General features: G+C 57.6%; 42 protein-coding genes and 4 pseudogenes. 30 read left to right on the forward strand and 16 right to left on the reverse strand.

The genetic code is table 11. The features are described 5' to 3' along the window. On the forward strand, positions 1-830 hold an 830-nt coding region (locus tag ACI77H_RS19905; RefSeq protein ID WP_407013431.1), incomplete at its 5' end, for a patatin family protein. Positions 831-994: 164 nt separating this feature from the next. Here ACI77H_RS19905 and ACI77H_RS19910 read toward each other — a convergent pair. Further along, the gene (locus ACI77H_RS19910; protein WP_407013432.1) at positions 995-6,832 is read right to left on the reverse strand and encodes a DUF3320 domain-containing protein; all 5,838 of its coding nucleotides are present in this window, start codon (positions 6,830-6,832) and stop codon (positions 995-997) included. A gap of 489 nt (positions 6,833-7,321) precedes the next feature. Between ACI77H_RS19910 and ACI77H_RS19915 the strand changes: the two genes are divergently transcribed. Further along, entirely contained in the window at positions 7,322-8,113 is a 792-nt protein-coding gene (locus ACI77H_RS19915) for a competence protein CoiA (protein WP_407013433.1), read from the forward strand. On the opposite strand, the gene ACI77H_RS19920 is transcribed toward ACI77H_RS19915, so the two are convergent. Further along, positions 8,091-8,444, reverse strand: a complete 354-nt coding sequence (locus ACI77H_RS19920; protein ID WP_407013434.1) for a hypothetical protein — start codon at positions 8,442-8,444, stop codon at positions 8,091-8,093. The two genes, ACI77H_RS19915 and ACI77H_RS19920, sit on opposite strands and share 23 nt — an antisense overlap. A gap of 1,185 nt (positions 8,445-9,629) precedes the next feature. Here ACI77H_RS19920 and ACI77H_RS19925 point away from each other — a divergent pair. Next, complete coding sequence (locus ACI77H_RS19925; protein ID WP_407013435.1) at positions 9,630-9,938, forward strand: helix-turn-helix domain-containing protein; 309 nt, start codon at positions 9,630-9,632, stop codon at positions 9,936-9,938. 1,402 nt (positions 9,939-11,340) lie between these two features. On the opposite strand, the gene ACI77H_RS19930 is transcribed toward ACI77H_RS19925, so the two are convergent. From ACI77H_RS19930 to ACI77H_RS19950, 5 genes are all read right to left on the reverse strand, one after another. Then, the gene (locus ACI77H_RS19930; protein ID WP_407013436.1) at positions 11,341-12,423 is read right to left on the reverse strand and encodes a hypothetical protein; all 1,083 of its coding nucleotides are present in this window, start codon (positions 12,421-12,423) and stop codon (positions 11,341-11,343) included. A 22-nt stretch (positions 12,424-12,445) separates the two neighbouring features. Then, positions 12,446-13,285, reverse strand: coding sequence for a TniB family NTP-binding protein (locus tag ACI77H_RS19935; RefSeq protein ID WP_407013437.1), 840 nt, complete (start codon positions 13,283-13,285; stop codon positions 12,446-12,448). 1 nt (position 13,286) lies between these two features. Beyond that, positions 13,287-15,122, reverse strand: coding sequence for a Mu transposase C-terminal domain-containing protein (locus ACI77H_RS19940; RefSeq protein ID WP_407013438.1), 1,836 nt, complete (start codon positions 15,120-15,122; stop codon positions 13,287-13,289). 494 nt (positions 15,123-15,616) lie between these two features. Next, a complete protein-coding gene (locus tag ACI77H_RS19945) occupies positions 15,617-16,117 on the reverse strand; it encodes a cupin domain-containing protein (protein ID WP_407013439.1) in 501 nt (166 codons plus the stop codon). 68 nt (positions 16,118-16,185) lie between these two features. Then, positions 16,186-16,692: a transporter suffix domain-containing protein gene (locus tag ACI77H_RS19950; protein WP_407013440.1), complete on the reverse strand. Its 507-nt coding sequence runs from the start codon at positions 16,690-16,692 to the stop codon at positions 16,186-16,188. Positions 16,693-16,798: 106 nt separating this feature from the next. Between ACI77H_RS19950 and ACI77H_RS19955 the strand changes: the two are divergent. The 3 genes and pseudogenes from ACI77H_RS19955 to ACI77H_RS19965 all read left to right on the forward strand — a co-directional run bounded on the left by ACI77H_RS19955 (position 16,799) and on the right by ACI77H_RS19965 (position 20,466). After that, positions 16,799-18,319, forward strand: a pseudogene (locus ACI77H_RS19955) (efflux transporter outer membrane subunit). Further along, complete coding sequence (locus tag ACI77H_RS19960) at positions 18,312-19,451, forward strand: HlyD family secretion protein (RefSeq protein WP_407013441.1); 1,140 nt, start codon at positions 18,312-18,314, stop codon at positions 19,449-19,451. The pseudogene ACI77H_RS19955 and the gene ACI77H_RS19960 overlap by 8 nt, the downstream one beginning before the upstream one ends. Further along, complete coding sequence (locus ACI77H_RS19965) at positions 19,441-20,466, forward strand: DUF2955 domain-containing protein (RefSeq protein WP_407013442.1); 1,026 nt, start codon at positions 19,441-19,443, stop codon at positions 20,464-20,466. The genes ACI77H_RS19960 and ACI77H_RS19965 overlap by 11 nt, the downstream gene beginning before the upstream one ends. Here the strand turns inward: ACI77H_RS19965 and ACI77H_RS19970 are convergent. Further along, a complete protein-coding gene (locus ACI77H_RS19970) occupies positions 20,451-20,903 on the reverse strand; it encodes a hypothetical protein (RefSeq protein WP_407013443.1) in 453 nt (150 codons plus the stop codon). The genes ACI77H_RS19965 and ACI77H_RS19970 overlap by 16 nt on opposite strands. A 64-nt stretch (positions 20,904-20,967) precedes the next feature. Beyond that, positions 20,968-21,876: a helix-turn-helix domain-containing protein gene (locus ACI77H_RS19975; protein ID WP_407013444.1), complete on the reverse strand. Its 909-nt coding sequence runs from the start codon at positions 21,874-21,876 to the stop codon at positions 20,968-20,970. Positions 21,877-22,037: 161 nt separating this feature from the next. Here ACI77H_RS19975 and ACI77H_RS19980 point away from each other — a divergent pair, with 161 nt between their 5' ends. From ACI77H_RS19980 to ACI77H_RS20025, 10 genes are all read left to right on the forward strand, one after another. After that, positions 22,038-23,396 (forward strand): glutamine synthetase family protein, encoded by a 1,359-nt coding sequence (locus ACI77H_RS19980; protein ID WP_150637048.1) that lies wholly within the window; start codon positions 22,038-22,040, stop codon positions 23,394-23,396. A gap of 109 nt (positions 23,397-23,505) precedes the next feature. Further along, entirely contained in the window at positions 23,506-24,594 is a 1,089-nt protein-coding gene (locus tag ACI77H_RS19985; RefSeq protein WP_407013445.1) for a polyamine ABC transporter substrate-binding protein, read from the forward strand. Then, a complete protein-coding gene (locus ACI77H_RS19990; RefSeq protein WP_407013446.1) occupies positions 24,591-25,892 on the forward strand; it encodes an NAD(P)/FAD-dependent oxidoreductase in 1,302 nt (433 codons plus the stop codon). The genes ACI77H_RS19985 and ACI77H_RS19990 overlap by 4 nt, the downstream gene beginning before the upstream one ends. A gap of 317 nt (positions 25,893-26,209) precedes the next feature. After that, positions 26,210-26,806 (forward strand): paraquat-inducible protein A, encoded by a 597-nt coding sequence (locus ACI77H_RS19995; protein ID WP_407013447.1) that lies wholly within the window; start codon positions 26,210-26,212, stop codon positions 26,804-26,806. Continuing rightward, positions 26,803-27,453, forward strand: a complete 651-nt coding sequence (locus ACI77H_RS20000; protein ID WP_407013448.1) for a paraquat-inducible protein A — start codon at positions 26,803-26,805, stop codon at positions 27,451-27,453. The genes ACI77H_RS19995 and ACI77H_RS20000 overlap by 4 nt, the downstream gene beginning before the upstream one ends. After that, positions 27,434-29,089: an intermembrane transport protein PqiB gene (locus ACI77H_RS20005; RefSeq protein WP_407013449.1), complete on the forward strand. Its 1,656-nt coding sequence runs from the start codon at positions 27,434-27,436 to the stop codon at positions 29,087-29,089. Before ACI77H_RS20000 ends, ACI77H_RS20005 begins: the two co-directional genes overlap by 20 nt. A 17-nt stretch (positions 29,090-29,106) precedes the next feature. Then, positions 29,107-29,667: a membrane integrity-associated transporter subunit PqiC gene (locus ACI77H_RS20010; protein WP_407013450.1), complete on the forward strand. Its 561-nt coding sequence runs from the start codon at positions 29,107-29,109 to the stop codon at positions 29,665-29,667. 141 nt (positions 29,668-29,808) lie between these two features. Then, the gene (locus ACI77H_RS20015) at positions 29,809-30,822 is read left to right on the forward strand and encodes an iron ABC transporter substrate-binding protein (protein ID WP_407013451.1); all 1,014 of its coding nucleotides are present in this window, start codon (positions 29,809-29,811) and stop codon (positions 30,820-30,822) included. Between the two features lie 3 nt (positions 30,823-30,825). Further along, a complete protein-coding gene (locus ACI77H_RS20020) occupies positions 30,826-32,424 on the forward strand; it encodes an ABC transporter permease (RefSeq protein ID WP_407013452.1) in 1,599 nt (532 codons plus the stop codon). Continuing rightward, positions 32,421-33,491 (forward strand): ABC transporter ATP-binding protein, encoded by a 1,071-nt coding sequence (locus ACI77H_RS20025; RefSeq protein WP_407013453.1) that lies wholly within the window; start codon positions 32,421-32,423, stop codon positions 33,489-33,491. Before ACI77H_RS20020 ends, ACI77H_RS20025 begins: the two co-directional genes overlap by 4 nt. Here the strand turns inward: ACI77H_RS20025 and xerC are convergent. Continuing rightward, entirely contained in the window at positions 33,488-34,378 is an 891-nt protein-coding gene (gene xerC / locus ACI77H_RS20030; protein WP_150634298.1) for a tyrosine recombinase XerC, read from the reverse strand. The two genes, ACI77H_RS20025 and xerC, sit on opposite strands and share 4 nt — an antisense overlap. A 435-nt stretch (positions 34,379-34,813) precedes the next feature. Here xerC and arnB point away from each other — a divergent pair, with 435 nt between their 5' ends. The 14 genes and pseudogenes from arnB (at position 34,814) to ACI77H_RS20100 (ending at position 50,525) form a co-directional block, all read left to right on the forward strand. After that, positions 34,814-35,962, forward strand: a complete 1,149-nt coding sequence (gene arnB / locus ACI77H_RS20035; protein WP_407013454.1) for a UDP-4-amino-4-deoxy-L-arabinose aminotransferase — start codon at positions 34,814-34,816, stop codon at positions 35,960-35,962. Then, positions 35,959-36,978, forward strand: a complete 1,020-nt coding sequence (gene arnC / locus ACI77H_RS20040) for an undecaprenyl-phosphate 4-deoxy-4-formamido-L-arabinose transferase (RefSeq protein ID WP_407013455.1) — start codon at positions 35,959-35,961, stop codon at positions 36,976-36,978. Before arnB ends, arnC begins: the two co-directional genes overlap by 4 nt. Further along, positions 36,975-38,966, forward strand: a complete 1,992-nt coding sequence (arnA, locus tag ACI77H_RS20045; RefSeq protein ID WP_407013456.1) for a bifunctional UDP-4-amino-4-deoxy-L-arabinose formyltransferase/UDP-glucuronic acid oxidase ArnA — start codon at positions 36,975-36,977, stop codon at positions 38,964-38,966. The genes arnC and arnA overlap by 4 nt, the downstream gene beginning before the upstream one ends. Next, the gene (arnD, locus tag ACI77H_RS20050; RefSeq protein WP_407013722.1) at positions 38,963-39,850 is read left to right on the forward strand and encodes a 4-deoxy-4-formamido-L-arabinose-phosphoundecaprenol deformylase; all 888 of its coding nucleotides are present in this window, start codon (positions 38,963-38,965) and stop codon (positions 39,848-39,850) included. Before arnA ends, arnD begins: the two co-directional genes overlap by 4 nt. Then, positions 39,847-41,496, forward strand: a complete 1,650-nt coding sequence (gene arnT, locus ACI77H_RS20055; RefSeq protein WP_407013457.1) for a lipid IV(A) 4-amino-4-deoxy-L-arabinosyltransferase — start codon at positions 39,847-39,849, stop codon at positions 41,494-41,496. The genes arnD and arnT overlap by 4 nt, the downstream gene beginning before the upstream one ends. Then, entirely contained in the window at positions 41,493-41,837 is a 345-nt protein-coding gene (gene arnE / locus ACI77H_RS20060) for a 4-amino-4-deoxy-L-arabinose-phosphoundecaprenol flippase subunit ArnE (protein WP_407013458.1), read from the forward strand. The genes arnT and arnE overlap by 4 nt, the downstream gene beginning before the upstream one ends. Continuing rightward, entirely contained in the window at positions 41,834-42,235 is a 402-nt protein-coding gene (gene arnF, locus ACI77H_RS20065) for a 4-amino-4-deoxy-L-arabinose-phosphoundecaprenol flippase subunit ArnF (protein ID WP_407013459.1), read from the forward strand. The genes arnE and arnF overlap by 4 nt, the downstream gene beginning before the upstream one ends. After that, a pseudogene (locus ACI77H_RS20070) lies at positions 42,232-43,622 on the forward strand (UDP-glucose dehydrogenase family protein); the annotation flags it as partial. The gene arnF and the pseudogene ACI77H_RS20070, both read left to right, overlap by 4 nt. After that, positions 43,608-45,209 carry an ArnT family glycosyltransferase gene (locus ACI77H_RS20075; RefSeq protein WP_407013723.1) on the forward strand — a complete coding sequence of 534 codons (1,602 nt, stop codon included), beginning with the start codon at positions 43,608-43,610 and terminating at the stop codon, positions 45,207-45,209. The pseudogene ACI77H_RS20070 and the gene ACI77H_RS20075, both read left to right, overlap by 15 nt. 54 nt (positions 45,210-45,263) lie before the next feature. Continuing rightward, positions 45,264-45,801 (forward strand): annotated as a pseudogene (locus ACI77H_RS20080) (MmgE/PrpD family protein); the annotation flags it as partial. A gap of 169 nt (positions 45,802-45,970) precedes the next feature. Then, a pseudogene (locus tag ACI77H_RS20085) lies at positions 45,971-47,149 on the forward strand (MFS transporter). 159 nt (positions 47,150-47,308) lie between these two features. Further along, positions 47,309-48,016 carry an HPP family protein gene (locus ACI77H_RS20090; protein WP_407013460.1) on the forward strand — a complete coding sequence of 236 codons (708 nt, stop codon included), beginning with the start codon at positions 47,309-47,311 and terminating at the stop codon, positions 48,014-48,016. A gap of 247 nt (positions 48,017-48,263) precedes the next feature. Next, complete coding sequence (locus ACI77H_RS20095; RefSeq protein ID WP_407013461.1) at positions 48,264-49,370, forward strand: enoyl-CoA hydratase/isomerase family protein; 1,107 nt, start codon at positions 48,264-48,266, stop codon at positions 49,368-49,370. Between the two features lie 3 nt (positions 49,371-49,373). Beyond that, positions 49,374-50,525: an acyl-CoA dehydrogenase family protein gene (locus tag ACI77H_RS20100; protein WP_407013462.1), complete on the forward strand. Its 1,152-nt coding sequence runs from the start codon at positions 49,374-49,376 to the stop codon at positions 50,523-50,525. A 123-nt stretch (positions 50,526-50,648) separates the two neighbouring features. On the opposite strand, the gene ACI77H_RS20105 is transcribed toward ACI77H_RS20100, so the two are convergent. The 6 genes from ACI77H_RS20105 to ACI77H_RS20130 all read right to left on the reverse strand — a co-directional run bounded on the left by ACI77H_RS20105 (position 50,649) and on the right by ACI77H_RS20130 (position 57,567). Continuing rightward, entirely contained in the window at positions 50,649-51,422 is a 774-nt protein-coding gene (locus ACI77H_RS20105) for an enoyl-CoA hydratase (RefSeq protein ID WP_150634332.1), read from the reverse strand. A 14-nt stretch (positions 51,423-51,436) separates the two neighbouring features. Beyond that, positions 51,437-52,564 carry an acyl-CoA dehydrogenase gene (locus ACI77H_RS20110; RefSeq protein WP_150634331.1) on the reverse strand — a complete coding sequence of 376 codons (1,128 nt, stop codon included), beginning with the start codon at positions 52,562-52,564 and terminating at the stop codon, positions 51,437-51,439. A 162-nt stretch (positions 52,565-52,726) separates the two neighbouring features. Then, positions 52,727-53,920: an acetyl-CoA C-acyltransferase gene (locus ACI77H_RS20115; RefSeq protein WP_407013463.1), complete on the reverse strand. Its 1,194-nt coding sequence runs from the start codon at positions 53,918-53,920 to the stop codon at positions 52,727-52,729. A gap of 12 nt (positions 53,921-53,932) precedes the next feature. Beyond that, complete coding sequence (locus tag ACI77H_RS20120) at positions 53,933-54,694, reverse strand: SDR family NAD(P)-dependent oxidoreductase (RefSeq protein WP_407013464.1); 762 nt, start codon at positions 54,692-54,694, stop codon at positions 53,933-53,935. Between the two features lie 16 nt (positions 54,695-54,710). Continuing rightward, the gene (locus tag ACI77H_RS20125) at positions 54,711-56,375 is read right to left on the reverse strand and encodes an AMP-binding protein (RefSeq protein ID WP_407013465.1); all 1,665 of its coding nucleotides are present in this window, start codon (positions 56,373-56,375) and stop codon (positions 54,711-54,713) included. Between the two features lie 175 nt (positions 56,376-56,550). Continuing rightward, positions 56,551-57,567 carry an AraC family transcriptional regulator gene (locus ACI77H_RS20130; RefSeq protein ID WP_407013467.1) on the reverse strand — a complete coding sequence of 339 codons (1,017 nt, stop codon included), beginning with the start codon at positions 57,565-57,567 and terminating at the stop codon, positions 56,551-56,553. Between the last annotated feature and the right edge of the window lie 104 nt (positions 57,568-57,671).

Genomic DNA, 57,671 nt, shown 5'->3' on the forward strand with positions numbered 1-57,671 from the left:
TCGTCGCCCCTTTCGCTTTCCTCGGGTCTGAGTACGATGGAGTGATTCGTTATTTCTCCAACGCAATCGGCCCAAAGGACATTTTTCATTCGCGAAACGTTTTAACCCGCTTCGCCAGCGATGGCATTGCGGACAGCAAGCCACTGTCGCGACTCATCGCGAAGTATGTCACTGCTGAGATTCTTACAGCGATCGCATCGGAATACGCCAAAGGACGAATACTGCTAATCGGAACCACTGACCTTGACTCAGGTCGGCCAGTCACTTGGAACATGGGCGCCATTGCCTCAAGTCAGGCATCGGGAGCGCTCGATCTCTTTCGAAACATCATGCTCGCCTCGATGAGCATTCCCGGTGCAGTCTCACCCGTCATGATCGATGTGGAAGTTGATGGCAAACAGTTCCAGGAAATGCACGTGGACGGAGGGGTAATCACTCAAGTGTTTCTCTACCCGCCTACCACCATAACGGAGCTGAGCAAGTCTACTGGAGCACCTTTGCGACGCGACCGTAATTTCTACGTCATTCGTAACGGGACGCTGGACCCTCAGTGGTCCGGGACGAAGCGCCGCACATTGAACATCGGCGGCCGCGCTATCAGTACATTGATTCAGACTCAGGGGATCAGCGACCTGGAGCGAATCTACCGTATGGCGCAGCAGGATGGAGCTGATTTTAATCTAGCGTTCATTGGCGCCGATTTTGACGTAACGCATGAACGGAAATTCGACGGTGAGTATATGAAGCGTTTATTCGATTACTCCTTTCAGCTCAGCGCGAAGGGTTATCCGTGGCTTAAATCTCCGTACTCGGAAAAAACTGGATTATGAGACACCCACTGAGCGATTTAGCAAAACCGCTGCATCGACCATTTGGATCTCGATGCTCAAATTGAATAAAGCGCTTAGACGCTCTGAGCCAAAGCCCCCCCCAAAGTCTTAGTATCGTAGTGACCACATCAGTTATTTTATGGTCACCACGAATCAATCAGACCCTATGCACTCAGGATTCGCTCTATGCGTTCACGCGCCGCGCCTGTGAGACGTTTGACACCTAGTAATCTGGCAACCTCAAGGGCTCGGTCCCCTGCACCGATAATGCTCGCTGCGATGCGCAACTCCTCGGCCGCAATCTCCTCGATAGAACGCGCGTCACCGGCAGATGCCGGAACGCGGTATGTCGACCATTCCATCACATCGCCCTCGGCGTGCCAGACGAATACTTCCTCAAATCCCGCCAGCTGAACGTGATGGTGCTGTTCGGCCAACTCCAACACTCTGTCTCGAATAAGCCGCCCTGATCGTTGGAAGCCGTGCGCGCGAGCGATACGCTGGACTAAGAGTGCGTCGAGAATTGGGGCTTCCTGGCGCAGTACCTCTTGAATGATCTGACGGAGCACCGAGTTGTAAGCAGGCGAGTGAAACTGCTCGGATTGAATTAGGGGCGCAAGGGAAGAAAGATCAGCGACTCGATACTCGCCCTTTTGTCCCAAGGAGATTGGTTGTTGAGTATGAGCCCGAGCTATCCGAACCTCACCGATCTCGGCTGGTAACACACTCGCCGTGGTCACGGGTACTTCGGAATTTTCTTCGATAACGGCAGAGTCGGCTGTGAAATCGACAGTAATCGGAGCGGCCAGTGGCTCCTCGGTTACCTGACTGCCGATAGTGCTTGCTCGGGATTGGGCCAGTAGGTTGTTCAGATCTGCGTGGAGCTTCTGTAACGCGCCTTCCTTATCGACCCACCACTCAGTGGACCACAGCCGTACCAGGTTCCATCCCAAACCACTCAGAATAGCGCCTCGTACTTTGTCACGATCACGAGCCGTGGCGGCACTGTGGTATGTGGCGCCATCACATTCGACACCGGCCAAGTAGTCGCCTGGGCGGTCAGGGTGAACAATGCCCAAATCGATGCGGAAACGCGACACACCGATCTGAGGGACTACTTGCCAACCAAGACGACGCAGCCCTTGGGCGACAGCTTCTTCAAATGGCGAGTCATAACCACCTACCGAGCCCTGGATTGCCTCGGCAAGTGCCCTTGGACCCCGCTGGGCGAATTCAATGAAATGCTTCAAATCCCTGACTGCGCGGGCATTGGTCCGGTTCAGATCGATCATCGATGGGTCGAACGAAGTGAACACCAACATCTCTCGTCGTGACCGTGTGATAGCAACGTTCAACCTGCGCCATCCACCGTCTTTGTTGAGAGGTCCGAAGTTCATTGACATGACCTGGGCACCCGGCTCGGTTGGGCCATATCCTATCCCGAGCATGATCAGATCTCGCTCATCTCCCTGGACCGTTTCTAGGTTTTTGACGACAACAGGTTCGGTTTGCGTGTCCTGAAAGAAGGGCTCAATTTGTGGATGTTGCTTACGGGCGGTGTCCAGCAAGTCATTGATCAGCTTTTGCTGATCGGAGTTAAGCGTAATGATACCGATCGAGTGACCCGCAGCCACAAACGCAGGATCGGTCAGCCGCTTGACGGTCTCACTGACGATGGCTTCAGCTTCAGCCTGGTTGTAACGCCCTTTCCCTTTTGCGTAGACGCCCTCAACCCTTCGCCACTCGACAGCACTTGCACGAGTTTCCGCCGCGGGAAAGGTGATGAGGTTGCTGTCGTAGTAACGGTGATTGGAGAACGCGATTAGGCTTTCATGGCGACTGCGGTAGTGCCAGCTCAAACTGTGGCTCGGCACCCCTGCTCCCAAGCATTCGTCAAGAATGCTCTCCATGTCTTCGGCCGTGTCATCGTCGCCAGCATTCGGGCCGCGGCTGAAAAAGTTCGTAGGCGGCATCTGACGCGGGTCGCCGGCGATTACCACCTGCTTACCTCGGGCTATCGACCCGATTGCATCCCATGGCGCGATTTGCGAAGCCTCATCGAAGATAACCAAGTCGAAAGGAGGCTGATCGGCAGGCAAGAACTGTGCAATCGACAACGGGCTCATGAGCATGCAGGGGGCTAGACGATTCAGCGCATCGCCCATCTCTATAGCCAACTGCCGGACTGGTTTGTGCCTGCGAGACTTCTGCAATTCATGCTTGAGAATGGCAAAGCCGCTGCTTTTAGGGATGTCATTCTTTGAAGGGATCAGGCCACATAATTTCGCCCGAATATAACGCACCGTCAGCTTCGCGATTTCATCATCCAGGCGAACGAAAGCACCGATCTCACTCATGTGCTCGGCAGCAACGAAATTCCTCAGAAGCGGCTCGCTGTCGATCCCGTGTGTCGCAAACCAATGGGCGTAGGCCGTGACAAACGTTTCCTCGCTTGCGGACGGAATTAGGTGTCCTGTTTCCAGTGCTTGGGCGAGGCTTGCAAGTCCGGCTTCAGCCGCCTGCTCACGCACTCGACACCAGTCGCACCAAGCCTTGAGTTGTTCTTCCTGCTGTTGGATAGAAAGTGACGTAGCCCGCAACGCTGCAACGCTTGGATGCGTGTCTGCGTCCCTTGCAGCCAATCCAGCGAATAGCCGAGCGGCTTCTTCATAGCGAGACAATGCCTGCTGCAATGCCGATAACGCTGCGCTGATTTGCCCACCCGGCGCCAACATTTCATTCGCATCGATGACCAGACGCGCGACTACGCCGCGCAAAGAAACCAAGTGATCAGGTGATTCGGCCAAGCCACTCAGCATCCCGCGCAGAGTTTCAGCCAATGTTAGGGCGCGTACTGTACGGACGGTATCGCTTTTCAAACCTTGCCAGCCAGGGATCGCCTGAATGTCACTTGCCAGTGTGTCCAGCTCAACAAGCTGCAAATGCAGGCGCTCGAAAATCGCGAGGTCACCAAGCGTATCCGGAAGACCGGCCGCACCACCTAACGAGGCCAGTTTCTTCGCTACTTTTTTCTTGGCGAAAGTGGCGAGAAACCAGAACTTGCCCTCTGCATCTCGCCATTCACTGTGCATTGCCTCTAGGGGTATTCGACGGCAAGCTTCATCGGCGTAATTCAGTGACAGGCTTTCCTCCAGCTCCCGATAGCTCTCGATCAACTGGCAAGCACGCCGCGCTGCTTCTATACGCGTGACTGCATCTGGTGCAAACGCGAATGAAAGGTTCATCCCGTAGGACTCAACGACCAGGCTGATCAAATCATGAAGTTGCTGTGCCTGTGTGGCTTCAGTCACAGGCAACGCCAAGTGAGTGAGGCCGAGAAGCCTCTCAGTTGCAGCATTTAACGCATCAAGGGCCTGTGGCAACTCACGTGAGGCGTCTGCAATTTGTGCCTGCCAGGCGTTCGACCATTGTGTCTGCGCCAGACCACCGAACTTACCTGACAGGTCGCGCGCGGCAACACCGTTAAGCCCAAGCCGACGCGCGAGATCGAGCAACTGCCCATACTCGGCAGCATCGTGCTCCTTGCTTGGTGGCCAAGCCAGTTTCGGCGTCTGGGGGCCGTGATCACGAACGACACGACCAATCGCCTGATGCAGGGAAAGACCGTTGCTCCAGCGACGATGCAGGACCTCGACCAACTGGTTAAGTCGCGACCGCAGTGTTTGCAGTCGAGCCGCCTCACGCTCCCAATCCTCGGCGCTCAATGCGTCACGGACATCCCATGCGCGATCCAGCTGCTTGAGCACCTCAACTTTGGACGCTTTGCTTGAATGCAGCTCCAGGCAAAATTCGCCGAGCCCCTTCTCTGCCAGGCGTCGATAAACCACGTCAAGAGCCGCCCGTTTCTCTGCCACGAACAGCACGCGACGCCCTAACGCTAGGTTGTGAGCAATCATGTTCGCAATCGTCTGAGACTTACCGGTGCCCGGAGGCCCGTCCATTACAAAGCTATGAGTGCTGGCAGATGCCACGACGGCGGATAACTGCGAAGAGTCAGCTGGCAATGGCGCGAAAAGCTGAGCAGGCGTTACTGATGAGTCCAGACGCTCGGGCCTAGGAAACTCGTCTGAGCCAGAGAAGCCTTCGCCTGCTTCGCTAGGTTCCAACAAGTGCTTAACCAAAGGGCTTCGCAGTAGCTGCGCCGCATTGGCGTTCAGATCCTTCCACATTAAATATTTGGCAAATGAGAAGGTGCCCAAAACTAGTTCGGTGCTCACCTCAAATCCAGGCACATCGCGTACCGCTCGCCGCACCATATTCCAGATGCCCGTTACGTCGATGCCGCTTTCATCGCTTGGTAATTCGCCATCGAGTCCCGGTATCACCAACTCAAAATCATGACGGAGTAATTCGAGTAGAGTCAGGTTGAACCGCGGCTCCTCGTCGAGCAACGTCAGCGTAACTCCGGACAATGCACTTTTGCGCTCAAGCTTCACAGGCAGCAAAATCAGTGGCGCGGAGTAGGTCTTCGGATCTTCTGCGCTTTTCTTCCACTTAAGAAAACCAATGGCCAAAAACAGGGTGTTTGCCCCGCCCTCCTCCAAATCGCTGCGCGCCTTTCGGAACAGCTCAATCAAGGTTGCTTCAAGCTTGGTCTTCTCCAGGCTGGCTAGTACTTCACCCCGAGCAAGTGCTTGACGGGCGACTTCGTCGACCAGACTTTCATTATTCTGCTGCTCGTATACGGCTACATCACGACCACTGCTGTTCAGGTCAGGTACTGACACCACACGGATGCGCTGCCCACTGGAAAGAAGGTCTTCAAGAGCTGCTGGATCCGGGCAAAGAAGACGCACGCCTTTCGCGCTGTCTGGCAAATGCAGCAGTCGGTTGCGAGTGGTGAGATCAAGAAGTTTGCGTTGCCACAGCGTTAATTTCCCGGCAGGACCTTCGGTACTCTCGTTGATTTCGACATCGAAACCAGGGAGTGCGGGGGCCTCCTCCAACCCTTCAGCCGCCGGCGGAGCATCATCGGCAACATCAGATACATTCACTGATGACACTAGCGCCATTGGGCGGATCTTCTGCATCCGAGCACGGTGTAAATCGACGGCCATGATGAATTGCTCATCATCGAGTTGCCGCTCAGCAGCCGCAACGGCTTGGGAGAAGCTAGGCGCGGGCGCCTGCGTAGCAAGGGTGGTTTCGAAAACCACCATTTCCTTGAGATCCAGACGCTTGCGTACTGCCGAAGCCTCATCAGTCAGCAGTTGAGAAAACTCTTGGGGCTGCAACCAAACGCCTGCAAACGCGTGCCCCTTTGTCATGATCAGCAGGGCATTCAATCCAGCCTGCTCCAAAGCCGCAGCGAACAGTAATGCCGTATCCAGACAGGTCGCCACTCCATTTTCCAGAATGACGCTTGGCGGCCTGATCTTTTGGCCCTGCTGCTCAAAACTGGCTGGAGGCAAGGCATAACTCAACTGAAAGCTGCACACCCCAGACCAAATCGCAGAGGCAAGCTCCCAAGTGCGCGTACGCGATTTGCTTTCATAGCCATCAATACCGTCTTTCTTCCCAGCGCGTCGCAAGACTTGAGAAGCAGCTTTGAGTACTCGGTCCACAGCGGGATCATTGGGCATGCAGAAAGCCGCCAGCAACTCCGGCATGGCACTCAATCCACCCCATTCAGTGCGAGCGAGCAGCTCGGTGGGAAAGCGCTGTTCGACGAGTACGTTGTCGCCTCGGGATAAGCGCATGACCACATCGGCGCTCAAGCTTTCGCTCAGCCCGGACAGATAGCCAGCATTCAGCTTGATGTCGCGTTCAGAAATGCTGAGGCGATCACCCGCTTGAATACGGTCAATATGCCAGGTTCGGCTTTCAACGAAATCTGGGTCGGTGCTTAATGTCAGTATCAGATTTTCAAGATTTGTTTCTTCCTGGTTCCAAATGCTCAATTCTCTTACAAGTGGAATGGCATTCTGGTGGGAAGCGAAGCCGATCTTACGAGCGATCATTGCCTCAATCTTGATGTTCATTTACGGGCTCCTGAAGCTGCCAGCGCATGCCTCATAAAGAGGCAGCTAAAAAAGACCCCCATAGTCCATGACTAATCACTGGTTGGGAATTTCTTTGTCTCAAAATCCAGACCTTTTGGTCAGACAAAAGGGATCAAGCGACTGCTTTACCCCACACGGAGGCTCTCGCAGGCCCGCAACCTCGACCTTTACTCACTGGTAAGTGATTTAACGACCAGTCCTTGGTTACTTTTGGCGAAGCCGGTTGACCACCAGGGGCTATCGGTTACGGCGCGATTTGAAGGAAGACTGGCCGATGAGAGATGAAAAATGACAATCTCAAATGTGTTTATCCGATCAAATCTAAAGCAGTGGCTACGCTACGACTCATCGGCTGATGGCGGAGGAAAAACTTTCATCACCCAAACGACGCAGATAGCGCTGGCTGAACCGTAGTTCTTCTACAACACAAGGGTTGGCCACCTTCGAGCACTAGGGAGATTTACTGATATGGAATTAGCTTTGGTAGATGGCGTCCGAGTGCTCCCTTCGCCTGGTGCGCAAGGAAGTTGCCAAGCTTGTGGTGCACCTATGACCGCAAAATGCGGGGAGCAGATAATCTGGCATTGGGCGCATAAAGGACGGCGCGTATGTGATCCGTGGTGGGAGAACGAAGGCGAGTGGCACCGGGCCTGGAAGCGATTCTTTCCTGAGGATTACCATGAAGTCGTGCAGCACGACATCACAGGCGAGAAGCACATCGCCGACGTCAAATTGCCCAGCGGCCTCGTGATCGAACTCCAACATTCAGCCATGTCGCCTGAAGAATTGCGTAGTAGAGAGGGCTTTTACGGCAACATGGTTTGGATCGTAGATGCAGAACCATTTAGAAAAAACCTACACATCTTCTACCCGCTCCCGGACCCAGCCGAGCCTTTCGCCTCGGACCTTTCATTCATATCTCCTCTCCCAGAGTGGCGCGACCACCAGCGTCGAAATGACACAGGTTTTGGCCCTCTTATGTTCTTCCGGCGCTCGGAACGAGTGGAAGGCACAAACATGCAACTTCTCCATTTCGGACCTGAAATCGCCGAGCACTATCCAGCGACGTACAGAGGGCATCATATGTACCTCTGGATGAGGCCCCGAGATGTTTGGTATCAAACCTCTAAACCCACGTATCTAGACTTAGGGGATGGCCTCCTCGCCCTGCTTGGTCCGTACGGGCCTTGGGAAGACACCATCATGTGCTTGCAACTCATTGCTAAGCAGGACCTGATCACGGATTTCCTAAGCCAGTAAGCAACAGAGAGTGGGCGTGATTGCCGGGCCGCCTCTTGGCCAAGCCCTCTAGATGATAAAGCTTGGACGGAGTGATGTCGTTGCCAGTTAACGCTTGATGCTGACTTCTGATGACTTCTTCTGCGTGGATGTGAGCAGGTTCGTCGTAATACTTCTTCAAAACCTTTTTGATAGCACGATCTGCAAACTCGCGCTTGTGTTGCGGCAGTTTTTCCAACCTGCCTGCGACAGCTTTTTGCAAGCGGGCAAAGGTACTATTTCGGGTGGTACCTGCTCGATGCGTTTGGGACCATAACAGTAGGGCTCTCCCGTTTACGCGGGATTCATCCACGTTTGGTTTCTGCCCTGTGCAGCGGGTTGTCGTGTGAGGAAGGACAGAGAGAACAACCCCCAACACCTGGCTAAATTCGGCGAAGCCGGTAGCTATCGGCCCAATACGTTTAGCGGTGCGACGACCGACAAAAACACGCGCAATGCGTCCACCAGACAAATAAACCTGGGACAGAACGGATCGTAGCTAAGCGGTTAAACAGAAAATCACGATCAACTGAGATGATCAGATGACTTACGCAGATTTACTGCGTTTGATCCGTTGCTCGTAACGATTAGATCATCCCCCTCCTGAACCGACAAAAACTCGGCAAGGTCAGTGGGAAGCTCAATCGCTAGCGCGCCTTTATGTCCGCTAGTTTTGGTACAACGAACTGTCCAGCTCTTGTTAGGCGTCTCAGCTCGGTAGTGAAGGGGGCGATACCCGGCAGACAGTACCGAATCCCCCCGTCTTGCAGCTTCTTTAGATCCAGGGGAATTCCGAATCTCGTCAAGATCGACGTAGAGCGAACCACCTTTGGTAACGTGAATCCCTTTGCCAGCATCAGGCGACATTTCGTCATCTCGCATCATTTTTTCTAGCAATCCCGCACAGAATGCTGCGGCTCTGAGCAACGGCCTTAGTATGGAACGTCCCAGCTTAGAGTTCACGAATGTTAGCCGCATCAAACAGTACTTCTAACTCCTCTGTCGGACCAGGGCGACCGTGGGGATAAGACATACCCTGGAAGTCAATCTCATAAACATGTCGGGGAAGGCCCTTGTCAGACTTGAACCGCAAAATCCGATTAACGACGCATGACTGATAATGCAAACCACCTTCGCTTGGTGGCTTCATCAGCGTAACGCTCAACACTCTCCCCCTACCCCCCTGTGCTTCGATCAACGTGTCGATATGGAATGGGTTATACATTAGTAAAAACTTTGCCTCTGGAACGAAGCCATTCTCGGTGGGTACCAGCACCTCATTGTAGATATATAGCCAAGTGAAGGGAGTGTTATGACTAACGATTCTCCATGACGTCAAATCATCATCCGTAAGATTTGCAAAAGGAGCACGAAACTGCTCATGAGTGATAAACATATATAATATCGACCTATCTAAATTAAATATTGAAGGCACCCTATAGGGAGTCGAATGCTAGCAGGTTTTCTGGCCCAATCAATGATTTTTTAAGGGCGGAAAATGGCGGACGATACGTCGAAAAGCACCGGCAGCTTTGGAGCGGCGCTGAGGACAATTCGTCTCGGCAAAAACCTCTCCATGCACGACGTCTATAAAAAGGCGACAGGGCGTACCTACTACTCCGCCTTGGAACACGGACGAAAAGTCCCAACCTTGGCCAAGATCGATGAGATCGCAAACGCCTTAGGGGTTCACCCCCTCGCCCTCCTCCTGCTCAGTTACGCTCAGGATACAGACCAATCAATGCTCCGCCTGATTGCCCAGGCAAAAGTGGATCTGGACGAATTGGGACTTTGGACTGAAGGCTGATTTCCCCGCCTCGATTCGCTCATCACTTGGTCACTCAGGGAATCGAGAGACGCCGGTGAGATCCAAGGCCACCAGGCCCGTCTCCAGCGATGGTGACGTCGAACGACATCCCCAGACTTCGGTCGCCACCTAGGCCTTCAGTTCTACGTCGTGAAGCGCGCTGGAGGATTTGCTTCGGCAAAAACCAGCACACGCCGTTGATCCAAACCGGCAGCGCATCAACATTATTGGAAAGTGCATACTAACAATGCGTGTGGCATCCTAAAATTTAGACGACGACCACTTAAATACATTGCACTTAAAGCTACGTCGACGTCCGTAAAAGTGTAATTACATTGCAAGCACAGTAAGCCCCATTAAAAACAAAAGAAATTAATTATACAACCCAACTTATTGAACTAAATAATCCAAGGTGATATACTTTTAAAAGCAATAATAAAAAGGCAAAAATAATGAATCACATAGTTCACTTCAACATCAAATCTAATCACGACCAGTACAATGAACACGTTACGAGCTTGATGGGTAAACCTATTAAAATAACCTTTACTCAAAGAGCACGCAGTGAAAATTTGTTATTAAGATTACTTGGAATACCTTACACATCATCATCCAGGTGCACCACAATCGTTGCTTACACAGATACATCCAAAGGCATAATTGAAAGCCAGTTTCATGTTATATCTGATGTGGAACGGAATGTCTGTGGACTGCGTACTTCATACAACCATAGCGACTCAGCAGTTCTAGACAATGAACCCGTATACTTTTATAGCCTACTTAAGACCCGCAAGGAGACGAGAAGAGGTGGGCATCTTCTTCCCGACTCGCTGTACCGCTTCCACCATTGGCTGGTTTCCGAAATTGCGGAGAATTTGAATACAACAGGTTACTTCACTAGCTTACATGGCGTAGCTGAAATCCAGTCATTTGATTTGAAGAAACTACCCAAGCTTCGAAAGAAGATTTAAAATTTGGAGGAGCGGCACTCTTCAGGAAGCCTGCTGTGCCGTACCTCTTACTTAGGTGTGTTCGGAGGTCCTAAGAATCTTTTCAGGCCTCTTCAAGTCCTTATCGTACATCAGAGGTTCGGGCAGGTAGCGGGCTAAGATGTCAATGCAAGCAGTGGCAACCATTAAGTTTTTCATAAACGCATTTTGCGAAGAACTGCTGCCAATATCTCGTTCATTGAATCGCCATTGATGCTGCTTTGCCCCCCCCCACACCTTGAAGATACATAACAACCACCGGAGATTTATATCGTCGACTATTACAAGTACAAGCCACATAAATGAAAGTTGCACATGAAAAAAATAAAACCACAGTAGATTGTTGTGATACCAAAGAAATAGCATGCAACAACTCGTAAAAAAATCCGTAAATCCCTATATGGAATTACCTGTCAGCGGTAGTTTTCTGGTTTATACATAGAAGAAAATATTCCTTCGAGAAAATCACCAGGAAATACTGAAGCGTCATTTGACCTATTAAAAAGCCGCTCAAGAACAACATACTCCTCACCGTAAACGTGTTCAGCACTAAGTGCTCCCAAATCTCTCAAATTTGGCAGCCAGAACTCTGCCTTCAATATAATACTATTGAGCAGAGAATGTTCCTCCGGGGAAAATATACCGAATGTAATCCCTAGTAGGAGCAGAGCGCACATCCTTTCATAGGGCACGCTATGAGGCGCTCCGTATTCGAGTCTCTCACTTAAGTTAAAAATCCTGTGAACAATGAGCGCGTTACCAGTGGTGAATAGTTCTCTTGCCACGCCAGATTTAGTTCGATCTGTCCGGGGAACCAAAAACAAGCGCAGGACCAGTTCTACAGCCCCTCTCATTTTACTGCTATCGACGATGATATTTGTGCCTGGCAGAACGCAGCGGTCTGTATTATTGAGCTTGTCTATCCACATTTGAACTCGAAGTGTCAACCATGCACGAATTTGGTCTGGTGAGATGCCATGTGAACCTCTATAAAATCGAACCCGACCTTCTATATAGTCACCGCTATGACCACGCACATAGGCCGCCCACTGTTTTTGGAAAGGATTTTCTGTACCCATATGACTTAGGAGACATCTGTGAATCGAACAGTATGGGTGGGTAACATAGCACCAGGATTTTCTCCATGATGGATATCGCTTAAATGCAACATCTGAATGGATGCATAAATGGCAATAAGAAAGCCGATATCGCTGATCCAAAAGAAGCGATGATGAAGGCTTGAAACACCTTTCAACAAGTCGAGTATCAAGTTGCATCGTATTTGCGAGCTGTATTCCTAGCGATCCGTCAAAATCAAACTCCATCCCCAATGGACGCGACTTCAAAACCCCATTTTCAAAATCAAAATCAATTTGATCCCAAAACAAAATATCATTTTCAGAGACGGAGTGTATTCTCGGGCTTAGCGCGCACCTAGTTATCCATGAAGAATATGTTTCGTCATAAATTGGGCGAAGAACGTTTTTGAACATCATTAATAAATGCGCCTCATCAATTTTAGCTGTAACCCCAAGGTTCAGAGGCCGCCTTTTCAATCAGCTCTTTTGTAATTTGTTCTTCGCCGGTAGTAATTGCATATATTGCTGCGGCCTTTATGATCCGTACGACATTATCCATCGTCCCCGTTGAATGATGATGTATTAGGCGAAGCATTTTTTCTTGATGCAAGTTTGAGGCCTTTTTTAATCCAACTTTATGCTCAAGGGTTGCCAGAAAATTTCTGAATTCATCATTCAACCCCCAAGGTACCAGCTCCTGAATATGATAACGTCGGGCCAATTGAACATCATATTGGAGGGCGTTTCGTGCACTTTTCGTCCCAAAACCTATAACGGACAAATTGCACGGAGTACCTGAAAGCCACTTCAACAGTGAAAGAATTTTCAACTGCTCATTTTTTGAAACCAAAAGACAATCGTGAAACTCGTCGATGATAATGGCTTTAATTTGAAGTGACAGGATGTAGTTTGCGACCTCATTTGGCAGATTATTTCTGCCGGTGGCTAATCCAATTGGCAATCCTATAGCTTCTAAAACTAGGTGCTTAAATTTCAAATTGCTAGGGTTTTCTGCAAGCGATAGGAAAACGAATGGCGACCCTAGTCCTCGGTTCATCTTCATTAGTTGATTGACAATGGTAGTCTTGCCACTTCCACCATTTCCGCAAACAAGCATGCAAGGGGCCGTGGTACGTTTTGGGACGTTGATGATATTAAGAGTTGTGTCGATAGCTTTGCGAGCTTGAGGGCAGTCTATCCAAATATCCTTATGGATATTACTTATCCGTCTCTTGATTTCGCTGCTTTCGAGATGATTTATTTGAATGGTATCGCTCATCTCAAAGATCCTCGCTATCATATATAGCAGGTGCCTTTGAAAAATCAATGTTCGTTTTCGCAACTGCTGAGCGCTTTGGCTCAGCTGATTCAAAAAGCTGATTGAGAGTGTGCGTAGCGTATGCTTCTGCTGCCTTAGATTTCTTCCTAGATCGATTAGTTGCTTTTGCACTATCATTTAGAATTTTTTCATTTTCATCACGAGCAACAATTACATTAATCGGCATTTCTTTTGATCTTGCCAGCGCTGCATGCTTATTAGCAACCAGATATTCCTCATAGCTAAAAGTATCATGGGTTAAATCAGATAAACGCAACTCAATATACGAGCCGTCAATTTTTGCCCAGATCATGTATAAAGTAAATGGATCGTATTTAATCGTTACGTTTCTCAATCCAACATGGTGACGTAGTTCTGGCGCCCAATAAACATGATTGAACTTCCTGATTCCGTTAGGGTGTATTTTTCGGCGATCCTCAGGCATAAAATCTAGTCTAAACGTAAATGGGTCAGTAATTAACTTCTGATTAGAGGTTAGCATGGGGCTGGCGGTAAAAGCCTTATTCCATTTATCCGCAGGTGAGCACTTCAAGGCGGAGTGTATCTTATAATTATAAATCTCAACTTCACCTGCAAACCATTTAGTGAACTCTCCAATTGTCAATGCTGCCTGATCTTCACTATCATAATTGCCCTTTGCGATGACGTTTGACATCGTTGTACCACGCAAAAAATGTACTTTGCTGGTCATCATGGTTCCTATCAAACGCTCAATATGACCACCGTAGTGTTTACGCCCTAGCGGTCGCCATTCTGTTATGATGCCATGTAGCGAACATGCTCTTTGAAGCTTGACAGATCGGAACTCAGCAGCATTGTCCATGTGCAACACTTCTGGCACGCCGAAAAATGGGTGCGTTATATGACTACAGCCCAAGTTTTCCAGGTATCGTTTCTTCGGTAGCGTCGCATGAGTTATTGCACAAGCAACAGTTAACCCGGATGGGGGGTTAAATCCTATGTAGTAGCCAAGAATTACACGACTATATACATCCATTACCAAGGTTAGCCACGGTCTAAATAGTGGCTTGCGGGTTTCTTCATCAACCAATATGCAATCAACAAGAGTATGGTCTATCTCCACCCTCTGTAAAGGATAAGCCAGTTCCAAACTCCCTGGTTTAGCACCAAATTTTTGGTTGGCCACCTCTGCGCCATCCTTCAAAAAACACAGCGTCCGCTGCCCAAGTTCTTTAATTCGTGAAGTTACGGTGCCTTGTGAAGGTATGGCTATTTTTAATTTTGTACATTGGGCCTGCACTTCTTCCCATACCTTTACAAACGATGCGGCCTTCCCCTTGTACTCCTTATCTATCGCGTCCCTTATAATGTGTTCCGCTTCGATTGAAATTGTCTTATAGTATTTTTCTCTACCTGACCTTCTAGGATAAAGTGAGCTAGCGCCAATCTTTGGGTCGAACCTACCAAGCAAACTATAAAATGCGCTTTTTTTTGTCTTTGTAAGCTCCAGCGCTTGCTTAAAGTCGATGTGCCCAGCGAGATATTTCTCTATCGTAAGAAAACGTTCGCTCGCGACATGTAGCGCTTCGAGAGAAATACCTTCGTCGCTTGGTAGTGGTTGGCATTCATCTACAACATCTTCACAAGAGCCCGGGTGTGTTGGGAAAAACTCTAGATCATCAACATCGACTATCAATCGCCTTTTCGAATAAATAATTTGAACTTCAACTTTTGCCTCGCTTTGGACTGAAAGTACTATCGCGGGCTTCCCTACAGCAACTACCAAGAGGTTTGGTTTGAGTTCGGTGTGGCGCATAATGTTACCCTTGATTAAGATGGCATCACCACATGTTTAGTTAATGCAGTGAAAAAATCAAGGCACGCAAAATACTATATAATATTAATTAAACTAATTAACTTAGCTCTATAAAACAAAGACTTATAGTAGAGTGTCAATACCATTGACGTTGCATATTATATTTGATGCTAGATGAGACTTTCTCTATAACTAAATATTCTTCCGGAACATCGATTTATCGGAATTTTATGCAGAGACAAGGGTGAATGTTCGAGATCCAGTTTAATGTGCGGAGCGAGTACGCTATTGCATTTGGCTACAGCTCCTATATCGGAGCCTGCCTCGCTTACAGGAAAAAAAGCGATTAAACGTCGGAAAAAAAACAAAATTCGTGTTTTTTTTCCGACGTTTAATCGCTTTTTTACAATAAACCTTTAAAAATCAGGCTACTAAAATTTTCCGGTGTTTTGTTGTTCCTCACAACATTTTTAAGCGCTGATTCCCCTCAATCTTCAATCCCGCGTCAATTGCTCAATCAACGCCTGATGCTCTGGAAACTCGTCACTGAGCTTTTGCCTGTCGCCCATTTCCATGTCCGCAAAATCAAATCCGGGTGATACCGCTTCACTGACCAAGCCGAATCCCGCTGATCCCTTCATCAGCCGCGAAGCTTTCCAGATGCCGCCCGGTACATGCAGCTGCAAGTATTCTCCAGCCATGACGTTGCTGCCCATCACGACAGTTTTCAATGTGCCGTCCGGGGAAATCAGGCTGTACTGAATGGCGTCGCCCAGATGGTAGTAATGCATGATGTCGGACCGGTTCAGGTGAAACTGGCCAATGGATGAATCGGTGGTCAACAGGTAATAGATGGAGCTCATCGAGTAACGTGGGCCGCCAATTGTCTCGACCCAAGGCTGTTGATCAGCCTGAAAGGTTCTTCGGAAGTACCCACCCTCGACGTGCAGTTCAAGGCTCAGCGTGCTCACGAGTGCTTTGCTGTTTAGCTGCAATTGTTGCTCCGAATACGATGATGGCAAATAGCTATACTAAATAGCCCTTTAGTTAAGTTAATTAATAATCACACCGCACTGGTGCTCACCACTCGCGCGGTTCGAATGAACAACGCTCGTACTTTTTCCCAGAAATTGCCCCCCAATACAAAAAAGCTGCCGACCAGCATCAAGTCGCCCAACAACTGCAGTTGCCAAAGATTCGGCCGCAGTCCCGGCCAGATGCTATCCACGTACGGCTCCAGAAAGGCCGAGATCAGCGGCAAACAGAACATCACTACCCCGATTCGATGCCGCACCGGCCCTACTTCGGTTTCCATCGTCGGGGTCAGTGAAATTACATAGCCAAATACGCTGCGTTTGAGCTGTTGGAAGCCCGATTTACCCATGACGGCAATAACCACAATCAACAGCACTTTGTTACTGATAAACAGGACACCCGTCAGCGCTGCGATCTTCGAACCCGGCACGCCTGCTGCTGCGACGACGGGCACCATCAACCAAGAACCCAGCATCAGACAAATAATCGTGACGCCCAGTTTGAATCGCCATCCAGCGGTATGGGGTGCATTCATGGCTGTCGTACCTATTTGAAAGGGTCAAGACGTTTGGAAAGCTTAGCAGTCAGTTGATCATTTGGACGTCTATGCTCCTGTGAGCTTCCTCGACTGGAAAACACGCATGCATCTGACGCGATCGGGCCAACTGTTGCTGCTTGGTGTGCTCGGCTTGAGTGGCTGTGTGCGTCTGGGGCCGGATTTTCTGTCGCCGAAGCCGGCGTGGATCGACCGCTGGAGCTCCCCTGCCCTTGAGCAATCCAGTCAACGCAGCCTGAACCCGGATTTTCGTCAGTGGTGGCAAGTCTTCGGCGATCCGCTCCTCGATCGTCTGATTGCCGAGGCGGACGCGCACAATTCGGATCTGAAGATTGCCGGCCTGCGGGTGATGGAGGCTCGCGCCCAGTTGGGGATTGCTCAAAGCGGCCGCTACCCGCAACTGCAACAAGCCAGTGCTGACAGTCTGTACTTCAATCGCCGCCAATCCGGCGGGATCAATCCCCAGGACAGCCATTTCTAGCAATACAGTGCCGGGTTCGACATTGGCTGGGAGTTGGACTTCTGGGGGCGCTTCAGCCGCGCCATCGAGTCGGCCGATGCCAGTTACTTCGCCGCGCAGGCCAACTATGAAGACGTGCTTGTGCTGCTGCGCGCACAAGTGGCGGACACTTACTTTTCGCTGCGCACCACCCAGGCTCGCTTGCGGGTTGCGAGGGAAAACGCCAAACAGCAAAAGCGCAACTTCGAGATCACCGAAAAACTGTTCAATAGCGGCCAACAAGCCGAACTCGACTTGCAGCAAGCCAGAACCCAATACCCGGGCACCCTGAGCACCATTCCCAGCTTCGAGGATCAGTTGCTGCGTACGCGCAATGCGTTGGCGGTGTTGATTGGCCAGCCACCCGGTGCGCTACCGCAACTCGTCGACAATGAAGAACTGATCCCACTGGTCGACCGCGCCGTATTGCAGGACGTCCCGGCCAATCTGCTGCTGCGGCGCCCCGATGTGCGCGCCGCTGAACTGAATGTCGCAGCCCAGTCGGCCCTGATCGGTGTGGCCGAAACCGATTTCTATCCGTCGCTGACCTTGCTGGGCAGCATCGTTTGGTCGGCCGACACGCTCAACGGCACGTCTAGAAGTCTTGACCTGATCGGTGGCCCCAGTCTGCGCTGGAACCTGTTCGACCACGGCCAGATCAGCAACAACGTGCGCGTGCAGGATGCGCGGTTGCAGCAGTTGATCGAGGCCTACCGCGACAAAGTTCGCCAGGCGGCACGCGAGGCAGATGATGCCGCCAATGGGTTGATCAAATCCCTGGAGCGTGAACGCATCCTTAGCGAGGCCGAGGTCGCCGCCAAGCGTTCGTTGGTGTTGGCCAGCGCCCAGTATCGCGAAGGCTATTCGGATTTTCAGCGGGTTCTGGACGCCCAACGCGCGCTGCTGGAGCAACAGGACAACTACCTGGTCAGCCGCAGCAATGCCGTGAGCAATGTGATTGCGCTGTACAAGGCGCTGGGCGGCGGTTGGTACAGCGCCCGGCCAACCGTTGACCCGGCCACCCGCCAGGACATGAAAAAACGCACGGACTGGGGCGATTTACTGGATGAACCCGCAGCCGCAAAAAAGGTAACGGACCATGAGTGATGCCGCGCAACCCTCCCCTGACGCGCCCTCCCCCAAGGCGCCAGAACCGCCCGCCGATCCGACGAAAAAAGGGCTCACGTGGGTGCTGTTGTTGATCGTCCTGAGCCTGGCCTGGTATCTGTTGGCCGATCGATACACGCCTTATACGCAACAGGCTCGGATCGGTGCCTTTGTCATTCCGGTGGCCGCGGAAGTGGCCGGTCGGGTCACTCGTGTCAACGTGCGCAACAATCAGGACGTGAAGGCGGGGGACGTGCTGTTCGAGGTCGATTCTCAGCCGTATCAGATTGCCGTCGACCGTGCACGCGCAGACCTTGAGTCGACCCGTCGCCAGATCGGCGCCAGTACCGCCGGCATTGCTTCGGCCCAGGCTAATTTGCGCGCCGCTCAGGCCAACGAACTCAAGGCCCGCCAGGACAATCAACGTCTTGAAGGTTTGTACCGCGAGGACCCCGGGACCATTTCCGTGCGTCTGCTCGAAGTGTCGCGCGCCAACCGCGAACAAGCGGTCAGCCAGGTCGCCGCCGCCCGTGCCGAAGTCCAGCGTGCGCGCGAGCAGGAAGGCGGCAGCGCGGAAGACAACGCCTTGCTGCGCAGCGCGGCCACTGCGTTGTCGAAAGCTGAACTGGATCAGGCCAATACGCAGATTCGTGCGCGTTCGGCCGGTTTGATCACCGACCTGCGCACTGACGCCGGGCAGTTCGCCGCCGCTGGCAGTCCGGTGATGACGCTGATCGCGATCCACGACGTATGGATCAGCGCGGACATGACCGAAAACAACCTCGGCCGGATCCGGCTCGATACGCCAGTGGCAATCGTTCTGGATGCGCTACCGGGCGAGGTGTTCGACGGGCGCGTGCGCAGTGTCGGTTACGGTGTCAGTGTCGGTCAGACGCCGGCGCCCGGTACGTTGCCCAGTGTGCAGAACAGCCGCGACTGGCTGCGCCCCGCCCAGCGTTTTCCGGTGATCATCGAGTTTTCCGAAGACTCGATGGCCCGGCTGCGAGACAGTCGCGCCATTCGTGCCGGCGGCCAGGCTGAAGTGATGGCGTTCCCCACCCAAGGCAATCTGTTGAATCCACTCGGCCGCGTGTTTGTGGGCCTGATGAGCTGGCTGTCGTATGCCTACTGAGCGCACACCCCGGGCGCAGCGCGCACTGCGTCTGGCCACCGGCACCGCGGTGTGCCTGGCGGCCAGTTTCGGTTGGGGATTACCGATTCCGTTTATCGCGCCGGTGCTCGCACTGTTGCTGCTCGCGAGTGTCAATCGTCCGCTGCCATTGAAGGCGGGACTGGTGCTCGCGATCGCCGCGATGTTGACCACCGGCGTTGGCCTGTTGCTGATTCCGATCCTGCGTTATTACCCGGTCAGCGGTGTACTGCTTGTCGGCGTGAGCCTGTTTCTGGTGTTTCGCTTTGGACTGCGCGGCGGCAACAATTTGATCGTCACTTTCCTGGTGATCGGCCTGACCATGATTTCTTCGGCCGGCGTCGCCGAGTTCGACCTCGCGGCGATGGTCATCGGGGCATTGGTCAAAGGATTGCTGCTGGCCGTGATGGTGGTCGCGCTGAGTCATTGGCTGTTCCCCGAACCGCCCAACGCGCCGTCGCCGCCCGTCGCCCCGCCGTTGCCGGTGGAAGAAGCCGGCCGGGTGGCGCTGCGTGCAACCCTGATCGTGCTTCCCGCGTTTTTGTTGGCGCTGATCGATCCGGCCAGTTACCTGCCGATCATTCTGAAGGCGGTCGGCTTGGGTCAGCAGAGTTCTGCCACGGCCCGCAACGCCGGTCGCGAACTGGTCGGTTCGACCCTGTTGGCCGGCGTGCTGGCGGTGCTGTTCTGGTGTGCGCTCAGCCTGTTTGTGCACTTATGGATGTTTTTTCTGTGGATGCTGCTGTTCAGTCTGATCATTGCGCGCAAGCTCTACGCGCTGAGCCCGACCCGTTTAAGCCCGGGGTTCTGGCTCAATACCCTGATCACGATGATCATTCTGCTGGGCCAGTCGGTGCAGGACAGCTTGGCAGGCAAGGACGTCTACACCGCGTTCGCCGTGCGCATGGGATTGTTTATTCTGGTGACACTGTATGCCTGCCTGATGGTGTACCTGCTGGATCAGCGATCGCCAAAACACGCTCAGGGATTAACCTGATAACCCTTTCCTTGCAAGCAACTGGTATAGGCCGTCGAGCTGGTCGAAGCCGAGGTTTTCTGCTGCGCCCGGCGTTCCTGGCGTTGACGCGATGCTCCGACCATCGCACCCGCCGCGGCCGTTTCTTTGGCCCGGTTCTGCCGGTAATCCTGTTTTACGTCGTCATCGACGCGGTCATAAAACTCATCGTGCTGACGCCCGCGCACCTGAGCTCCCGCCGCACCGGCAGCGGCACCGACGGCCGCACCTTTCAGACGTCCACCGGATGCTGGTGGCGTCGTCGAAGTCTGACCTGCAGCGACGTTGTGGCAGGCGTCGATGTCCAGTTGGGTTTGTTGTGAAGTCTGGCCCTTCATCGGGACCACTGTTTCGGCCCAGCCCTGAATAGCGACAACCGACAGCGCGACACTCAGACCAATGGAAGACAACCTGTTCATGATGACCTCCGAGCAATTCTCAGCCATCAAGAGTGTAGATCACCCCCGCTCGCCCTCCCCCGACTTATGACTGACGGCCACGCTTGAGCGTTTCGCTCGGCAGCTCTTTGAACAGCGCCCGATAGCTGCTGGAAAACCGCCCCAGATGCCAGAACGACCACTGCATCGCCACTTCGGCCACCGTGGTTTGCGTCGGCGAGCGGTTGAGCAGTTCACGGTGGGCGCTGTTGAGCCGGCGCAGGCGCAGCCAATGGGTCGGCGTCATGCCGGTGTAGGCCTTGAACGCGTGTTGTAACTGGCGCAGGGAAACCCCGGCGACCTGGGACAGCTCCAGCAGATTCAGGGTTTCTTCCGGGGAATCCGCGGCCCATTCGCCAATGCGCCGCATCACGCCCCGCTCTTCCGCACGCCGCTGCAAACCGCCGCGATCCAGGCAGACGCAGGCGTTGTCGAGGATGTACAGACAGTCTTCCAGCAGCTGCTGGGTCAAGGCTTCCCGACTCGGCGGATCGAGGGTTTGCGCCAGCCGGGTCAGCGTCCCGCTCAACCAGCGACTGAACAATGCATTCTGCCCCGAATTGAGCGGCGCCATGAACAGTCCTTCCAGCCGGGCGACGTTCAGACCGTGGCGCTGCACGAACTCTGGCCCGAACACCACGGCGATTTCCTGGTAGTTCTCCGGTGTGATCCAGATGTTGCGGCTTTCTTCATTCAACACGTACAGCGCGTTGTCGCTGCGATCGAAACAGAACGCCAGCGAACCTTCGGGCGCACTGAAATTCTGCTCGACCCGAGTGTTCATGTGCTCTTCGTAGATCTCTACACCTCGCAGGTCCAGATAGCGCACCCGTCCCGAAAAATGCCCGGGTGACATCTGCTGGTATTGCTGAACCCAGCCCGGCGTGGCGCGGATTTGCTCGGCCACATCGGCCGTGTTGAACGCTTGGACCTGCATCGGATTGCACGCTGTCATGGGTGACCTTACGCACTCGTTTGGTGCGTTTTGGTGCTGCTGAAAGTGGATAGATGGAACGTCAAGGCTCGCCCAAGATAGTCGTCAACGCGTCCCAGGGGAAGTGTGTGGCGGATGAAACCACCCTCCCCGGCGTTAATAAAACCAATAACGAGGTCTTTATGAATGTCCCTTTCGATCAGCTGCTTACGTGGCTGAAAGATCACAAGATTACCGAAGTCGAGTGTGTCGTCAGCGACCTGACCGGCATTGCACGCGGCAAGATTGCGCCCACCAACAAGTTCCTGCATGAGCGAGGCATGCGCCTGCCGGAAAGTGTGCTGTTGCAAACGGTAACCGGGGACTTTGTCGACGACGACATCTACTACGACCTGCTCGACCCGGCCGACATCGACATGGTCTGCAAGCCGGTTTCCGACGCGGTTTACGTGATCCCGTGGGCCATCGAGCCTACCGCGATCGTGATCCACGACACCTTCGACAAATTCGGTAACCCGATCGAACTGTCACCGCGCAACGTGTTGAAGAAAGTCCTGCAGCTCTACACCGATAAAGGCTGGAAGCCAATTGTCGCGCCGGAAATGGAGTTTTACCTGACCCAGCGTTGTGAGGACCCGGACTTGCCGCTCAAGGCGCCGCTGGGTCGTTCGGGCCGTGCGGAAAGTGGGCGTCAGTCGTTCTCCATCGACGCCGCCAACGAGTTCGATCCGTTGTTCGAAGACGTCTACGACTGGTGCGAATTGCAAGGCCTGGACCTCGACACGCTGATCCACGAAGACGGCCCGGCGCAGATGGAAATCAACTTCCGTCACGGCGACGCGCTGGACCTCGCCGACCAGATCACCGTGTTCAAACGCACCATGCGTGAGGCCGCGCTCAAGCACAACGTGGCGGCGACGTTCATGGCCAAGCCGATTGGCGACGAGCCGGGCAGCGCCATGCACATTCACCAGAGTGTGGTGGACATTGCCACCGGCCAGCCGATTTTCGCCAATGCCGACGGGCAGATGAGCGAGCTGTTCCTGCATTACATCGGCGGCCTGCAGAAATACATCCCCAAAGTGCTGCCGATGTTCGCACCCAACGTGAACTCGTTCCGTCGCTTCCTGCCCGACACCTCGGCACCGGTGAACGTCGAATGGGGCGAGGAAAACCGCACCGTGGGCCTGCGTGTGCCGACCTCCAGTCCCGAGGCTATGCGCGTGGAAAACCGTTTGCCCGGCGCCGATGCCAACCCCTACTTGGCCATCGCTGCCAGCCTGTTGTGCGGCTATCTCGGCATGGTCGAGCGCGTCGAACCGAGCGCCGCGGTGCAGGGCCGTGCCTATGAACGACGCAACCTGCGCTTGCCGATCACCATCGAGGATGCGCTGACGCAGATGGAAGAATGCGAAACCATCGAGCGTTATCTGGGCAGCAAATTTGTCCGCGGTTACGTGGCAGTCAAGCGAGCGGAACACGAGAACTTCAAGCGGGTGATCAGCTCCTGGGAGCGGGAGTTTTTGCTTCTTAGCGTCTAACAACCACGCGTCTTATGAGATCACGTTTCCTTTGTAGGAGCTGGCTTGCTGGCTCCTACAGAGGACATTAAGGCTCAGGAAGAATCCAATAACTCCAAGAGGTGTCGATATGCGTCTATTGAAATCCGTGGTCCCGCTCACGCTTGCCGTCCTGTTCAGCGCCGTTGCCCAGGCCCAACCGCAGGTCAGCGTCTACAACTGGACCGATTACATCGGCGAAACCACCCTCGCCGACTTCCAGGCCAAATCCGGCATCAAGGTGATCTACGACGTCTTCGATTCCAACGAAACCCTTGAGGGCAAACTGCTCGCCGGCCGTACCGGGTACGACGTGGTGGTGCCGTCCAACCACTTCCTCGCGCGCCAGGTGAAGGCCGGCGCGTTCCTCAAACTGGATCGCGCGCAACTGCCGAACTTCAAGAACCTCGATCCGAAACTGCTGGCGCTGCTGGAGAAAAACGATCCGGGTAACCAGCATTCGGTCCCGTACCTGTGGGGCACCAACGGCATCGGCTACAACGTCGACAAGGTCAAGCAAGTGCTGGGCATTGATCACATCGATTCCTGGGCCGTGTTGTTCGAACCGGAAAACATCAAGAAACTCAGTCAGTGCGGCGTGTCGATGATGGACTCGGCGGACGAAGTATTTCCTGCGATCCTCAATTACATGGGCATGGACCCCCGCAGCGAAAACCCCGAGGACTATAAGAAGGCCGAAGCCAAGCTGTTGAGCATCCGCCCTTACATCACCTACTTCCACTCGTCCAAGTACGTATCCGACCTGGCCAACGGCGACATCTGCGTGGCATTCGGTTACTCCGGCGACGTGTTCCAGGCTGCCAACCGCGCCAAGGAAGCCAAGAACGGCGTGAACATCGCCTATGCGATTCCGAAGGAAGGCAGCAACCTGTGGTTCGATTTGCTGGCGATTCCTGCCGACGCCAGTAACACCAAGGAAGCACACGCCTTCATCAATTACCTGCTCGACCCACAAGTCATCGCCAAGGTCAGCGCCTCGGTCGGTTACGCCAATCCCAACCCGGCCGCCAAGCAATACATGGACGCTGAGCTGGTGAACAATCCCGAGGTGTACCCGCCTCAGGAAGTCCTCGACAAGCTCTACATCTCGACCACTCCGCCCCAGGCGATCATGCGGCTGATGACCCGTTCCTGGAGCAAAGTGAAGTCCAACAAATGAATCAGTACAACCACGAACATGCGCGCTCCTATTACGCGGCATCGGCCCATACGCTGACGCCCTTCCCTGCGTTGGAGGAAGACCTCATGGCCGATGTCTGCGTGATCGGCGGCGGGTTTACCGGGGTCAACACCGCCATCGAACTGGCTCAGCGGGGGCTCTCGGTGATTTTGCTGGAAGCCCGGCGGATCGGCTGGGGCGCCAGCGGGCGCAACGGCGGGCAGTTGATTCGCGGCATTGGCCACGAGGTCAGCGGTTTCGCCCGGCACGTCGGTGTAGAAGGCGTGCGTTATCTGGAGCGCGCCGGGACCGAATCGGTGGAGCTGGTGGGCAAGCGCATCCGCGAGCACGGCATCGATTGCGACTTGCGTTGGGGTTTTTGCGAACTGGCCAACACCAAGGCGCAGTTCGCGGCGTTCAAGGCTGAGCAGGAAGGCCTTGTCGACTCGGGTTACGCCCATGAAACGCGCTTGGTCGGGCCGGAACAGATTCGTGAACAAGTGGTGAACTCGGGCGTGTACGCCGGTGGCCTGGTGGATATGGGCTCGGGGCACTTGCACCCGCTCAATCTGGTGCTCGGCGAAGCACGACTGGCGCGATCGCTTGGGGTGCAGATCTTCGAGCAGAGCCCGGTGCTGGAGTTGATGCATGGCAACACCGTGCAGGTGCGTTGCGCCGGTGGCACGGTGCGCGCCGGCAGCCTGGTGCTGGCGTGCAACGCGCATCTGGACGAACTCGAACCGAAACTCAGCGGCAAGGTGCTGCCGGCGGGCAGCTACATCATCGCCACCGAGACTTTGGCACCAGAGGTTGCAAAGCAATTGATCCCGCAGAACCTGGCGCTGTGCGACCAGAAAGTTGGCCTGGATTACTACCGGCTCTCGGCGGACCGCCGTTTGCTGTTCGGTGGTGCCTGTCATTATTCCGGGCGTGATCCGGCAGACATCGCCGCTTACATGCGCCCGCAAATGCTCAAGGTGTTCCCGCAACTGGCCGATGTGCGCATTGATTATCAATGGGGCGGCAAGATTGGTATCACTGCCAATCGCTTCCCGCAGGTCGGGCGCTTGAGCCAGCATCCGAACGTGTTCTACGCCCAGGGTTACTCCGGTCACGGCCTGAACGTGACCCATTGGTGCGCCAAACTGCTGGGCGAAGCGATTCATGCCGGGCACAGCCGAGGCTTTGACGTATTCAGCGCCGTGCCCCACATGACCTTCCCCGGCGGCCCGAAGCTGCGCTCACCGCTGCTGGCTCTCGGCATGTTCTGGTATCGCCTGCGCGAAATCCTCGGCTGAACCACAACCCCCCTTGTAGGAGCCGGCTTGCCGGCGATGGCGACCTCAAGATCACTGCAAGTCTCAAGGCCCAATCGCCGGCAAGCCGGCTCCTACGCTGTCCGTGTTTATCCGACCAGCCGGGTAAACACCAATCCCTGTAGGCGCTGGCTTGCCGGCGATGCCGGCCTCAGGATCAACGCAAGTCTCGAGGCCCAATCGCGAGCAAGCTGGCCCCTACCGTTACTGGTGCGTCCGCCTTTTAATTTGCTCAATCGCGAGGCACTTCTATATTGAGGAGGTGCTCTGACTTTCCTGTGTCCTGGCGAGTGCGGCCTATGGCTACGACTGACCCAATGATCATCTGCGAGCACTGCGACTGCGTGTATCAAAAAGTCACGCTCGCCAAACATCAGAAAACCCTCTGTACGCGTTGCGGCGGCGTGCTTCAGCGCTATAACGGCCTGACGGTGGAGCAGCGGCTGGCGCTGACTGTCACCGCACTGGTGCTGTGGATATTCGCCAATTTCTACCCGGTCATGAGCATCAGCCTGCAAGGCCTGAAAAATAGCGCAACGCTGTGGGATTCCGTGCTGGCCCTGAGTCTGGGCCCAATCACTTTCATCGCTATGGTGGCGGCCATCGCCATGATCATCGCGCCGATTTTCCAGTTGCTGCTGCTGATCTGGGTTCTGAGCTTCGCCCTCTCCTCCCGCCGCTCGCCGGGTTTCAGATTCTGTATGCGCTGGCTGGAAACCCTGCGGCCCTGGAGCATGCTGGAAGTCTGCCTGCTGGGTGCGATGGTCGCGGTGATCAAACTCGCCGGGTTACTCGACGTTCTGCCCGGCATCGGCCTGTTTGCCCTGGCCATTCTCAGCCTGATGATGATCCGCATCGCCGGGCGCGATGTCCGTGAACTGTGGGATGTTTTATGACGACGCCCCCAGTCGCCAGCGAGCTCAACCTGTGCCTTTGTCACAGCTGCGGCCTGGCCTGTGACATGACCGGCGAGCCCCACGAATGCGAGCGCTGCGGTGCGCCGCTGCATCGGCGCAAAACCAATGCCCTGACCCGAACCTGGGCTTACTTGCTCACATCGCTGGTGTTTTATATCCCGGCCAATCTGTTGCCGGTGATGAACACCAAAATGGTCGGCAACGGCGCAGACAGCACCATCATGGGCGGTGTGCTGGATTTCTGGCAGCACGGCGCCTGGGACATTGCCCTGATTATTTTCATCGCCAGCATCGCCGTGCCGGGGATCAAGTTCGTCGCCCTGACGCTACTGCTGGTTACCGTTCAACGCGAAAGCCTGTGGGCGCGCAAGGAGCGGTCGAAAATGTTTCGCCTCGTTGAGCTCATCGGTTATTGGTCGATGCTCGACGTCATCGTGGTGGCCCTGGTGGCATCGCTGGTGAAGTTTCAAGCCCTGGCCGATATCGAACCGCGCGCGGGCATTCTGTTCTTTGGTCTGGTGGTGGTGTTTACCATGCTCTCGGCCATGAGTTTCGACCCGCGTCTGATCTGGGACCCACACCATTCGAAAAACGAGGAGGTCATGGATGAAGTCGCAAGCCACTGACGGGCCGCAAGCTCCCGGGCAAGCCCCGATCAAAACCCGTCGTTTCAGCGTTTCATTGGTGTGGATCGTGCCGATTATTGCGGTGCTGGTGGGTATTTCGCTGGTGGTGCACAGCATCCTGCAGGAAGGACCGACCATCACCGTCACGTTCAAGACCGGCAGCGGTCTGACCGCGAACAAGACCGAGGTCAAATACCGCAATGTGGTGATCGGGCATGTCTCCGACGTGGAACTGAGCAACGACCAGAAAAGCGTCAACGCCACCATCAAACTGGCCAAGCAGGCGGAAAGTTTCACCCGCGAAGACTCGCAATTCTGGGTGGTGCGGCCCCGAATCGGCGCGGGCGGCGTGTCGGGTATCGATACGCTGCTGTCCGGGGACTACATTGGCGCCGACATCGGCCAGGCCAATGCGCGGGCGAAGAACTTCAAAGGCCTGGAAAACCCGCCGCCGATCACTTATGGCGAACCGGGCAAGCGCTTCATGCTGCATACCCCGGACCTCGGTTCACTGGACATTGGCTCGCCGGTTTACTACCGCAAAATTCCCGTCGGGCAGGTTGTCGCCTATGCCCTGGACGTCGATGGCAAAGGGGTGAACATCGAAGTGTTCATCCATTCGCCCAACGACGCCTACGTCACCGAAAACACCCGGTTCTGGAATGCCAGCGGGATCGATGTGAATGTCGGTGCCAACGGTTTTTCGCTGAAGACTGAGTCGCTGTCGTCCATATTGGTGGGCGGCATTGCATTCAGGGCTCCGGAATACAATCCCAACGATAAGCTGGCGCAAGAGGACAACGCCTTCGAGCTGTTCGAAGACCCGCAAACGGCCCTCGCCCCGCCCAGCGGCAAGGCGCAATACCTGAGTTTGCGTTTCGACCAGGCATTGCGTGGGCTGAAGGTCGGTGCGCCGGTTGAGTTCCTAGGCATCGAGTTCGGCAGAGTGGTGTCGGTCAATCTGGATTTCGATGCAAAAAAACGCAGCTTCCCGGTCAACGTCGGCATCGTGATCTACCCGCAACGGCTCGGTCAGGCTCACGCCAGAATGCTTGAGGCGTTGAAGCATGACCCCAATGACGAAGCCGCCGGTGTCAGGCTTATGGGCTCCTTCATCGAAAACGGTCTGCGGGCACAAGCCCGAAGCGGCAACCTGTTGACCGGTCAGCTCTATATCGCGCTCGACTTCTACCCTACCGCAGAGAAAGTCGTGTTCGATCCCACCGCTCGGCCGGTGTCCATTCCGACCATTCCCGGCAGCCTTGAGCAGCTGCAGGAAAAACTCGAAAGCATGGTCAACAAAATCAACGACCTGCCCATCGGGCGCATTGCCGGCAACCTCGACAGCAACCTCGTCGAGCTGCGCAAAGGCCTCGCGCAATTCAACGCCAAGACCTTGCCCGGCGTGCAAACCACCCTGGCGGACGTCAGCAAGACCCTGCAATCGGCCAGCTCGACCCTCGCCGAAGACTCGCCGCAACGCGAGCAATTGACCCAGACCCTGGACGAACTCGGACGCATGTCGCGCTCCTTGCGTGAACTGTCGGATTACCTGGGCCGGCATCCGGAGTCGCTGATTCGCGGTCGTCCCAACAACGCAGCACCGGCGGATCTACAGGGCCCACCACGCAACTGAGCACAGGAGCAACACCCATGGCTTTTTCGCTGAAGATTAGCTTGGTCACTGCGTGTCTACTGCTCGTCGCCTGCCGCAGTGACCCGATTCAGTTCCACACGCTGACACCGACACAATTGAGCGGCACCGCACGCGGCAACGGCGGAGAAATCCAGATCGAAGGCCTCAGCGTTCCGCCTCAGGTCGATCGCCCGCAGATCGTCATTCGTCAGGGCAACAGTGGTTTGGCGATTCTCGAGACCCAATGGTGGGCCGCGAGCCTGGTCGACGAATTGCGCAGCGCATTAGTCGATCAACTGGCCAATAGCAATCCGCAACAAAAAGTCTCGGTACGCCTCGATGTGCAACGCTTCGACTCGATACCCGGGCAGTACGGTTTGATCGACGTCAAATGGCGTCTGCGCAATCCCGGCGAAGGCGATAACACGCTGATCACCTGCCGCAGCACGTTGCAGACACCTTCAGGACCGTCCATTGATGACTTGGTGGTAGCCCAGCAAAACAACGTCAGACGCCTGGCGGCGTTGATCAACCAGGCCGCGAGCGGAACACAAAAAGGTTGCCCGGTGGCGCAATGAATTGACGTTTTTTTCTCATTCCGTCCCTTACATTTGGCGCCGCTTTAAACCTGCAAATGATTCGTATTGACCTACAATCATTCACGACCCTTCCGGTCTGTCAGCGTCCACGATTCTTAAAATAACGGGAGCCGCCACCGCATGAATCGCCCTATCCCCTCTTTCCTGAAAAAAGCCCTGCTCGCCACTGCCCTACTGAGTGCCGGCCACGTCTACGCCGCAGATGCCGACGGCATCGTGGTCTACAACGCCCAGCACGAAAGTCTGACCAAAGCCTGGGTCGAAGGCTTTACCAGGGAGACCGGGATCAAGGTCACAGTGCGCAATGGCGATGACACGGAAATGGGCAATCAGATCGTGCAGGAAGGCGCGGCCTCCCCCGCCGACGTGTTCCTGACCGAAAACTCCCCGGCCATGGTGCTGGTGGACAACGCCGGGCTGTTTGCGCCGGTGGCGCCCACTACCCTCGAACAAATCGACGCGGCCTACCGTCCGGCCCATGGCAAATGGGTCGGGATCGCGGCGCGCTCCACGGTGTTTGTCTATAACCCGGGCAAACTGCCCGAAGCCGAGTTGCCGAAATCACTGATGGACCTCGCCGACGCCAAATGGAAAGGCCGCTGGGCAGCCTCGCCCGCCGGTGCCGACTTCCAGGCGATTGTCGCCGCCGTACTGGAGCTCAAGGGCGAAGCCGCCACCCTTGAGTGGTTGAAGGGCATGAAAAGCAACTTTACCGCGTACCGGGGCAACAGCTCCGTGCTCAAAGCGGTCAACGCCGGGCAAATCGACAGCGGTTTGATTTATCACTATTACCGCTTCGGTGATCAGGCCAAGACCGGCGAGAACAGCAAGAACACCGCACTGCACTATTTCAAACACCAGGATCCGGGCGCCTTCGTCAGTATTTCTGGTGGCGGTGTCCTGGCGTCCAGTCAACACAAGGATCAAGCCCAGGCGTTCCTCAAGTGGGTGACCGGCAAAGACGGCCAGGCCATCCTCAAGACCGGCAATTCGTTTGAATATGCGGTCGGCAAGAACGCGCAATCCAACCCAAAACTGGTGCCCCTGCAGCAGCTCGACGCGCCGAAAGTCGACGCCTCGAAACTCGACAGCAAGAAAGCCGTTGAGCTGATGACACAGGCAGGACTGCTCTAATTGATGCCTGAAACATTACCGGCGGGCGTCGCTGAGGCGATACCCGCACATTTGGGCCGCCGCTCCCGCGGAGTGTTCGTGGGTCGTGGCGGTGCGTGGGTGATCGGTTTGTCGGTGCTGGTTTCGCTGCTGGCGCTGTTGCCAATCGCCTTTGTCCTCGGCGTGTCCGTGCAAACCGGCTGGACGACCTTGCTCGCGCTGGTGTTTCGGCCACGGGTCGGCGAGCTGTTGATCAATACGGTGTTGCTGGTGCTGATCACGATTCCCCTGTGCGTCGCGCTGGGCGTAACCCTCGCCTGGCTGACCGAACGCAGCGATCTGCCGGGGCGCCGCTGGTGGTCGTTGCTGGCGACCGCGCCGCTGGCGGTCCCGGCATTCGTTCACAGCTACGCCTGGGTCAGTCTGGTGCCGCCGATTCACGGGCTGTTTGCCGGGGTTCTGGTGTCGGTCATCGCCTACTTCCCTTTCCTCTATTTGCCGATTGCGGCGACGTTGCGCCGGCTCGATCCGGCGATTGAAGATGTCGCGCAATCAATGGGGCTCAAGCCTTGGGCAGTGTTTTTTCGCGTGGTGCTGCCGCAGTTGCGTCTGGCCATTTGCGGCGGCGCGTTGTTGGTCGGGCTGCACCTGCTGGCCGAATACGGCCTGTACGCGATGATCCGCTTCGACACCTTCACCACGGCGATCTTCGATCAGTTCAAATCCACCTTCAACGGGCCAGCCGCGAACATGCTGGCGGGTGTGCTCGCGCTGTGTTGCCTGGCGATGCTGACCGTTGAATCGGCGGCGCGTGGCAATGCGCGGTATGCCCGCGTGGGTTCCGGGAGCGCCCGCGAACAGCAGGTCGTGCGTCTGAAAAAGCTGCCAACCGTGCTCGCGCTGACCTTGCTGGTCGTGACCTGCGCCCTCGCACTGGGGGTGCCGTTGATCACCTTGGGCAAGTGGCTGATCGCCGGTGGCACGCAGGTCTGGCAAATGGCCGAGCTGATACCGGCGCTGCAACAGACGCTGCTGCTCGGGGTTGTCGGCGCGGCCCTCACCACCTGCGCGGCGATTCCGATTGCGTGGCTGTCGATCCGCTCGCCGGGTCGGCTGCAACGGGTCCTCGAAAGCTGCAACTACATCACCAGTTCGTTGCCGGGCATTGTGGTCGCCCTGGCGTTGGTGACGGTCACGGTGCATTTCGCCCGGCCGATTTATCAGACCACGATCACCGTGCTGCTGGCGTATTTGCTGATGTTTTTACCTCGTGCGCTGGTGAGTTTGCGGGCGGGCATCGCTCAGGCACCGGTTGAGCTGGAGAACATCGCACGCAGTCTCGGGCGCTCGCCCGGTCGTGCATTGTGGGTGATTACCCTGCGACTTGCCGCGCCCGGTGCTGCCGCAGGCGCTGCGCTGGTGTTCCTGGCGATCACCAATGAATTGACCGCCACCCTGCTGCTCGCCCCGAACGGCACGCGCACACTGGCGACCGGCTTCTGGGCGCTGACCAGCGAGATCGACTACGCCGCTGCTGCGCCTTATGCCTTGCTGATGATCTTGCTGTCACTTCCGTTGACCGGGCTCCTCTATCACCAATCCAAACGAACGGCTGGCCGATGAACGCTCTTGAACTGCATTCGATCTGCAAATCCTATGGCGCGCATCGCGCCCTGGAAAACATCAGTCTGTCGGTGCCCACGGGTAGCCGCACGGTGATCGTCGGGCCGTCCGGTTCGGGCAAAACCACTTTGCTGCGCATGATCGCCGGTTTCGAGTTTCCGGACCGGGGCCGCCTGACGCTCAATGGCCAGACGTTGGTGGACGACACACACGAGGTTCCGGCGCATCAGCGCCAAATAGGTTATGTCCCGCAGGACGGCGCCCTGTTTCCGCACATGACGGTGGCCGCCAACATCGGTTTCGGCCTGTCGATCAAGGGCGCCATGAAACACGAGCGTATTGCCGAACTGATGGACAGCGTGGCACTCGATTCCAGCATGGCCAATCGTTGGCCCCATGAGCTTTCCGGCGGCCAGCAACAACGTGTGGCACTGGCGCGAGCGCTGGCGCAACAGCCGCGCCTGATGTTGCTCGATGAGCCGTTTTCCGCGCTCGATACCGGCTTGCGCGCCGCCATGCGCAAACTGGTCGCGCGGTTGTTGGCCGATGCCGGTGTCACCACGATTCTGGTTACCCACGACCAGAGCGAAGCACTGTCGTTTGCCGATCAACTGGCGGTCATGCGCGAAGGCCAACTGGTGCAGTCAGGTCATCCACTGGACCTTTACCGTTATCCCGACGACGAACAAACCGCGCTGTTCCTCGGCGATGCCGTGGTCATGCCCGCCAGGATCGAGGCCGGCTGGGCGCATTGTGATCTGGGGCGGATCCCGGTCAATAACCATCGCAACAACCACTGCGCGCAGATCATGCTGCGGCCCGAGCAGTTGCAACTGGTCGGCATAGGGCCGAGCGCGGCGGAGGCCGTCGGGTGCCGGGCAGTGGTGACCGAGCGGGATTTCAGCGGTAATACCTGCACCTTGACCGTGGAACTGGATTCTTTGCCTTCAGCGGAACAGCCCGGCCGCACACTCATGGTGCGCAGTTCGGGCCTGTACGCGCCACCCACCGGCAGCGCGGTTCACGTCTCGACCATCGGCCATGCCCATGTGCTGAGCGAACCTTAAAGATCGAAGCGGTCTACGGCCCGTCGCCGCTCGTTGTCATCGCGCACGTCGTAGTTGGCGGTCGTCTGGATATTGCTGTGATGCGCAAGTTTCTGCGCGATCGACAAATCGTGCTCCTCAATCACCCGGGTAATGAACGAGCGTCGAAAATCATGCGGCATGATTTTCACCCCGACCTGCGCACCCCGCTGGCGGGCGATGTAATAGATTGCGTGTTTTGTGATGCGCTCGCGGGTGATGTGACTGCCGCGACGGATCCGATTGAACAGAAACGGATCGTCCACCTCGCCGTCCTTGAGCTGCGAACGCCGTAGCTCCAGCCAGGCGTCCAGTTTGGCGAACGCCCAGGCCGGTGCGTATTTGATCAGTTGTTTGTTGCCTTTGGCGGTCACCCGCAGGCTGCGCTCGGTGAAATCCACCTGATTCAGGTCGAGGTTCACCGATTCCGATTTACGCATGCCCGAGCCGTACAAAATCCCGATGATCGCCGCGTCGCGCAAACCTTGTGGTCGGGGATCGGCGGCACAGACCGCCATCATTTCCTGAATCAGTGAGCGCCGCAGATTGCGCCCCTGCGACAGCCGTGTGCCGGCAATGCCTTTGACCGAGCGCATTTTCAGCAAGTGCTCCTGACTGATCAGGCTCATGCGCCACGCTTCGTTCATCACCCCGCGCACGGCGTTGACGTACAGCGACGACGTATTGGGCGCGTAGCCATCCTCGCGCAGGGCCGCGACCAGCGCGATCACATCCTCGGGCTGAAGCTCGTGCCAGGGGATGTCCTCGACGTTCATGTCTTCGAAGCCCAGGCGATCGGCGGCGTCCTGCAACACATAACGCATGGTCAGTTGGCTGGACGGCGCCAGTCGCGCCAGATACACGGTCATCGGGCTCTTTGCAGCAGTTGAATCAGCAACAGGTAAGTCAATCAAAACAAAACGGCCTTGAGTGGAAACAAATCATTAAAACAACTAAGAATTGAAACAATGTTCATATAAAACGGAGCACTTCTGTAAGAGTTTTCTACTAAACGACGTGATGAACGGCAGAAGTCTGAACACAGGCTTAATCGCCTGCATATAAACGATTCGCCCACTGGTTTTTCATGTTCCTTTCACAAAAACGCGCCTAACCTCATATATTTCCTGTAAGCCGCGGATCGGGTCCCAACCTGCCGGTCCAGGCAGGAAAAGTCAATGAAAGCGGAATGTCAGCATGATGAATTAACTCATTGATGCAGCTTTCATTTATTCGACTAAGCTGTCATTGGATCCAACGATTTTCGAGCGTTACATCACTGAGCCAACAGCCTTGAGGTGCCCATGAACCAGGCTTTTCTCCCCTTCTCCCGCCCCAGTATCGGCGATGAGGAAATTGCGGCCGTAGAGCAAGTTTTGCGCTCTGGCTGGATCACTACCGGGCCGAAAAACCAGCAACTCGAAGAACACTTCGCCAACTATGTTGGTTGCCGCCATGCCGTGGCACTGTCCTCCGCCACCGGTGCCATGCATGTCACGTTACTGGCGTTGGGTATTGGTCCCGGCGACGAAGTCATCACACCCTCCCAGACCTGGGTCTCCACCGCCAACATGATTTGCCTGCTGGGCGCAACGCCGGTGTTTGTCGACGTTGACCGCGATACGCTGATGAGCAGCGTCGAGCACATCGAAGCGGCCATCACCCCGCGCACCCGGGCGATCATTCCGGTGCACTACGCCGGCGCGGCGTTCGATCTCGACCCGCTCTACGCCTTGGCCGATAAACACGGTATCGCCGTTATTGAAGACGCGGCCCACGCGGCAGGAACCCGCTACAAAAACCGCCACGTCGGCGCTGAGGGCACGGCGATCTTCTCGTTCCACGCGATCAAGAACATGACCTGCGCCGAGGGCGCGATGTTCGTCACCGATGATGAAACACTGGCCAGTCGGGTGCGCATGCTCAAGTTTCACGGCCTCGGCGTCGATGCCTACGACCGCCTGACCCATGGCCGCAAACCCCAGGCCCAGGTGATCGAGCCGGGGTTCAAATACAACCTGGCCGACATCAATGCCGCCATCGCGCTGGTGCAATTGCAGCGTCTGGACGACATCAACGCCAAGCGTACTGAGCTGGCGAAGGCTTACCTGCAACGGCTGGAAGGCTCACCGGTGCAACCGCTGGCCATTGCGGCCTACCCGCATCAGCACGCCTGGCATCTGTTCATCCTGCGTATCGACGCCGAACGCTGTGGACTGGACCGTGAGGCGTTCATGAAGTCCTTGCAGGAACACAATATCGGCACCGGCATTCACTTCATCGCTACGCACCTGCACACCTACTACCGTCAGCGATTCCCCAACATCTACCTGCCCAACACCGAATGGAACTCGGCTCGCCTGTGTTCGATCCCGTTGTTCCCCGACATGACCTTCGACGACGTCGACCGAGTGGTCAGCGCCATTGAAAACACATTGGACAGACGCCTGTGAAACCTTATCCGATCCGTTGCGTGTCGATTGTCATCCCGGTCTACAACGAGCAGGACAGCCTGCCTGAATTGCTCAGGCGCACCGAAGCGGCGTGCCAGAAATTGCACCATGACTACGAAATCGTGTTGGTCGATGACGGCAGCCGCGACCACTCGGCGCAAATCCTGGAAGAGGCCGCCAGCCGCGATTGCAGTCCGGTGGTGGCAGTCATTCTCAACCGCAATTACGGCCAACACGCGGCAATCATGGCCGGTTTCGAGCAGTGCAAGGGCGATGTCGTCATCACCCTCGATGCCGATCTGCAAAACCCGCCCGAAGAAATTCCACGGTTGGTGGCTCAGGCCGAACTCGGCTATGACGTGGTCGCCACGGTCCGCAGCAATCGCCAGGACTCGGCCCTGCGCCGCTGGCCGTCGAAACTGATCAACCTCGCGGTGCAGCGTTCCACGGGCGTCGCCATGAGCGACTACGGCTGCATGCTCCGGGCGTACCGTCGGACCATTGTCGACGCCATGCTCGCCTGCCGCGAACGCAGTACGTTCATTCCGATCCTCGCCAACAGCTTCGCCCGACACACCACGGAAATCCTGGTGACTCACGCCGAGCGCGAATACGGCGAATCGAAGTACAGCCCCATGCGCCTGATCAATCTGATGTTCGACCTGATCACCTGCATGACCACCACTCCGCTACGGCTGCTGAGCATCGTCGGCTTCGCCATGGCCGGACTGGGTTTGGTATTCGCCACAGCGCTGATCGTGCTGCGGCTGGCTTTCGGTGCCAGTTGGGCGGGTGACGGCACGTTTGTGCTGTTCGCCGTGCTGTTCGTGTTCACCGGTGGCCAATTCATCGGCATGGGCCTGTTGGGCGAATACCTCGGGCGGATGTACAGCGACGTCCGCGCCCGTCCGCGGTTCTTCATCGAAAAAGTCCTGCGCAGCCAGCCGGCCACCCCGGCGCCCGTTGTCACCGTTGACGGTCTCACTTCCTCTTCTTCAGATCAGGTTCACTCATGAGCGCAAAAGCTGTTGTCTTCGCCTATCACGATATTGGCTGTGTCGGCATCGAAACCCTGCTCGCCAGCGGTTACGAGATTGCCGCCGTGTTCACCCATGCCGATGATCCGCAGGAAAACGCGTTCTACGGCTCGGTTGCGCAACTGTGCGCCCGCCACGGCATTGCCGTGCATGCGCCGGAAGACGTCAATCATCCGCTGTGGATTGAACGCATCAGCAAGCTCAACGCCGATTACCTGTTCTCGTTCTACTACCGCCACCTGCTCAGCGAACCGTTGTTGGCCACGGCCCGTAAAGGCGCGTTCAACCTGCACGGTTCGTTGCTGCCGCGTTATCGCGGGCGTGCGCCAGCCAACTGGGTGCTGGTCAACGGCGAAAGCGAAACCGGCGTGACCCTGCACCGCATGGTCAAACGAGCCGACGCCGGCGCCATCCTTGCTCAACAACGGGTGGCAATCGACCGCAGCGACACGGCGCTGAGCCTGCACGGCAAGTTGCGCGGGGCCGCCGCCGATCTGTTGCGCGACACGCTACCAGCCTTGCTTCAGGGCAAAGTCAGTGAAACCGCGCAGGACGAATCCCAGGCCACGGTATTCGGTCGTCGCACCCCCGCGGACGGAAAACTGGAATGGAAGCGCCCGGCCGAACACCTGTTCAATCTGGTGCGCGCCGTGACCCAGCCTTATCCGGGCGCGTTCTGCGCTGTGGGCGAGCACAAACTGATCGTCTGGAGCGCCGACGTCGTCAAGGGCAACGAAGGCCAGGCACCGGGCCGGGTCATCAGCGTTGACCCGTTGCGCATTGCCTGTGGCGAAGATTCGCTGGTGATCCGCGCCGGTCAACGCAACGACAACGGCTTGTACCTGAGTGGCCCGCAACTGGCCAGCGAGCTCGGTCTGGTCGACGGTTCCGTGCTGCGCGGTGCCGAATCCGGGCGCGCGCCACGGCGCACTCGGGTATTGATCCTCGGCGTCAACGGTTTCATCGGCAATCACTTGTCCGAGCGGTTGCTGCGCGATGACCGATACGAGGTCTATGGGCTCGACATTGGTTCGGACGCCATCGAACGTTTGCGCAGTCATGCGAATTTCCATTTCGTCGAAGGCGACATCAGCATTCACTCCGAGTGGATCGAGTACCACATCAAGAAGTGCGATGTGGTCCTGCCGTTGGTGGCGATTGCCACGCCGATCGAATACACGCGCAACCCGCTGCGCGTGTTCGAACTGGACTTTGAAGAAAACCTGAAACTGGTTCGCTACTGCGTCAAATACAACAAGCGCGTGATTTTCCCCTCGACCTCGGAAGTCTATGGCATGTGCCAGGACGCCAACTTCGACGAGGACACTTCCAACCTCGTGGTCGGGCCGATCAACAAGCAGCGCTGGATCTACTCGACCTCCAAGCAATTGCTCGACCGCGTGATCTGGGCCTACGGCCAGAAAGGCCTGAACTTCACCCTGTTCCGCCCCTTCAACTGGATGGGCCCGCGCCTCGACCGACTGGACTCGGCGCGCATCGGCAGCTCCCGGGCGATCACCCAGTTGATTTTGAACCTGGTGGAAGGCACACCGATCCGACTGTTTGATGGTGGTGAGCAAAAACGCTGCTTCACCGACATCGCCGACGGCGTCGAAGCGCTGGCGCGGATCATCGATAACGACAACGATGCCTGCAACGGCCAGATCATCAACATCGGCAACCCGGACAACGAAGCCAGCATCCGTCAGTTGGGCGAGGAACTGTTGCGCCAATTCGAAGCGCATCCGCTGCGCGACAACTTCCCACCGTTCGCCGGGTTCCGCGACGTCGAAAGCAAGGCGTTTTACGGCACCGGTTATCAAGACGTGTCCCACCGCAAACCGAGCATCGACAACGCCAAGCGTCTTTTGGACTGGGCGCCGACCGTGGAGATGAGCAAAACCATCGGCAACACCCTGGATTTCTTCTTGCGTGAAGCGATGCTCGAAATCGCGGACAAACACTGATGCAGGCAGGCCTTCGGATTGATGTTGATACCTACCGTGGCACGCGTGATGGAGTGCCACGGCTGCTGGAGATACTCGATGAAGCCCAGGTCAAAGCGACGTTTTTCTTCAGCGTCGGGCCGGACAACATGGGCCGTCATTTGTGGCGCCTGATTCGCCCGCAGTTCCTGTGGAAGATGCTGCGTTCCAACGCCGCCGGGCTGTACGGCTGGGACATCTTGCTGGCCGGCACCGCGTGGCCGGGCAAACCGATCGGCCGCGACCTCGGGCACTTGATGCGTCAGACCCTCGCCGCCGGGCATGAAGTCGGTCTGCATGCCTGGGATCACCACAGCTGGCAGGCCAATGCCGGGCACTGGAGCGACGCGCAGTTGATTGAGCAGATTCGCCAGGGCGTGGACACGCTCAGCGACATCCTCGGGCAAAAAGTCCAGTGCTCGGCCGCCGCCGGTTGGCGCGCCGACGCACGCGTGATCGAGGCCAAACAAGGCTTCGGTTTTCGCTACAACAGTGATTGTCGTGGCCACAGCCTGTTCCGCCCGACATTGGCCGGGGGCGGGCTGGGTACGCCGCAGATCCCGGTGGACCTGCCGACTTTCGACGAGGTGGTCGGCCCAAGCGTTTCGGTCAAAGACTTCAACGCGTTCATGCTTGAGCGGTTTGCCGCAGAAAAACTCAACGTCTATACGGTACATGCCGAAGTGGAAGGGATTCTGCTGGCCGACGCTTTCCGTCAATTGCTGGCCGATGCACGCGGGCGCGGGATCGCGTTTCAACCCTTGGGCGAATTGCTGCCGCTGGCACCGGAGGCCTTGCCGGCCGGTCGCGTGGTGCGCGGTACGTTCGCAGGTCGTGAAGGCTGGCTGGGAGTGCAAGGCATATGAGTCAACGCTGGGTATTACCGCTGTTGCTGGGCCTGTTTTTGCTGGGCTATCTGCTGCCGATGGGCACACACGGCCTGTGGATTCCCGACGAAACCCGTTACGCACAGATCAGCCAGGACATGCTCTTGAGCGGCAATTGGGTCTCGCCGCACTTCATGAGCCTGCGCTATTTTGAAAAACCGGTGGCCGGGTACTGGATGATCGCCCTCGGTCAGGCACTGTTTGGCGACAACCTGTTCGGTGTGCGGATTGCTTCGGCGCTCAGCACCGGGCTCAGTGTGATGCTGTGTTACTTGATCGCCCGCCGATTGTGGAACGAGCCGCGCAAAAGTTTTGCCTGCGCACTGTTGTACATGAGTTTCACCGTGGTTGCCGGCGCGGCCGGTTACGCCAACCTCGATCCGCAGTTCACTTTTTGGGTCAACCTGAGTCTGGTCGCCTTGTGGTTCGCGCTGGACAGTGCCACCCGCGCTCGGCGCCTGCTCGCTTGGGCAACCCTGGGCCTGGCCTGTGGCATGGGTTTTCTGACCAAGGGCTTTCTGGCCTGGCTGTTGCCGGTGCTGATCGCCCTGCCCTGGATGCTCTGGCAAAAACGCTGGCGTGAATTGTTGATCTATGGCCCGGTTGCGATTGTCGTGGCCGTCGTCGTGAGCCTGCCGTGGGCCTTGGCGATACACGCGCAGGAACCCGATTACTGGCGGTTCTTCTTCTGGCACGAGCACATCCGTCGGTTCGCCAGCGACGACGCTCAGCATGACGCGCCATGGTGGTTTTATCTGCCGTTGCTGGTGGCATTCAGTTTGCCGTGGATGGCGCTGTTGCCGTCGGCACTTCGTCAGGCGTGGCAAACCCGCAGGCAGGCAAACATTGCTTTTCTGCTGCTGTGGTTGCTGATGCCGCTGCTGTTTTTCAGCCTGAGCAACGGCAAGTTGCCCAGCTACATCCTGCCGTGCCTGCTGCCCCTGGCCTTGCTGCTGGGCCACACGCTGGCTGATCGCCTGCGCTTGGAGCAAGGCCGGGGGCTGGGTTTCAATGGCCTGCTCAATTTGATTCTGGGCATCACCGCCCTGCTCGCGCTGGTCTATCTGCAACTGAAAAAACCGCTCTACGACCATGAACTGCACAGCCTGGTGCTGGTATTCATCTGCTTGATCGGCTGGATCATGGCCAACTTGCTGCAAGCGTTTCGCCCCTTGCAATGCTGGGCGGCGCCGGCGTTTGGCAGTCTGCTGCTGATCGGGGTCTTGCCGGCCGCCATGCCCGAATCGGTGGTAGCGAACAAAATGCCCGACCAGTTTGTCCTTGAGCATGCTCGGGAACTCGGCGAGACCGGCGCGTTGTTGAGCAACGATCTGGGTGCCGCCTCGGCCCTGGCCTGGCGCCTGAAACGCGCGGACGTGGCGTTGTACAACACGATAGGCGAACTGAAATATGGCCTCGCTTATCCTGACGGCGCGTCGCAGCGCGTCGACCCTGATCGCGTTCAACAGTGGATGCACGACGCCCGTCAGCGTGGCTCGGTGGGCGTGCTGATGCGGGTCAAGGGTGAAGACGAGCTGCGTGAAATCGACCGCTTGCCCAAGGATGGCAAACGCTATGAGCAAGGCAACCTTGTGATTCTGATTTTCCCTCAGGGTGCGTCATGAGCCTGTTGCTGGTATTGGCGGCCTGCCTGCTGACCTGTCTGGGCCAGATCGCCCAGAAGTACGCCGTGGAGAGTTGGCGCGGCACGTCGTCGGGTTGGGGCAAAAAACTGCGCTCGCCATGGCTGTGGCTGGCCCTCGCCGCGTTGGGCGCGGGTTTGCTGGTGTGGCTGCTGGTGTTGCAGCGCCTGGAAGTCGGCGTCGCCTATCCGATGTTGAGCCTCAATTTCGTACTGATCACCCTGATCGCTCGCTTCGTCTTCCACGAATCCATCGACCGCCGCCACTGGTCAGGCGTGGCGCTGGTGATCGGTGGCGTGATTCTACTGGGGTTGAACACATGAACCTGCGCCGCGGCATCACCTTCGCGCTGGGCAGTGTGCTGCTCGCCAGTGCCGCGCAGTTGGGAATGCGCTGGAGCATGACGCGCCTGCCGCCACCGGAACACTTGCTGACCGCCAGTATCGACCCGACCGCCGTCGCGGTGGTGCTGGGCGCCATCCTCGCCTATGCCCTGTCGATGCTCAGTTGGCTCGTGGCCCTGCGCGATGTACCGCTGGGCCGGGCGTACTCGCTGCTGAGCATCAGCTACGCGCTGGTGTACCTGCTCGCCGCCGTCCTGCCGGTGTTCAACGAAGACTTCAGCCTTTCCAAAAGCCTCGGGGTGGCCCTGGTCATTCTGGGCGTTATCACCATCAACGCTCGTCCCGCCCACGCGCCCACACTCAGGAGTGACCTATGAAAATCAGTGTATTTGGTAGCGGTTACGTTGGCCTGGTGCAGGCCGCTGTCCTGGCTGAAGTCGGCCACGATGTGGTCTGCATGGACATCGACGAGAAGAAGGTCGAATTGCTGCAACAAGGCCACGTGAGCATTTTCGAGCCGGGGCTGGCCAGCCTGGTGCGCGAAAGCCTGGAGGCCAAGCGGTTGCAGTTCACCACCGATGAAAAACTCGCGGTGCAGCACGGTCAGGTGTTGTTCATTGCGGTAGGCACGCCGTCCCGGGACGATGGTTCGGCGGACTTGCGGTACGTGCTGTCGGTGGGCGAAGCGGTGGCCCGTCACCGCGAGCAGCCGGTGATTCTGGTGGAGAAATCCACGGTTCCCGTGGGCACCGGCGATACCTTGCGCGCCCACATCGACAAGTGCCTGGTCAAGGCCAGCCGATTGCTGCAGTTCGAGATCGTCTCCAACCCGGAATTCTTGAAAGAAGGTTCGGCCGTCGCCGATTGCCGGCGTCCGGACCGTATCGTCATCGGCTGCGAAAACGATGACGTGCGCGATGTCATGCGCGACCTCTACGCGCCGTTCAACCGTAACCATGACCGGATCATGTTCATGGACCTGCGCAGCGCCGAGCTGACCAAGTACGCCGCCAACTGCATGCTGGCGACCAAGATCAGTTTCATCAACCAGATCGCCGAACTGGCCGAACACCTGGGCGCCGACATCGAATCGGTACGCCTGGGCATCGGCGCCGATTCGCGCATCGGCTATCACTTCATTTACCCCGGCTGCGGTTATGGCGGCTCGTGTTTCCCCAAGGACATGCGCGCCCTGATCCACAGCGCCGAAGAGGCGCATTGCTCCAGCGATTTACTGCAAGCGGTGGAAGCCATCAACCAGCGGCAAAAACACAAGTTGTTCGAACGCATCAACGCGTTCTACAAGGGCGATTTGCGCGGCAAGACCTTCGCCGTGTGGGGCCTGGCGTTCAAACCGAACACCGATGACATGCGCGACGCCCCTAGCCGGGTTCTCCTTGAATCGCTGTGGGCCGCCGGCGCGAGCGTGCGGGCGTTCGACCCGGAAGCAATGCAGGAAACCCAGCAGTTGTACCCGGACGAAGCGAAATTGATGCTGATGGGCACCCCTGAATCGGTGTTGGCCGGCGCCGATGCTTTGATCATTTGCACCGAGTGGCAGCAGTTCAAGGCGCCGGATTTCAACCTGATTCAGCAACGGTTGAAGGCGCCGGTGATCTTCGATGGACGCAATCTGTACGACGCAGACCGGTTGGCGCGCAACGGGTTTATGTACTTTCCGATGGGCCGCGGTGAATCGCGCAAGTTGCCGATTCCGCATCAGCAATGGCCGGCGGCGTCGGTCGTCGCTTGATCACGCAGTCGCCCGGCATCCGCCGACAGTCCTGGGTGATTGGGCTGTTGGCGCTGGGGCTGTTCAGTGCCGGGGTTTACCAACAGGCCGCGATCGGCTTCGATTCGCGGTTCGTGCTGTTTGCGCAGGAGATGCTGCGGCACGGGCCGACGGTTTTCCCCACCACCTACGGCGAACCTTACGCCGACTATTCGGCGCTCTCGACCCTGTTCATCTGGCTGTTGTCACTGCCATTGGGGCAGGTCAACAGCTTAAGCGCCTGGCTTCCAAGCGCCATTGCCGGGGCGGTGATCGTCACGCTGATATATCGCTTGCTGGCGCCCTACTCCCCGCGATGGGCGCTGATCAGTATTGCCCTGATGCTGCTGACCAATACCTTCGTCACCGAAACCCGCGCCGTGTCCCAGGACTTGATGCTGGCGGCCGTGGCGTTTGCGGTGTTCTACCTGGGGTACGCCGCCGATCATTTTGCGGCGCCCCGCCGCTGGCCGCTGATCTTTGCCCTGTTGCTGCTGGGCTTCGGCGTTCGTGGGCCGATCGGCCTGGTCATTCCCACCGGCATGCTCTGCAGTTATTACCTGGTTGATCGCCAATGGTCGCGGCTGTTGGGTTTCGGATTGATGGCAGCGGTCCTGCTGGGGCTGTGCGTCGGTACTTTGTTATGGCTGGCCTCGATCATTGGCGGTCCCGTGTTCATGCAGGACGTGATACGCATGCAGTTCATGGGGCGCCTGGACGGCAGTGAAGGTGTCAGCGGCTCGCTGTATTACTTCACCAGTTCGCTGGGCAACTATGCGCTCGCCTATCCGCTGGCATTGTTGGTATTAGCCGCCGTCTGGCTGACAAACCCGCGCCAGGCCGGGCCGACGCTGCGCTTGTTGCAGTACTGTACGGCGGCCGGGTTGATCGTGATGGTTGGATTGTCCATTCCTCAGGCGAAAAAGGCCCGCTACCTCCTGCCGATGTTGCCCATGACGGCGATCATTGCCGCGTATCCGTTTCAAATGGCACAGGGCCGGGTATTGAGGGGGTTACGGGGCTTGATGCAAGTCATCTGGTTACTGATGCCGGGGCTGCTATTCGCAGGGTTGCTGGTGGCACAGCGGCGTTACCCCGACCTGTTGGTCAACCTGACGGCGGTCTTGATCTTGCTCGGAATACTGCAAGTGATCGGGCTGATGATGCTTTTCCGGTCGCGCTGGTACGCAGAGGCGCTGGCTGTTTGCGCAGTCCTGTCGCTGTGGTCGGTTTACATTGCGGTGTTTGAACCGGTCGAACGCCAGCTCTACGACACCCGGTCATTCAGCCATGCAATATGGGCCACGGTTCAAAAAGATAGGGCGCCGCTGGTGTTACACCGCATGGGTAAAGACGCGAAGGCGATCAAGTTCATGGTCAACATTGATCAGGACTTGCAGCCGGTGTTCACCGAGTCGATCCAGGAACTGGAAAACCTCAAAGAACCCGCGTGGTTGATGATGGATGAAAGTGACTACCGTGCCTTACAGGGCACACCTCTAGGGACCCTGCCGCCGGCCTTGAAAGGTCGCTTCGACAAAAACGATTTCGTCCTGCTGCACTTGCAACACCCCCTGTAACTGAAAGTTGCTGTCAGCCACTGTCGGGTATGCATCATCACCAGGGCTTGCGACTCAGGCCGTGGAACCCATTCGGCCATCGACGCGTTGGGGCTGTTGCTGAATCAACTGCACGTCAGTGCCGATCAGGTCGAGGACATTCAGGTGTCGCTGTGCGGGGTTTCTGCAGGACATGTCTGGTGCTCGGGACGTAAGCAGCCTCGCGGCGGCGCAGATGAGCTTGCCGACCGCCCTCGCTGCACGGTTGGTTCATGGGCATTGCCGGCTGGAGGCGTATGACGATGAGCAGCGGCGTGATCCACGGATTGCTCAGTGGATGTCGCGCATTCGTCTTGAAGTGGACCCACAACTGTCAGAGGATGGCGAGCCCGTGGTGAGCGTGCGGACGGTGGACGGTCGGCGGGCGAGTCTGTGCGTCGACCCGCCATTGGGTGCTCCGGGTAATCCGTTGAGTGACGAGGCGCTGGAGCAGAAGTTTTTCAGTCTGGCGGTGCGGGTGATGCCGAGGCGGCAGGCTGAAGAGCTGATCGAACAGTTGTGGCGGTTGGAACAGCTTGAATCGGTGGCTGCGCTGGATCGGTGGTTGTCTTGAGTTGTTCGCTATTCGTGACGGCCTCATCGCCGGCAAGCCGGTCTCCTGCAAGGTTCGCGTCGAGCCACGGTTATCTGACCGACAAAAATCCTGTAGGAGCCGGCTTGCCGGCGATTGACCGCGCAGCGGTCACCACAATCGATATCTGAATAAGGACATTTGCCCCACCGTGGCCACTTACTCGCTTGTTGTCCGCCGGTTGATGATCGTGTCACTGACCATCGTCGTCAGCCGCGCCATCACCAGCCCGTTGCTCACGTTGTTCCTGAGCAACAAACTGGGCCTCAACCAACAGGACGTTGGCTTGCTGCTGGGCATCGCGGTGTTCATCGCCACCCTGCTTGCGCTCTACGGCGGCTACATCATCGACCGCCTCGAAAAGCGCCGGCTGCTGATCCTCTCCATGCTCTCCAGCGCCATCGGCTTCGTGTTGCTGACCTTCGCCGAAAACCTCTACCTGACCACCCTGACCCTGGTGATCACCGAAACCGCTTCGGCGCTGTTCCTGATCGGCTCGAAGGCAATCCTCAGCGAAAACCTGCCCATGGGTCAGCGCGCCAAGGCCTTTTCCCTGCGCTACACCCTGACCAACATCGGTTACGCCACGGGGCCGATGCTCGGCGTGGTGATCGCGGGTGTCTATCCGATTGCACCGTTCCTGATTGCCGGTGGCATTGCATTTTTCAGCATCTTCCTGATGAGCGGGATCCCGAAGGATTCGAGCCAGACACCGGCGATCGGCCAGCCGCAAAGTTTTCTGAAAACCCTGGTCACGCTGAAAAACGACCGCACGCTGATCATGTTCACCTGCGGCTGCCTGCTCAGCACCGTGGTTCACGGGCGTTTCACCCTGTAGCTGTCGCAATACCTGCTGGTGACCCACGATTCCAAACGCGCTCTGGAATCCATGGCCGCCCTGCTCGCCTGCAACGCCATCAGCGTGATCCTGCTGCAATACCGGATCGGCCGTTTCCTCAAGCGTGAACAACTGCGCTACTGGATCGCCGGTGGTACCAGCCTGTTCATCGTCGGCCTGATCGGCTTCAGCCTGGCGGATAGCCTGGTGTCGTGGTGCATCGCCATGTTCATCTTCACCCTCGGCGAAATGATCATTTACCCCGCTGAATTCCTGTTCGTCGACACCCTGGCCCCGGAAGAACTACGCGGCAGTTACTACGGCGCACAAAACCTGGCGGCCCTCGGCGGGGCCCTGAGCCCGGTGATTTGCGGCTTCCTGCTGATACACACCCCGGCGCCGACAATGTTTTACGCCCTGAGCGCGTTGACCGCCATGGGCGGCTTGCTGTGTTTCATGAGTGGTCGGCGGGTGGCGTTACAGCAAAATTAATGCACTGAAACTGCATTAATATGAATTTGTCTCTGCCTGGAATGAGCGGCACACTGTGCCTCGTTCCTCCCCCAATAGTTGGAACGACTTCAAGGGCTTTCTGGGTATCCCAGCTAAGCCTTTTTTTTACCTCGTTTTTTGCATCGGACCGTTCATCTTATGTTCGCTCGCTGGTTACCCGTTGCCATCAACACTCGACCGTCTGAATGGAGCCGCGCCGCCATCGGCATGGCCCTCGGTACGCTGTTCAGCGTCTGGCTTTGCTCACAGGTGTTCGGCATCGAAGTGGCGCAGCACCTGATCGGTCCTTTGGGCGCCTCGGCGGTGCTGTTGTTCGCGGTGTCCTCCGGGGCGCTGGCGCAACCCTGGTCGATTCTCGGCGGCTACCTGAGCGCGGGGGTGATCGCGTTGCTGGCCGCTCACGTGCTCGGGCGAACCCTTGGCAGCGCTTGCCTCGCCGCAGGCATGGCGCTGATGCTGATGTGCTGGCTGCGTTGCCTGCACCCGCCGGCCGGTGCATTGGCCCTGACGCTGGTGCTGGCCGATCCGGCGACCATCGCGCTGGACTGGAAAGCCCTCGGCCCGGTCATGCTCGGCGCCTCGACGATGTTGTTCAGCGCCCTCGTGTACAACAACCTGACGCGCATCCGTTACCCCAGGCGCGCCAGCGAGCCAGTGGCGGTGGTGCCGGCCGATCATCCGCCCATCGACAGCCAGGCGATCACTGCCCAGGACCTGAAACGGGCGCTGGCGGACATGGAAGCGTTCTTTGACGTCACGCCAGAGGACCTTGAACAGCTGATTCAGGCCAGTGAGTTGCATGCTAAACGCCGCAGTATTGGTGAAGTGCTGAGCCGTAGAACCTGACTCAACAGAACCCTGTGGGAGCGGGCTTGCTCGCGAAGATGGTGTGTCAGCCAACATCAAAGTTGATTGACACACCGTCTTCGCGAGCAAGCCCGCTCCCACTTTGGGCATGAGTTATGGTCATTACAAAAATGCAATTAGCACCTGCACATATCCCGGTTGTACATCATAAATTTGCACTGTTACGATCCTGCATCGCTCGCGCGCGAGCTTCTCTATAAAGAACAATAAAAGCAGGGAGTTAGTGATGACTGCTCAGGTTTCTTCTCCGCGGACTTCGTCCATGGATGCCACGCCAAACGACGTACTGGCCGAGGTCCGCAACCACATCGGTCACCTGACCCTCAACCGCCCCGCCGGCCTCAACGCCATTACCCTCGACATGGTGCGCAATCTGCAGCGTCAGCTCGACGCCTGGGCGCAGGATTCGACTGTTCACGCGGTGGTCTTGCGCGGTGCTGGCGAGAAAGCCTTCTGTGCCGGCGGTGACATTCGCTCGCTGTACGACAGCTTCAAAAACGGCGACACGTTGCACGAAAATTTCTTCGTCGAGGAATATGCCCTCGACCTCGCGATTCACCATTACTGCAAACCGGTTCTTGCCCTGATGGACGGCTTTGTCCTGGGCGGCGGCATGGGGCTGGTGCAAGGCGCCGATTTACGCGTGGTTACCGAGAAAAGCCGTCTGGCGATGCCGGAAGTCGCCATCGGTTACTTCCCGGACGTCGGCGGTAGCTACTTCCTGCCGCGCATTCCCGGTGAACTGGGGATCTACCTGGGCGTCAGCGGCGTGCAGATCCGTGCGGCGGATGCACTCTATTGCGGCCTGGCCAACTGGTACCTGGAAAGTCACAAGCTGAGCGCGCTGGACGAGCGCCTCGATCAGCTCGAATGGCACGACACGCCGCTCAAGGACCTGCAAGGCCTGCTGGCCCAACTCGCTGTGCAGCAACTGCCCGATGCGCCATTGAAAGCACTGCGCCCGGCCATCGATCACTTCTTCGCCCTGCCCGACGTGCCGAGTATTGTTGAGCAACTGCGCGAGGTCACGGTTGCCGACAGCCATGAATGGGCGACCACCACCGCCGACCTGCTGCAAAGCCGTTCACCGCTGGCCATGGGTGTGACTCTGGAAATGTTGCGGCGCGGTCGGCATCTGAGCCTGGAACACTGCTTTGCCCTTGAGCTGCACCTCGACCGTCAGTGGTTCGAGCGCGGCGACCTGATCGAAGGCGTGCGCGCCCTGCTGATCGACAAAGACAAGACCCCGCGCTGGAACCCGCCGACCTTGCAGGCGCTGGACGCCGGGCACGTCGCGAGCTTTTTCACAGGGTTTGACCGGAGCGGGAGCTGAGCCATGCACGATATCGAATTGAGCGAAGAGCAAGTCATGATCCGCGACATGGCCCGGGACTTTGCCCGCGGCGAAATCGCGCCCCACGCGCAAGCCTGGGAAAAGGCCGGCTGGATCGATGACGGCCTGGTGGCGAAGATGGGCGAACTGGGGCTGTTGGGCATGGTGGTGCCCGAGGAATGGGGCGGCACGTATGTCGATTACGTCGCCTACGCCTTGGCGGTTGAGGAAATTTCCGCCGGTGATGGCGCCACGGGCGCACTGATGAGCATCCACAATTCCGTGGGGTGCGGTCCGGTGATGAACTACGGCACCGACGAACAGAAACAGACCTGGTTGCCGGATCTGGCCAGCGGCAAGGCCATTGGCTGCTTCTGCCTGACCGAGCCGCAAGCTGGTTCCGAGGCGCACAACCTGCGCACCCGCGCCGAACTGCGCGACGGCCAGTGGGTCATCAACGGCGCCAAGCAATTCGTCAGCAACGGCAAACGGGCGAAACTGGCGATCGTGTTTGCCGTAACCGACCCTGATCTGGGCAAGCGTGGGATCTCGGCGTTTCTGGTGCCGACCGACACCGCCGGTTTCATCGTTGATCGCACCGAACACAAGATGGGCATTCGCGCCTCCGATACCTGCGCGGTGACGTTGAGCAACTGCACCATTCCTGAAGCCAATCTGTTGGGTGAACGCGGAAAAGGCCTGGCCATCGCCCTCTCGAACCTCGAAGGCGGCCGCATCGGCATCGCCGCCCAGGCGCTGGGCATTGCTCGTGCGGCGTTCGAAGCGGCGCTGGCCTATTCCCGTGATCGCGTGCAATTCGACAAGCCGATCATCGAGCACCAGAGCATCGCGAATATGCTGGCCGACATGCACACCCGCCTCAATGCGGCCCGGTTGCTGATCCTGCACGCTGCACGGCTGCGCAGTGCCGGCAAGCCGTGTCTGTCGGAGGCTTCGCAGGCCAAGCTGTTTGCTTCGGAAATGGCCGAGAAGGTCTGCTCGTCAGCGATGCAGATCCATGGCGGTTACGGGTATCTGGAGGATTACCCGGTGGAGCGTTACTACCGGGATGCGCGGATCACGCAGATTTATGAAGGGTCGAGCGAGATACAGCGGATGGTGATTGCCCGCGAACTGAAAAACTACCTGGTGTGACCTTTAAAAGCATCGCGGGCAAGCCCGCTCCTACAGGGTTCTGCGGTGGACACAACCATTGTGATCACCGCCAACCACTGTGGGAGCGGGCTTGCCCGCGATGGCGTCCGCGAGGACGCCGCATTATTTGCCGACGAACTCCGCTTCACGCTTGGCAATAAACGCCGCCATCCCTTCCTTCTGATCCTGCGTCGCAAACGCCGCATGGAACACCCGACGCTCAAAGCGCACGCCTTCCGAGAGGCTCACTTCGAATGCACGGTTGACGCTTTCCTTGACCATCATGGCTATCGGCAGCGACTTCTTGGCGATTAATGCGGCGACTTTCAGCGCTTCGTCCAGCAATTCGTCCGCCGGCACGATCCGCGCCACGATCCCGCAACGCTCCGCTTCCACCGCATCGATCAACCGACCGCTGAGGCACATTTCCATGGCCTTGGCCTTGCCCACAGCGCGGGTCAGGCGTTGGGTGCCACCCATGCCCGGCAACACGCCGAGGTTGATTTCCGGTTGGCCGAACCGAGCGTTGTCGCCGGCCAGGATGAAGTCGCACATCAGCGCCAGTTCACAGCCACCGCCCAAGGCAAAGCCGTTGACGGCGGCGATGATCGGCTTGCGGCGATTGGCCACGCGGTCACTGTCGCTGAACAGGTCGTCGAGGTAGATCTGCGGGTAGGTCAGCTCGGCCATTTCCTTGATGTCGGCACCGGCGGCAAAGGCTTTTTTCGAGCCGGTCAGCACGATGCAACCGATGTTCGAATCGGCTTCCAGGCCATCGAGGGCGTGGTTCAGTTCGCTGACGATCTGCGCGTTCAACGCGTTCAGCGCCTGCGGACGGTTCAGGGTAATCAGGCCGACACGGCCGTGGGTTTCCAGCAAAATCGTTTCGTAACTCACAAGGGGGCTCCTTCTTAAAGACTGCGCGAAATGACCATGCGTTGAATATCGCTGGTGCCTTCGTAGATTTGGCAGACCCGCACGTCGCGGTAGATCCGCTCCAGCGGGAAGTCGTTCAGGTAACCGTAACCGCCGAGGGTTTGCAACGCTGCGGAGCAGACCTTTTCGGCCATTTCAGAGGCGAACAGCTTGGCCATGGACGCTTCGACCAGTGCCGGTTTACCGCTGTCACGCAGCGCCGCAGCGTAATGCACCATTTGCCGGGCGACGGCGATCTGGGTCGCCATGTCCGCGAGGCGAAACGCGACGGCCTGGTGTTCGATGATCGGTTTGCCGAAACTCTCGCGCTCACGGGCGTAATCCCGGGCCGCTTCGAACGCGGCGCGGGCCATGCCGACCGATTGCGAAGCGATGCCGACGCGGCCGCCTTCGAGGTTGGCCAGGGCAATTCGATAGCCTTCACCCTCCTCGCCGAGTCGATTGGCGACCGGGACTTTCACGTCTTCGAACAGAATCTGGCAAGTGTCGGACGCATGCTGACCGAGCTTGTCCTCGACGCGGGCGACTTTGTAGCCCGGTGAATCGGTCGGCACGATCAGCGCAGTGATCCCGCGTTTGCCGGCGCTCGGGTCCGTCACCGCAAACACAATCACCACCCCGGCGTTTTGCCCGGAAGTGATGAACTGCTTGCAACCATTGAGAACGTAGTGATCGCCTTCCAGACGCGCACGGGTTTTCAGGCCGCTGGCGTCGGAGCCGGCCTGCGGTTCGGTCAACGCGAAGGCGCCGAGCATCGCACCGCTGGCCAGCGGTTTGAGAAAGCGTTCTTTCTGGTCGTCGTTGCCGTAGTTGAGGATCGGCACGCAACCGACCGAGTTGTGCACGCTCATGATGGTCGAGCAGGCGCCATCGCCGGCGGCGATTTCCTCCAGGGCCATCGCATAGGCCAGGTAACCGGTGTCGCAGCCGCCCCACTGTTCCGGCACCAGCATGCCGAAAAAGCCCAACTCAGCCATTTCGCCGATGGCCTCCTTGGGAAAACGGTGCTCACGGTCCCACTCGGCAGCGAACGGTTTCAGCCGTTCCTCGGCGAATTGCCGGGCCATGTCGCGGATCTGTTGTTGGTCGTCATTGGGAATCATGGTGAATCCTTAAAATTAGCCTTCGTACACACGCCTGAAGGTTGAAACGCAGAACCTGTGGGAGCGGGCTTGCCCGCGATAGCGATCTGTCAGACAACATCATGGGTGTCTGGAAAACCGCCTTCGCGGGCAAGCCCGCTCCCACAGGGATAGGCGTTTGCCTTAGTAAAGGCATTCCACAGCCATCGCCGTGGCCTCGCCGCCGCCGATGCAGATCGCCGCAACGCCGCGTTTCAGGCCTTTCTGGCGCAGGGCCCAGAGCAAGGTCACAAGGATCCGTGCACCGGACGCACCGATCGGGTGACCCAGTGCGCAAGCACCGCCGTGCACATTGAGTTTCTCGTGGGGGATTTCCAGATGGGTCATTGCCGCCATGCCGACCACGGCGAAGGCTTCGTTGACTTCAACCAGATCCACGTCGTTCAGCGACCAGCCGGTTTTCTTCATCAGGCGCTTAATCGCGCCGATCGGTGCCACCGGGAACAGGCCCGGCGTATCGGCGAATGCCGCGTGACCATGGATCACTGCCAGCGCCTTCAAACCACGTTTTTCAGCTTCGGAACGGCGCATCAGTACCAGTGCCGCCGCACCGTCGGAGATCGAACTGGAGTTCGCCGCAGTAACGGTGCCGCCTTCACGGAACGCCGGTTTCAACGAGGCGATCTTGTCCAATTTGGCTTTCGGTGGCTGCTCGTCTTGGCTGATCAGCACTTGCTCTTTGCCGACGGTGACAGTCAGCGGCACGATCTCGTCCTTGAAGCTGCCATCCTTGATCGCCTGTTGGGCGCGGGTGGTCGAAGCGATGGCAAACGCATCCTGAGCTTCGCGGCTGAAGCCGTTGGTTTCGGCGCAATCCTCGGCGAAGGTGCCCATCAGGCGACCTTTGTCGTAGGCGTCTTCGAGGCCGTCGAGGAACATGGAATCGAGCACACGACCATGGCCCATGCGGTAACCGCTGCGGGCGCGGTCGAGCAGGTATGGCGCGTTGGACATGCTTTCCATGCCGCCGGCGACGACAACATCGGCGCTGCCGGCGACCAACATGTCGTGGGCCAGGATCGCCGCTTCCATACCGGAACCGCACATTTTGTTCAGAGTGGTGCAGCGGGTCGACTTATCCAGCCCGGCGCCCAGTGCAGCCTGCCGGGCCGGGGCCTGGCCGAGGCCGGCGGGCAGCACGCAACCAAACAGCACTTCTTCTACGGCATCCGGCGCCACGCCGGCGCGTTCAACAGCAGCACGAATCGCGGCAGCGCCCAGTTGCGGCGCGGTCAGGCTTTTCAGTTCGCCCTGGAAACCGCCCATCGGGGTACGAACGGCGCTGACGATAACAATCGGATCGTGGGAAAGGGTCATGACAAATCCTCCTTACTTGGCGGCCATGCGCAAGGCACCGTCGAGACGGATCACCTCGCCATTGAGCATGCTGTTTTCAATGATATGCCTTGCCAGCTGCGCGTACTCGGCCGGTTTGCCCAAGCGCGGCGGGAATGGCACACCCGCCGCCAGCGAGTCGCGGACTTCCGGGGTCATACCGGCCATCATCGGTGTTTCGAAAATGCCCGGAGCGATGGTCATCACGCGGATACCGAAGCGCGCCAGCTCACGGGCGGCCGGCAAGGTCAGGCTGACAATCGCGCCTTTGGACGCGGCATACGCTGCCTGGCCGATCTGACCATCGTAGGCCGCAGCCGACGCGGTGTTGATGATCACCCCGCGCTCGCCATCGGCATCCGGCGCGGTTTCGGCGATAGCCGCCGACGCCAGGCGCAGCATGTTGAAACTGCCGATCAGGTTGACGTTGATTACCTGGCTGAAACTGGCCAGTGCATGCGGACCGTTTTTACCGAGGATCTTCTCGCCACGCACGATGCCGGCGCAGTTGACCAGACCGTTGAGGCCACCGAAAGCCTTGACCGTCGCCTGCACCGCCCCTTCCGCCGCCGCTTCGTTGCTGATGTCCGCGACCACGCTTTGCGCACCGAGGCGTGCAGCCTGAGCCGCAACCGCATCGGCGTTCATGTCCACCAACATCACTTTGGCACCGGCCGCGACCAGCATTTCAGCGGTGGCCGCACCGAGCCCGGAAGCACCGCCGGTGACCAGAAAAACCTTGTTTTCGATCTGCATCATTGTTTCCTTCGATTCAAGCTGAAACGTTCTTCGCCGCGGCCTCTTGAGCCTTGGCGATTTCCTGGTTGCGCAAGATAAAGCGCTGCAATTTGCCGCTTGGGGTCTTCGGCAACTCGCTGACAAATTCGATTTCACGCGGGTACGAATGCGCAGCCAGACGCTTGCGCACGTGTTGGCGCAGCTCTTCGGCCAACTCCGGCGCAGCGCGGTATTGCGCGCTGAGCACGACGAAGGCTTTGACCAGTTCGGTGCGCTCTGGATCGGGTTTACCGACCACGGCGGCTTCGACCACGGCCGGGTGTTCGATCAACGCACTTTCGACATCGAACGGCCCGACGCGGTAGCCGGAGGTGGTGATCACATCGTCACTACGTCCGACGAAGCTGATGCTGCCGTCCGGGTTCCACTCGACGGTGTCGCCGCTCAGGTAATAGTTGCCGACGAAGGCCTTGGTCGGCGCGCCTTCGTAGCCGCCGAACCAGCACATTGGCGATTGCGTGCGGTCGACGGCGAGGATGCCGGGTTGGCCGACCCCCAGTTCCTTGTACTCGTCGTCCAGCACCACAATACGGTGACCTGGCGAGGCAAAACCGGCGGCCCCCATGTGGATCGGGTGCTCGAGGCCGTGGTGGTTGCACAGGACCATGCCCAATTCGGTCTGGCCATAGTGGTCGTGAATGACTACGCCGAGGTTGTCGGCGAACCAGCGGATCACTTCCGGGTTCAGCGGCTCGCCGGCGCTGCTGACAATGCGCAGCTTGCCTTTGATCGATTTGGCGAACGCGTCACCACCGGCAATCAGCAGGCGATAGGCGGTCGGTGAACCGGTGAGGTTGGTGATGCCGTACTTGTTGATCACCCGGCAGGTGCTTTCGAGGGTGAATGGGCCATCGTAGAAAGTGATCGGATGCCCCATCGACATCGGTCCGGTGACGCCGAAATAGATACCGTAGGCCCAGCCTGGATCGGCGACATTCCAGAACGCGTCTTCCGGGCGCAGGTCTACGGCGTCACGGGTGTAGCTCTGGAATGCAACGATTGCCTTGAGCGGTACCGACAGCGCTTTCGACGGGCCGGTGGTGCCGGAGGTGAACATCAGCAGGAACGGGTCTTCGCCGGTCAGCAGCACGGGTTCGCAGTCAGAGGAAAAATTGGCCAGTTCGGCCCAGAAACTGAAATCGCCACGGACAATGCCCTCGCCCTTTGCACCGCCGACGGTGACGATAGTCGGGCAGTCGGCGACTTCAGCGAGTTTCGAGCGGTTGACCGCATCGGTCACCACCACTTTGGCGCCGGAACTGCTCAAGCGGTGTTCGATGGCCTTGGGGCCGAACGCGGTGAACAGCGGCTGATACACCGCGCCGATGCGCCAGGTGGCGAACACGGTGATCAACAATTCGATATTGCGCGGCAGCAGGCCGGCGACCTTGTCGCCTTTCTTCACACCCTGCGCCAGGAGGAAGTTGGCGAAACGCGCGGCTTTGGTCTGCAAGTCGCTGAACGTGTACGTCGCGCTGGCGCCGTCGCGGCCTTCCCAGAACAGCGCGATACGACCTGGCAACGCATGCCGGTCGCAACACTCGACACAGGCATTGAGGGCCGTCAGATCGCCCGCGAGTGCGGCGTCGACGGTGTGCTGATAATTGAACTGTGAAGTGGCAGACAAGTAATCGCGCATTGCCAGAATCCCTGTGTATTTTTATTAGGTTGGGGGAACCGTAACCAACAGGGAAATACTCGCTCTGCGCGGGAGGTGGGGCAATGGTCAAAGCTATCAAGTTGTCTGACTGGTTTGGCCAAGGTTTGAGAGGTGTGATGCCTGTGAGGCCAGCAGCATCACTACAAAATCCGGATCAGTCAGCCTCGTTCAGAATCAAACTCCGGTAATGCCCAGGATTCGACCCCGACCATTTGCGAAACGCCTTGTAGAACGAGCTCGCATCGGCAAACCCCAGCCGCGCGGCGATTTCGGCGAAGCTGATGCTCGGCTCCGCCAGCCAGACAATGGCCAATTCCTTGCGCACGCTGTCCTTGAGGCCCTGATAGGTCTGCCCCTCTTCCGCCAGCCGCCGGCGCAAGGTTGATGCCGACATGCACAGTTGCTGTGCCAGCGGCTCGGTTTCCGGCCATTGCTCTGCGGGCAATTGCCGCAAATCGTGCTTGATCCGGCTGGCCAGGCTTTGCGGATCGCGATATTTCACCAGAATGTTCGCCGGAGCGTGGGCCAGGAATCGCTTGAGTTCTTCGGCGCTACGTTTGATCGGCAAATCCAGGCAATCGGCCGAGAAAATCATCCGCGTGCGCGGCCGGTCGAAACGCAGGTTCTCGGAAAACATCACCTGGTAGTCATCGCAAAAATTCGGTGCCGGGCAGCGCAACTCGATGGCCAGAATTGGAATCCGCCGCCCCGCCAGCCAACACGCAACGCCGTGCACGATCATCCAGTAAGTGAAATAAGTGAAGGCACGGCGCGGGTCCTGTTCGTCTTCCAGCAAGACGATTTCCGCGAGACTTTGCTGACGAACCAGTTGCGCAGGCAGGTGTTCGAGCATCAACGACAGAAACCCCAGCCCCGACGTCAGGCCAGCGGCCAGGCTCGGCTGGACCATCGAGCAACGGCAAAGAAATTCCAGGCTGCCGGATTTGAGCTTGCGCGGGTCCATGCCAAAAAACTCATCGTCGCAGCGCCGCGCCAGCAAACGCCACAGCCTGGCGTAGGCGGTGGCCGGAACGCGGGCATCGGTGGATACCAGCAGTGCCGGATCGATGCCAACCTTGTGCAGCACCTCGTCGGTGGCGGCGCCCGGAGCGCAACTTTGCAACAGCGCTTCACGCACCAGTTGAATGGAAATGGTGTCTTTTTCCGACATTGAGCGAGATGTGCCGTGTTGTTGTTTGAGTGGTGGGCATAGTAGCGCAGCCCGCCAGAGCAATGGAGATCCTGTGGGAGCGGGCTTACCCGCGATGGCGGCGT

The organism is Pseudomonas sp. O230 (assembly GCF_045447035.1).
Lineage (GTDB): Bacteria > Pseudomonadota > Gammaproteobacteria > Pseudomonadales > Pseudomonadaceae > Aquipseudomonas.

Bases quoted from the DNA above. Each gene is read 5' to 3' on its own strand.
- ACI77H_RS19910 (WP_407013432.1), bottom strand. From the start codon at position 6,832: ATGAACATCAAGATTGAGGCAATGATCGCTCGTAAGATCGGCTTCGCT.
- ACI77H_RS19915 (WP_407013433.1), top strand. From the start codon at position 7,322: ATGGAATTAGCTTTGGTAGATGGCGTCCGAGTGCTCCCTTCGCCTGGT.
- ACI77H_RS19925 (WP_407013435.1), top strand. From the start codon at position 9,630: ATGGCGGACGATACGTCGAAAAGCACCGGCAGCTTTGGAGCGGCGCTG.
- ACI77H_RS19930 (WP_407013436.1), bottom strand. From the start codon at position 12,423: ATGATGTTCAAAAACGTTCTTCGCCCAATTTATGACGAAACATATTCT.
- ACI77H_RS19935 (WP_407013437.1), bottom strand. From the start codon at position 13,285: ATGAGCGATACCATTCAAATAAATCATCTCGAAAGCAGCGAAATCAAG.
- ACI77H_RS19940 (WP_407013438.1), bottom strand. From the start codon at position 15,122: ATGCGCCACACCGAACTCAAACCAAACCTCTTGGTAGTTGCTGTAGGG.
- ACI77H_RS19950 (WP_407013440.1), bottom strand. From the start codon at position 16,692: ATGAATGCACCCCATACCGCTGGATGGCGATTCAAACTGGGCGTCACG.
- ACI77H_RS19960 (WP_407013441.1), top strand. From the start codon at position 18,312: ATGAGTGATGCCGCGCAACCCTCCCCTGACGCGCCCTCCCCCAAGGCG.
- ACI77H_RS19965 (WP_407013442.1), top strand. From the start codon at position 19,441: ATGCCTACTGAGCGCACACCCCGGGCGCAGCGCGCACTGCGTCTGGCC.
- ACI77H_RS19970 (WP_407013443.1), bottom strand. From the start codon at position 20,903: ATGAACAGGTTGTCTTCCATTGGTCTGAGTGTCGCGCTGTCGGTTGTC.
- ACI77H_RS19975 (WP_407013444.1), bottom strand. From the start codon at position 21,876: ATGACAGCGTGCAATCCGATGCAGGTCCAAGCGTTCAACACGGCCGAT.
- ACI77H_RS19980 (WP_150637048.1), top strand. From the start codon at position 22,038: ATGAATGTCCCTTTCGATCAGCTGCTTACGTGGCTGAAAGATCACAAG.
- ACI77H_RS19985 (WP_407013445.1), top strand. From the start codon at position 23,506: ATGCGTCTATTGAAATCCGTGGTCCCGCTCACGCTTGCCGTCCTGTTC.
- ACI77H_RS19990 (WP_407013446.1), top strand. From the start codon at position 24,591: ATGAATCAGTACAACCACGAACATGCGCGCTCCTATTACGCGGCATCG.
- ACI77H_RS19995 (WP_407013447.1), top strand. From the start codon at position 26,210: ATGGCTACGACTGACCCAATGATCATCTGCGAGCACTGCGACTGCGTG.
- ACI77H_RS20000 (WP_407013448.1), top strand. From the start codon at position 26,803: ATGACGACGCCCCCAGTCGCCAGCGAGCTCAACCTGTGCCTTTGTCAC.
- ACI77H_RS20005 (WP_407013449.1), top strand. From the start codon at position 27,434: ATGAAGTCGCAAGCCACTGACGGGCCGCAAGCTCCCGGGCAAGCCCCG.
- ACI77H_RS20010 (WP_407013450.1), top strand. From the start codon at position 29,107: ATGGCTTTTTCGCTGAAGATTAGCTTGGTCACTGCGTGTCTACTGCTC.
- ACI77H_RS20015 (WP_407013451.1), top strand. From the start codon at position 29,809: ATGAATCGCCCTATCCCCTCTTTCCTGAAAAAAGCCCTGCTCGCCACT.
- ACI77H_RS20020 (WP_407013452.1), top strand. From the start codon at position 30,826: ATGCCTGAAACATTACCGGCGGGCGTCGCTGAGGCGATACCCGCACAT.
- ACI77H_RS20025 (WP_407013453.1), top strand. From the start codon at position 32,421: ATGAACGCTCTTGAACTGCATTCGATCTGCAAATCCTATGGCGCGCAT.
- xerC (WP_150634298.1), bottom strand. From the start codon at position 34,378: ATGACCGTGTATCTGGCGCGACTGGCGCCGTCCAGCCAACTGACCATG.
- arnB (WP_407013454.1), top strand. From the start codon at position 34,814: ATGAACCAGGCTTTTCTCCCCTTCTCCCGCCCCAGTATCGGCGATGAG.
- arnA (WP_407013456.1), top strand. From the start codon at position 36,975: ATGAGCGCAAAAGCTGTTGTCTTCGCCTATCACGATATTGGCTGTGTC.
- arnT (WP_407013457.1), top strand. From the start codon at position 39,847: ATGAGTCAACGCTGGGTATTACCGCTGTTGCTGGGCCTGTTTTTGCTG.
- arnE (WP_407013458.1), top strand. From the start codon at position 41,493: ATGAGCCTGTTGCTGGTATTGGCGGCCTGCCTGCTGACCTGTCTGGGC.
- arnF (WP_407013459.1), top strand. From the start codon at position 41,834: ATGAACCTGCGCCGCGGCATCACCTTCGCGCTGGGCAGTGTGCTGCTC.
- ACI77H_RS20090 (WP_407013460.1), top strand. From the start codon at position 47,309: ATGTTCGCTCGCTGGTTACCCGTTGCCATCAACACTCGACCGTCTGAA.
- ACI77H_RS20095 (WP_407013461.1), top strand. From the start codon at position 48,264: ATGACTGCTCAGGTTTCTTCTCCGCGGACTTCGTCCATGGATGCCACG.
- ACI77H_RS20100 (WP_407013462.1), top strand. From the start codon at position 49,374: ATGCACGATATCGAATTGAGCGAAGAGCAAGTCATGATCCGCGACATG.
- ACI77H_RS20110 (WP_150634331.1), bottom strand. From the start codon at position 52,564: ATGATTCCCAATGACGACCAACAACAGATCCGCGACATGGCCCGGCAA.
- ACI77H_RS20115 (WP_407013463.1), bottom strand. From the start codon at position 53,920: ATGACCCTTTCCCACGATCCGATTGTTATCGTCAGCGCCGTTCGTACC.
- ACI77H_RS20120 (WP_407013464.1), bottom strand. From the start codon at position 54,694: ATGCAGATCGAAAACAAGGTTTTTCTGGTCACCGGCGGTGCTTCCGGG.
- ACI77H_RS20125 (WP_407013465.1), bottom strand. From the start codon at position 56,375: ATGCGCGATTACTTGTCTGCCACTTCACAGTTCAATTATCAGCACACC.
- ACI77H_RS20130 (WP_407013467.1), bottom strand. From the start codon at position 57,567: ATGTCGGAAAAAGACACCATTTCCATTCAACTGGTGCGTGAAGCGCTG.